The organism is Pseudomonas sp. IT-P294, from assembly GCF_949767865.1.
Classification (GTDB): domain Bacteria; phylum Pseudomonadota; class Gammaproteobacteria; order Pseudomonadales; family Pseudomonadaceae; genus Aquipseudomonas.
On record NZ_CATKQW010000005.1, the window covers coordinates 57672 to 114225 of the forward strand.

The window sequence follows — 56554 nt, forward strand, 5'->3', positions numbered from 1 at the left end:
CAGGTGACTGCCCTGACGCCACATTTCCTTGCCCATCCACTCATTCCAATTGGCTTCATAGCCCCAATGCAGGGCAACGCTTTGATTGGTGGCCAGCAACCGCGCGCCGGCCTGATGCAGGCGCAAGGTGAAATCCTTGTCCTCGCCGGTGCGCAGCTTTTCGTCAAACCCCTGGACCTTGTCGAACCAGGCCCGACGCATCAGCAAGTTGGAGCTGGGCAACCAGTCCACCACGCGAATTGCGTGGTTAGAAGGGCGCAAGGTGCGGCGTTGCCAGGCGGTGGCGTACCAGGGCGCCTGGGCTGGCGTGTGCAGGTCCAGGCCGAACACATCGGCCTGGCCGCTGGCTTCGAGTGCGATCAGACGGATCAGCCAGTCCTCGGGCATTTCGATATCGGCGTCGATGAAGGCCAGCCATTCGCCGGTCGCAATGGCGGTCCCGCGATTACGCAGGGCGCCGATCAGCAACCCCGGCTGCACCAGCACCTGAGCGCCGAACTGGCGGGCAATGTGCGGGCCCTGATCCTGCGAGCCGTTGTCGACCACGATCAGTTCGCACTCGAGACTGGCGGCATGCGCGGCTTTTTGCGCCGACAGCAAGGTCCTCCCAATGTGCCGGGCTTCGTTGTACATCGGAATGACAATACTGATGCGGCTCATGCCTTGGCCTCCGGAAATGGGCGTTCTTCGGCTTTCAATCGCAGCACGCTGGTCAGGGCAAGCATGATCCACACGTACTTTTGGTTGGGGGCGCTGAGGAACATCAAGAACAGCGTCAACGACAGAAAACTCATGGCCAGGTGCGTCATCATGTCCGCCTCTTCGCGGTTGTTTCGCTGCATCCAGAGGCGACGGGCGCGGATCAGGTTGTACAAGCCGAGCGCAAGCATGCCAACGAACAACAGGCCGGCGGGAATCCCCAGTTCACTGAAGATTTCCAGGTAGGTGTTGTGGGCGCGGCGGTACAAGTCGCCGACTTTGCGGTTGGCGGAGAAAGCCTTGGCGTAACCGGTGGTGGCGTAATGCAGCGGGAAGGTCCCGGGCCCGGTGCCGAGCAACGGGTTCTCGCGGATCATCTGGCTGCCGACCACGATGTACGAAGCGCGGCGGCCCAGGGATTCGTCCTGACTCTTGGCCCCGGCGCTCAAGATGCTCAATGACTGAATGCGCGCGACATAACCGGCCGGCATCACGGCAATGGCCAGCGGAATCACCAGCACCACGCCAAGCATGGCGAAGCCCAGATGCCGCGGACGAATACGCGCCAGCTCGGTGCGGTAGTGCCAGGCGCCGATCACCAGGCTGAGAAACAGCACCACCAGGCCCGAACGGGATTCGGTCTTGGTCATGCCGCCCAACAGCAAAATGCAGCAAGCGCCCCAGAACAACCGGTGCAAAAATTTCGGGCTGCGGACCACCAGCAACAGACCCAGTGGGACCGCGAAAGCGATCAGCATGGCAAAGGCGTTCGGGTCTTCGAGCAGGCCGGCGGCCCGGCCCTGGTCCTGATACTTGCTGGAGAACATCGCCAGCATGCAGGTCATCGTGACACTGAGGGTGACGAATTTGGCGAACAGGTCCAGGTTCAATTCGCGGCCGATCAGCAGGGTGATCACAAACAACACCAGGCCCACGCTGAGCTCACGCAAATGCCCCAACGACATGCCCAGGTCATCGGTATTGAGCAGGCTCAGGAAGTACAAGACCATGAACCAGACCAGGTAGCGCCAGAGGTTGCTGCGCAGACGCTCGGACGGAATCTGGTGAATGGCCAGTTGCAGCATCAGGATCACGGCCAGTGACGCACCGAGGAACTTGGTGCCCGACAGCGAACTGTCCTTGAAGAACCCTTCGAACGGCACCAGCGCGGCGATCCCGAGCAAACCCCAGGTGGGTTTGCGGTAAAACAGCGTGACACCTACCAGGCCCAGCACCGCCCCCGGTGCCAGATACGGATAAGGGCTGGCCAACAAAGCGAGGCAGACCAGGCCGAGCAAACTGACGATCGAGAGCGGAAAAATCACGCGCGTGCCTCCCGTGCTGTACGGATATAAAGCTGCGACCAGCGTTCGGCCAAGGCCTTGAGGTCATAGCGATCCAGTTGCGTACGTCTTGCGTTGACAATCAGCGTGCGTGCCAGTGCCGGTTCCGTCAGCAAGGTGCCGACCTGATGGGCGAGGGCGGCGCTGTCGGCAGGTGGCGCCAGCAGGCCGTTGTGGCGATCTTGCAGCACGTCGGGAATCCCGCCGACGGCAAACGCCACCACCGGCACGCCGACCTGCATCGCTTCAAGCAGAATCATTGGCGTGCCTTCGGTGCGCGAGCTGATCACCAGCGCATCGAGTCGCCGCCACCACACCGCCATGTCCGTCTGGTAACCCGGCAGCGTAATGCGGTCCTGCAAACCGGCGGCGTTGATTCGCGCCAGCAGACTGTCCCGTTCCGGGCCGTCGCCGAGCATCACGGCGTCCAGTTGCGGGTATTGCTGACACAGTGGAATCAGCGCATCGAGAAACTGGTCCGGGCCCTTTTCGCTGCTCAGCCGTCCGACGTAACCGGCCAGCGAACGCTGGCGATTTACGCTATGGGCCAGAGGTGCGGTGGGCGCCGGTAAACCATTGGGAATCACTTGCAGTTTTTCGTCGCGGACACTGGCCTCGCGGCACAGCACGGCAATGCTTTCGGCGACGCAGACCACGCGATTCACCGACGCCGTGCGGCACAGTTGCAGGCTCAGCCAGGTGTAGAACTTCTGCTTGCGACTGCGCGGGGTAAAGCCGTGCTGAGTGATGACCAGCGGCAGGCGCAACAAGGTTGCGCCGACCCAGCCAAACAGCAGGCCCTTGAAGTTGTGGGTATTGATCAATGGCCGTTCGGCCCGGCGCTGGCGCAAATGCGCCAGCAACTCCCCAAGCCCCGCGCAACCCTGGCAATCGACCCCAGCCTGGCGAAACCGCGCGATCAGTTCCGGTGGCGCGTCGAGAAACAGCACTTGGTGCTGCCCCGGCGTCGCCAGGCAGTGGTCCAGCAGCATCCGCTCAGCCCCATAGAAGCCGCCGCTGCTGAGCAAATGAATGATCGGCAGGGAAGGGATGAGCGGCGCGTTCAATTGCGCACCCAATGCACGAGGCTAGGCACGGACCAGTTGCCATGTGGATTGACCGGTTCCACGTTCTGATCGTTGATCACCAACAGCACTGGCAAGCCCAGTTCATGGGTGATTTGCGCAGGGTGTTTGAAGCGATGATCGAAGAACTCACGCACGTAGACCAGGGCAATGGCCAGCAGCAGACCGGTAAACAGGCCGAACGGAATGATCAGGAACGGTTTGGGAAACGCCGGGTCAGTCGGTTCATACGGTGGGCTGAGCACCCGTGCGTTGGACAGGTCGTTGTCCAGCGAGCGAGCGGTGCTGCTTTCGGCGAAGCGCTGGGCGTAGGTGGAGAACGCCGCGTGCAGGGCGTCGATCTCGGTGTCCATCTGGCGCAGCTTGCTCTGGGTTTCCTGCAACTGGTGAATGCGGTTCTTGAACTCGGCGATGCGCGCGGTTTTCTGATCGATCACCGAGCTGACAATCGCCAGGTCGTTGGTGCGTTCCTGAATCCGGTTGCTCACCACTTTCAAAAACTGCTGGCGGGTACGGGAAATCTGTTCGCGGGTCAGCAGCATCGGTTCACTGCCGGGCTGGAAGATTGCCAGGTCGTTCATATAGCGGCTGACCTGGGTGGTCAGCGCCTCACCCATCTGTTTGATCTCGCGGTCTTCGAATGCCACGTTGTCCACAGTAGTGGTGAAGGTGTAGGGGAAGGTGTAGTCGTTGAGTTTGGAATTGCTCGCCGCAGCCAGGCTGCTTTTCAGGTAGTCGAGCCAGCGCTGGCTCTGCAACCGGCGGTCCTGGTACAGGTTGAGCGCTTGCTCTTCGGTGTTGATGGCGTTGAGGCGGAAGGTGATTTCTTCCTTCGGATCCGCCGAGCCGACGCCTTCGAGCAATGCCAGCCGAGTGCCTTCCAGGCCATCAAGACGCACCTGATACTGGTGCTTTTTGGTTTCATAGAAGGCTTGCGGCAGGTCGATCGATTGCAGTTCCTGACGGCTGGCCAGGTAGTTTTGCAGCAAGGCGGCGACAAACTGCGTGCCCTGATGCGGATCGCCAAAGCTGTAGATGATCGAGATCACGTTGGAGCCCGGCAGGGTTTCGATCTTGAGCTTGTCGACGGCTTCCTGGGTCAGCGCATCCAGCGTCGTGTCACGCACCGGATCGGTTTCCATGCCCAACGCGGATTTCACCGGATTGATCACGTATTCGCGAATCGGGGTGGTGACGAAGCGCTTGAACGGCTGGCTCACCAGTTTGTTGAGCAGGCTGGGGGCCGGTGTGTACTCGCCCTTGTCGCGCAGCTCGCTGATGGTCTGCCGAATCAACGCGGGCGAGCGCAGGATATTGCTCTCGGTTTCCATGTCCGCCAGCGAAGGCGGAATGAAGGTGGCGTTGTCTTGAGTGAGGGATGTGGTGGCGTCCCCCTGCGAAAGTTTCTTGGACTGCACGATCACCTGGGCGGTGATATCGAAGCTCTGCTTGAGCATCAGCGGCAAGACCAGGGCGATCACTGCAAAGACCAGGAATACTCGCTTCACCAACTGCTTGTTGGCGAAGAAGATCCTGAAGAACTCATGCAGGTAGTTTTCCTTTGGATTCATGTCGGGTCACCTGAGAGTTAGTTGCTGTTACTGCTGCCTTTGTTGTCGACGCGGTAGCCGAAGCTAAAGCCCACGCCCTGGAACAACACCACATCCGCCAATTGCCGCGCGAGGTCACCGGCGCTGGCCAGTTTGGTCTTGGGCACGTACAGCATGTCGTCCGGTTGCAGGTAGGCGATCTGCGACGCATCGCCCGCCAGGGCTTTTTCGACGTCGTAGCGCACGGCCTGCACCTGGTTGCCATTGCGGCGCATGATCATCACCGAATCGAGCCGCGCCTTGGTGTTGCTGCCACGGGCCAGGGTCAGCGCCTCAAGCACCGAGACCGGCCGGCGGATCGGATAGGAACCCGGTTGGCCGACTTCGCCCAGCACATAGATTTCGTTGCCGGCGGTGGACTTGAGCATCACGTCGACGGTCATCCGTCCTGGCAGATTCGCGTAGCGTTGATTGAGGAAGGTTTCCAGTTGATTGACGGTCATGCCTTGCAGCGGCACGGCGCCGATTTCCGGGAAGCTGGCGTAACCGTCGGTGCCCACGGTGATCTCCCGGCTCATGCCGGTAGCGGGGTGGTTGAGGGCGCTTTTGAGGTTGGACTCGTTGCTCAGCGGGCTGATGACCTGCACGGACAGCTGATTGCGATTGGGCTGGAACAGCTGCTTGCGCTGATAGGCGCGCTGGATTTCCTCACGCGCCTGTTCGGAGGTCAGCCCGGCGATTTTCACTGAGGTGTTGGCGCCTGGCAGTTCGATGCTGCCGTCGGGCAGCACCAGTTGATTGCCGTTGAGCTGGCTGGCGGCGGTGAAATTCAGGCCGATCTGGTCACCGGACTGGATGCGGTAGGCATCCGAGCCGCTGGTGCTGATGTGGAAGATCACGTCCAGCACATCCTGGGGCCTCAAGGTCTGTTCGACCTTGGGCATGTCGGTGGCCTGGGCGTTGGCCGGTGAGGCCGTGAGGATATTCACCGGCATGTGCTGGGTTTCGGTAGTGCTGGAGCAACCCGCAAGCGCAAGCGGCAGCAACAGCAGGACAAGCATTTTGGCGTTCATGTCGTCATCCTTTTCTGATTGCTTACAGGTTTTTGTACAGCCACTTGGGCATGTAGTACTTGCGTCGGTTGAACACGCTGCCGACCAGTTTCGCCCCGGCCTGGGTCAAGCGCTGGACGGCCGCCTGAGCCACTTCCCAGCGCGTGTCTTCAGCGCGAACGACCATGATCACGCCGTCCACCTGAGTGCTGATGACCAGGGTGTCGGCGGCGGAATACACCGCGTCGCCGTCGATCACCACAAAGCGGTACTGGCTGCCGAGCTGATCGAGCAGAGGGCCCAGGCGTTCGGCGGTCAGGTGTTCGTTGCCGCGCACATATTTGCCGTTAGGCAGCAGGTGGAACGGCAGGCTGGCGACCTGCAGCACGCAATCTTGCAGCAGTGGCGGACTCTGGGTGTTGAACACCAGGTCGCGGAAACCACGCTCCTTGCTTAACCCAAGCTGCTGCGTGAGGTTGGTTGCCGATTGGCTGGCGTCGATCAACAGCACTTGGCCGCTGCTCATTTGCGCCAGTTGGGTGGCCAGTGCCAGGGCGCTGGTCGTTGTGCCTGCTCCGGGATTGGCGGAGGTCAGGAATAGGATCCGCAGATCTTGATCGAGCACGGTCGAAGTCAGATTGGACTCGCTCGGGTTGGCGATGCTTAGGCTTTTGGCTGATGAACCGTCCATTTAACTCGCTCCGTGGCCGCTAAATACTTTGAAGGGGGTTTTCAACAGGATCTTCAGATCAAGCAAGAGGCTCTGCTCGGCGATATAGCTGAGGTCCAACTCAACGCGCTGGTCGAAGTCGATATTGCTGCGCCCGGAGATCTGCCACAGGCCGGTCATGCCGGGGTAGATGCTCAGGCGTGCAAGGTGATTGTCCTTGTAGCGATAGGCGTTGAACGAGGTTGGCCGAGGGCCCACCAGGCGCATGTCGCCCATGACCACATTGATCAGGTTGGGCAGCTCATCCAGGCTACTGCGCCGCAGGAAGCCGCCGATACCGGTGATGCGCGGGTCCTTGTCGATTTTGAAGTCGATGGCGTCGGCACCGTGTTTGTTCAGGTGACGCAGGGACTCCTTGAGCTCCTCGGCGTTGGCCACCATGGTGCGAAACTTGTACATGCCGAATTTACGGCCGCGGTAACCGGTGCGTTTCTGTACGAACATCACCGGCCCCGGGCTGCTGAACTTGATCGCCAGTGCCAGGCCCAGCAACAAAGGGGAGAGCAGCAGCAGAATCATCAACGCGCCGATGCAGGCGACGACCCGGTTGGTGCGCGACAGCGTCCAGGGCCGACCACCATCGCGACCGGTCATCCAGCCGCGACCCTGCATGTGGATCGCTGTGTCGAGGCGCATTCGGTGCTCGGGGTCCAGGCGCTTGTCTCGGCGCATCTGGTTGATCGGCACACCTTTTTCTAGTCCAGTCATAGAGTCCTCCGCTGAAGATCAGCCGCAAGCGGCGCATGGGCGACAGGCAGTGAGTAGTAATCGCAGAACCAGGCGACGAAGCGCCTGAGTCCTTCATCCAGCTCGATACAAGGCTGAAATCCGGTTGCCTCGGCCAGGTCGCTGGCATCGGCAGAGGTGTTGAGCACATCGCCCGGTTGCAGGGGCAGCAACTCGACGATGGCGCTTTGTCCAAGGTGTTTCTCCAGCAGCGCCAGGTAATGCTTGAGCTCAACCGGGTGTTGGCCGCCGATATTGAAAATCCGCCACGGCGCCATGCTGCTGGCTGGATCCGGTTGTTCACGGTCCCATTGCGCATTGGCCAGCGGTGGGCGATCGATCAGGCGAGCGATGCTTTCGATGATGTCGTCGATGTAGGTGAAGTCGCGCTGATGCTCGCCGTAGTTGAACAACTTCAGTGGCTTGCCTTCGGCAATGGCCCGGGCGAACTGGATGGGCGACATGTCCGGCCGGCCCCAGGGCCCATACACGGTGAAAAAACGCAGGCCTGTGCAAGGAACGCCAAACAGGTGGCTGTAACTGTGGGCCATCAGTTCATTGGCTTTCTTGGTGGCGGCGTACAACGACAACGGGTGGTTGACGCCGTCCTTCACCGAATAAGGGGTGTGCTGGTTGGCGCCGTACACCGAGCTGGAAGAGGCGTAGATCAGGTGCTTGACCGGGTGGTTGCGGCAGCTTTCGAGAATATTGAGGAAACCGTTCAGGTTGCTGTCGAGGTAAGCCCGAGGGTTTTCCAGGGAGTAACGCACCCCGGCCTGGGCCGCGAGGTGAATCACTACTTCGGGTTTTTCACGGACAAACAGGGCTTCGATGGCCGGACCGTCGGCCAGGTCAACCGTTGCGAGCTGGAAATGGCCGGCCTGCTCCCGCACCCAACGCACACGGTCGTGTTTGAGTTGCGGGTCGTAGTAGTCGTTGTAGTTGTCGAGGCCGCACACGTCGTGGCCGTCGCGCATCAGTCGCAATACGCAATGGGCACCAATGAAGCCGGCGGCTCCGGTGACAAGTATCTTCATGGTCGCAGCGCCTCGGGAGCGAGGTGCCGAAGACCAATGTCGCTGTAGTGCAAGCCGGCCGCCGCAACCTGTTCCGGGTTGTACGGGTTGTGATCAGCCTTTATGTTCTCTGCCAGCGTACCGGACAGCCCTGGTTCGCTGATCGTTGGCACGGTTTGTTGCAGTTGCCTGATCGTGTCGGGATCGATATCGACACACAGGACACGGTGCCCGACATCGGTCAGTGCCTCTGCTTTTATCGGGCCAACGTAGCCCGTACCAAATACGCTCACGTCCATATTGGCGTGCCTCGTAAGACGGTGGAAAGATCGGAAATAAGACTGTCAAAAGGGGTATAGCCCAGCATTGGGAAAACGTGTCAGCAAAATGACATGTTGCGCTGCTATAACAGACCCATTTTTGGGGCGTTTTGCCATCAAGTGCTTGCCGCAGCTGGATTTGCCGCGGTTTTGACGGGTTTTTTACATTTACAAGAAAACGATAAACGGTCGTAGGGCATGAAACACGTGGGTTGTAGCCAATAGAGTGTGTCAGATTTGAGTCAACGTTTTTTTGACGCTTTTTAGAAAAGTCCGACATTTCTTGCGCTTTGATGGCCCGGTGCTAGTGTCAAAAAATGGCTGACAATCTATTGGCCAACGACCTGGCGCGAGCACCGGAAAAACTATGATTCGATACTTAAAAGAACTGCTGTTAGTTCTTTATTTGCTCAAGAATTACGACTATTACCTGGAACGCCTTAGTGCAATGGGGGTTGGCTTCGCGGTCGTGCTGTTTGGTGCGATGTTTGTCGTGCTGACAGTGGCGCTGTTCATGACCGCTTACATCCGCCAGACGCTGGTTCGCCACCTGTTTGCCTTGGTGATGTTCGTCTCGGCAGTTTTTTTCGACGTCTATACGCGGGTCACGGCCGATTACCTGACCTACAGCAGTTTCGTGTCGCTGGTGTATTCCGCCGGGTTCATCCAGGACGCGGCGTATCAGTATCGTGACGCACTCATCAGCGGGGTGGTCGGCGGCTTGCTGCTGCTGTTCGGCATCGGGCTCAAGCCGCGTCGGCGGATGCCACTGCCGGGCGCATTGCTGGTTGCAGCGCCGGTGCTTGGGGTGTTGCTGCTCAGTGCGGTGTTATTTGTGCGAGCGGGCGAGGGCGCCCGTGGCCTGCCGATCATGTACACGCCGTTGGCGTATCTGAATCTGTTTACCTATGAAGCCCTGCACAACACCGTTGGCCCGCGTGAGCCGGTGAGCCTGGCGCGCAATGGGCAGGCGGTGGATCACGATATTGTGCTGGTCATCGACGAGAGCATTTCCGGCAACTACCTGGACATCAATGCACCGTTCGGTGTGCACAGCAATCTCAAGGAACCGCGCCCTGGCGTCGAGATCTTCAATTACGGTTATGCCGCCTCCATCGCCAATTGCAGCGCCGACACCAACGTCACATTGCGCTATGGCGGCACCCGCGCCGACTACATGCGCATCAACACCACACAGCCGTCGATCTGGCAGTACGCCAAGAAGGCTGGCCTTCGCACCGTATACATCGACGCCCAGCGCACTGGTGGCAACCTGCAGAACCTGATGAGCGAGACCGAGAAAAAGGACATCGACGAGTTTGTGCAATTCGACCAGACCAGCGTGCGCGATCGCGACATGGCGGCGGCGGCAAAGCTGATCGACTTGCTCAATGACGGCAAACCGGAGCTGGTGGTGATCAACAAGGTCGGCGCGCATTTCCCGGTGCACGATAAATATCCGGACGCGTTCATGGCTTACCGTCCGACGTTGCCGCGAGGGCAGTTTGTCGAGGTTGCGGACACCGGCAAACGCGATGGTTTCAATGGCCAGCCGGATGATTGGATGCTGTATCGCAACGCCTACAAGAACACCGTGCTGTGGAACGTCGGGGAGTTTTTCTCACGGGTGTTCGCCCAGGCGGACATGCGCAATGCGTTGCTGATCTACACCTCCGACCATGGGCAGGACCTGCATGAACGAGGCAATCCCGGATTGAACACGCATTGCGGCGGTGACCCGGTAGAGGAGGAAGGACTGGTGCCGTTGGTGGTGATTCAAGGTGATCAGTTGCGCACCCTCGACTGGCAGAAGTCGCTGGTCGCGAACAAGGATCGCTCCAGTCACTACAACATCTTCCCGACGCTGTTGCAGTTGATGGGGTATGACCTGGCGGGGGTGGAGGCAGTTTATGGCAAACCGTTGAGCGTGCCGACCGCAGACGAGTTCACCTTCAACTATCGGTTCAATGCGCGGCTGGGGGCCAAGCCTGAGTGGAAGCATATTGATCTGAACAGCATTGTGACGCCGTCGCAGGCGCCGACGAGTGTGGCGGCGGGGGAGTGAGGTTCTGATCGACCTCATCGTCTGAGCGCCACGCGCAGGCTCGCGTCGACAAAACCCTGTGGGAACGAGCCTGCTCGCGAAGAACGATAACGCGGTGCCAGTGCTGTCCGCTATCCTAGGCGCACTGACTTCAGCGAGCCTCCCCACATGCTTTCGGTCCAAGGCGTCTTCAAAAGCTACGCCACTGCGCAAGGTCCTTTGCCAGTGCTGCAAGGCATCGACCTCACGCTGAAACCCGGCAGCAGCCTGGCACTGATGGGCGAATCGGGCAGCGGCAAAAGCACGCTGCTGCACTTGATCGCCGGGCTGGACAAGGTCGATCAGGGCAGCATCCGCAGCGGTGAACATCGGTTGGACCAGATGAACGAAGGGCAACTGGCGAACTGGCGGCGAACCGAAATCGGCCTGGTGTTTCAGCAGTTCAACCTGATCGGCAGCCTGCGCGTCGAGGACAACCTGGCGTTTCAGGCGCGTCTGGCAGGACGGCATGATCCGCGCTGGCAGGCTCACCTGGTGCAGCGACTGGGATTGGGCGAGTTGCTGCGGCGCTATCCCGAGCAATTGTCCGGCGGCCAACAACAGCGCGTCGCACTGGGCCGCGCCCTGGCATCACAACCGAAACTGCTGCTGGCCGATGAACCCACCGGCAGTCTCGATGAAGCCACCAGCGATGAAGTCTTGAAGTTGTTGCTGGAACTGCTCGACGACAGCCCGACCACCTTGTTGATGGTCACACACAGCCCCCGCGTGGCTGCACGGCTGGCGGAAAAAGTGGTGTTGCACCATGGCCGTCTGGCTGGCGCGGACGAGCGCTGAGGTGCGCGTTTTTGGTGAGACGCTGCGGGCGCTACTGAGCCATTGGCGACAGCATCCGGTGCAGTTTTTCAGTGTGCTGACCGGGCTCTGGCTCGCCACCAGTCTGCTGACCGGTGTGCAGGCGTTGAACAGCCAGGCGCGGGAAAGTTACGCGCGGGCCAGTCAATTGATCGGTGGCGAGCCGCAAGCCAGCCTCAGTGCGCCGGGCGGCGGGACTTTTCCTCAGGCGCTGTTTGTGGATTTGCGGCGGGCCGGTTGGCCGGTGTCGCCGGTGCTGCAAGGCCGATTGATCCTGAAGGGCCACGAAGATCAGCGATTGCAACTGATGGGCATCGAACCGGTGTCGCTGCCGGCCGGGTCTGCCGTGGCGGGGCGGGCGTTGGCCATTGAGCAGATCGTGGCGTTTTTCAGTCCGCCGGGCAGCACCTGGATTTCCCCGCAAAGCTTGCAGGCGCTGGGCTTGCACGAAGGCGATCAGCCCGTGAGCGTGAGTGGTGCGGCAATGCCGCCGCTTCATGTGCAAACCGACATGGCGCCCGGCGTGCTGTTGGTGGACATCGGCTTCGCCCAGCAGATTCTGGGCCTGCCGGATCAACTCTCACGCCTGCTGTTGCCGAAGGATTTCAACGCGGCATTACCTGATAAATACAAGGGGCTGTTGCAGCTCAAAACCAGCGGTGAAGAAAACAACCTTTCGCGCCTGACCGAGAGCTTTCACCTGAACCTCGATGCCTTGGGGTTTCTGTCCTTCGTGGTCGGCTTGTTCATCGTTCACGCGGCCATCGGTCTGGCGCTGGAGCAACGCCGAGGACTGCTCAGAACGCTGCGCGCCTGTGGTGTCAGCGCACGCCTGTTGATCGCGGGCCTCGCCGTCGAATTAGGTGCGCTGGCGTTGATCGGCGGCCTCGCCGGCGTCGTCAGCGGTTATCTGTTGGCCAGCGTGTTGCTGCCGGACGTCGCCGCCAGCCTGCGCGGTTTGTATGGCGCCGAAGTGGCGGGGCAGTTGAGCCTCAGTCCCTGGTGGTGGTTCAGCGGTGTCGGCCTGAGTGTGCTCGGTGCGTTGCTGGCCGGGGCCAATAGTCTGTTGCGGGCGGCGCGTCTGCCGTTGCTGGCGCTGGCCGATCCGCAAGCCTGGCATCAGGCTCACGCGCGCTGGTTGCGCCGCCAGGGATGGGTCGCATCAATTGCCGCAGTCATCGCACTCAGCGCCTTGATCTGGGGTGACAGTCTGGCCAGCGGATTTGTGCTGATGGCAGCGTTATTGATCGGCGCGGCACTGGCCCTGCCGGTGGTGCTCAATGCCTTTTTAAACCTGGCGTTGAGCCGCAGCCACTCGGTGCTCGGTCAATGGTTCGTCGCCGATTGCCGCCAGCAATTGCCCGCGCTGAGCCTGGCCCTGATGGCGTTGCTGTTGGCGCTGGCGGCAAACATTGGTGCCGGCAGCATGACCGCCGGATTCCGTCAGACCTTCAGCGACTGGCTCGAACAACGGCTGACCGCCGAGCTCTACATCAACCCGCTGAACCCGTCCCAGTCCCGAGAGCTGAACACCTGGCTCAAACAGCAGCCTTCACTGACCGCCGTACTGCCCAACTGGCAGGTGTCGATCCAGTTGCAGGGCTGGCCGGCGGATCTTTTCGGGGTAATCGATCACCCGACCTATCGCCAGCATTGGCCGTTGCTGGAGTCTTTGGACGACAATCCGTGGGATCACTTGGCCAAGGACGATGCGGTGATGCTCAGCGAGCAACTGGCGCGGCGCTTGAAAGTGCATCTGGGCGATCACCTGACCATCCCAACATCGGGCGGGCCGTGGTCGCCACGGATCGTCGGGATCTACGCCGACTACGGCAATCCCAAAGGCCACATCCTGGCGAACGTCGATCACCTGCTGCGCGGCTGGCCGCAACTCACGCCCAATCGTTTCAACTTACGCATCGAACCGGCGTTGATCCCCGGGTTCCTGAAAACGCTGCAGTCACGCTTCGCCCTGGACGACAGTCGCATTGTTGATCAGGCACGGCTCAAGGGTTGGTCCACGCAAGTGTTCGAACGCACCTTCGCCGCCACCGCCGCGCTCAACAGCCTGACCCTGGCGGTTGCCGGCGTGGCGCTGTTCATCAGCCTGCTGACCCAGAGCCAGAGCCGCCTCGGACAACTCGCGCCGTTGTGGGCACTGGGCGTGACCCGGCGGCAATTGATGCTGCTCAACCTCGGGCAAACCTGGCTGCTGGCGGTGCTGACGCTGGTGCTGGCGTTGCCGTTGGGCATCGCGTTGGCGTGGTGCCTGGATGCGGTGATCAACGTGCAGGCGTTTGGCTGGCGACTGCCACTGCGGGTGTTTCCGCTGCAGTTGTTGCAATTGATGGGGCTGGCATTGCTCGCGACGTTGCTGGCGTCGGCGTGGCCGCTGTATTCGCTGTATCGCACGCAACCGGCGGACCTGCTGAGGACCTTTGCGCATGAGGATTAAGGTCGGCTTGTTGTTACTGACATGGTTAGTGGCGTTGTTGAGCGGCTGCGATAACCCGGTGCCCGCCGAGAAAGGTTTTGCCGGCCTCGGTGGCGAGGCTTCGGTATTCACCCCCGTGGTGCCCGGTCGGGTCTTCAGCTTCCCGGCGGATCATGGGCCGCATGACGGCTTTCGCATTGAATGGTGGTACGTCACGGCCAACCTCAAGGATGAGCAGGGCCGCGAGTTCGGCGTGCAATGGACGTTGTTTCGCAGCGCGCTGAAGGCCGTTACGGAGCAGCCAGGGTGGGGCAATCAGACCATTTGGCTGGGGCATGCGGCGGTGACTTCGGCGACGGTCCATCACGCGGCCGAACGTTATGCCCGTGGCGGCGTTGGTCAGGCGGGGGTGAGTGTCGCGCCCTTTAATGCGTGGATCGATGATTGGCAGTTCAGCAGCCAAGGTTCCGATGCCTTGGCGGATCTGCAGCTGAGTGCCCGGGACAAGGATTTCAGCTATCAATTGCGGCTCACATCGACACGTCCGCTGGTGCTTCAAGGGGATAAGGGCTTCAGTCAAAAATCCGAACAAGGACAGGCGTCGTACTACTACAGTCAGCCGTTTTTTCAGGCCAGTGGCGCGTTGGTCATTGACGGCAAGACCTATCAAGTCAGCGGCCCGGCCTGGCTCGACCGCGAGTGGAGCAGCCAGCCGCTGACCGCCAATCAAACCGGTTGGGACTGGTTCTCCCTGCACCTGGACAGCGGCGAACAGGTGATGCTCTACCGCATGCGGCAAAAGGACGGCGCGCCTTACCTGACCGGCACCTGGATCGACGCCCAGGGCCAAACAGAATTGCTGCACGCCGACGACATCATCCTTACCCCGCAAGACACCGCCAACGTTGCCGGACGTTCGATGCCGGTACGCTGGTCGATCAAAATCCCCGGCAAACACCTCGATATCACCATCAATGCCCTCAATCCCAAGGCGTGGATGGATTTGCGCATTCCGTATTGGGAAGGCCCGGTGCAATTCAGCGGTGGCACGGGCTACCTTGAAATGACCGGATATTGAGGCGGAACTCTCGCTCGGGCGACAGCCTCCTACGTTTAGAAACCTGTCCACTGGAGCCCGTCATGAGCGAAGACCTCAAACCACCTGACCTTGATGCCTGGCAGCGCCTGTTCGAAGACAAGGCCTACTGGCAGCAATCCCCCGACGCCCATTACAGCGAATTGCTGCGGGTGGCCGATGACTTGCTGGGGCAGGGCGCCATCGACCTCGGACAGTGGCAGGCCTTGAAGGCCAAGGCCGAACAATCCCACAAAGACTCGCCCGACGTGAATGTCGCCCAAGAGGTTGACGATCCCGACGCCTGAGGAGATCCGCCATGAACCCCACCGAGACAGAACACCCCGACGAACCACGCCCACCGGGCGAAGTCGAACGCGACAACGACGCCCTGCGCCCCACCGACCCGACCCGACGCAGGGACAGCGGCAAAGGCACAGAAAGCGGCGAATCCACCGCGCAAGAAACTGCGAACACGCCCTGATCAGCGTCTATGCTGATTTGCACAGACAGCACTGACCCAAGGGCCAGAGCCGTCTGCTGCCATCCATCACAGGGAATGTATCGCCTATGAAACTCCACGCACTGACCAAAGCCATCACCCTGGCAACCCTGCTGTCCACCGCCAGCCTCAGCGCCATGGCGGCGGAGATCCCGCTATCTGCCGTTGTGGAGGCAGATCAAGTCACCACCAAAGTGGTCTCGGTCGACGCTGCCGCCCACCAAGTCGTCCTGGAAGGACCTGAAGGCAATCAGGTTCATGTGCAACTGACGGACAAGGCAAAAAATCTCGGCAAGCTGAAAGTCGGCGATCAAGTTAACGTCAAAGTCACCCGCTCCATCGCGGCCTCCCTCGACACCGATATCGACAAAGGCCTGCCAGGCACCGTCGAACGCGCCGGCGAAGCCCGCGCCGCCCCAGGCAGCGACAACCCGGGCGGCGAAGCCTACCGTCAGGTACGAGTCCAGCTGAAAATCACCAAAATAGATGTGAAGAAACACAAGGTCACCTTCCAAAACCCCGCCGGCCAGTCCAAAACCGTTGATGTCGTAAGACCCGAAATACAAGAGAAATTGAAAGACCTGAAAGTTGGCCAGAGTGTCATCGTGACCTACACCGACACACTGAAAGTGACCAGCAAACACTGAAGTTGAGTATTAGCTCTAGAGATTGATTGTTCTTGTACAGATTTTTTGTATAAGAACAATCAGTTTTAATGGTCGAACTGGTGGGTTTGGAAAGTTTGTAAATAATATTTGGAACGACATTTAATAAAAGTTGTATCGATAAAATTCATGATTATGTGTGCGGACAACTTCCGTAACTTCTATTAAAATGCTTCCCGTTCGCCCAGTGGCAGGGCTCTTTACCGGTGCATGGATTGCCAAGGCCATTACACTGGGCGAACACCTTCTTGGGGCGCGGTATGTGCCTGTCGTTTGATCTTGTTTTTCTGCACAAAAAAGCCATCAATCAAAAAGCTGACCGGTTAGTCGATAATCGGGGTGGTTATTGTGTTGGGGTGATAATTTGTTTTTTTGTATTTGGGGGGACTGATTCGGGCGCGTGGATGTGTGGTAGGGGAAGGGCTGTCATTTGTGTGAGGCACGTAGCGGTGTTGGCGGTGGTGTATCTGTCCTGAGCTATCCCGTTCGCTCGTTGGTGAAGCACTCGCCGTTTTCTGTTGCGAAAATAAATTCGTCCAATTTTTGGCTATATAATTAGGCTGAGTTGTCATTGTAGTAAGCTTTTATATTTGTCATAAAAATTCTTTTCGCCACGCAGTCAAGTGTGCAATAACTATTGATTTCTATATGTATGTCATTGTAGGTTTCATTGTTATTGACTTCTATATGTATGGGGCCATAAAAGCTAAAATTTGAAATTTTGACATCGCTTATTTCGTTCAATAATATCTCAAATTCATACTCGTTGTGCCCGTTGCGTAGCCATTTTTCTGGACATGTATTTTCTTCTATGGGAGCGTACACCTTAAGTGTTATAGAGTTGTCCTTGAAGATCGCGTAAGAGATGTTAAGACTTTTAGGTGTGTATTTATCCCCGAAAACAGAAATCCATTGACTTTTGTCGGATATTAAAGAAGTCCACATCTTTTATTTACTCATTTAAGACACGCAAAAAAGAAAGAAACAAGGGACGCCCGTTTGCCGGTTTCAGTCTAGCGGATATTCACAAGTCCAAGGTGGTGTGAACAGTTCTGGGTTTATGTTGTTCTGCTGAAGAAAGACATTTATGTCCTCTTCAGACTCCAGTGTTTGACACTTTATGATTGTGGTGTCGCTGCTACCAATACTATCTCTTGTTTCAAGTATGTGCTTGGGAATGGTAAATTCTATTGCGACAAATTTTGAGTTTTTTGAATCTTCCAAAAAATTGTAATAGCGTTCTCCGGGGTATCTATCCACGAATTTCAAGTGGTATACCGCGTATATGGCCACCCACCTGCGCAAGTACTCGTAATTTGCAGGGAGTTCTTGCGCGATTTCCGTATAAGAATTCGCTTTCAGCCCCCACCAAACTTTTCGCGGGATGGTTTTCTTATTGCTCATATTTGTCCATTAAACTGGTCCGGGCGATATTTTCGAGATTTTCATATTCCGTGGGAGTGTAGTTGTAGTGTAAGTGATCAATAGCAGGAAAGTTTGGTAAAAAATATGCAGGTGTTGCTCTATCGTGGTGTCAATTCTTAAGCATATAGGATTCAATTTTCTCAATAAATTCCTCTTTGTTCTTTGTTCTTTGTTTTGAAGTCTCCTAAAAAAACCTCGGATTTTTTTACTGGCAGACCTATTTGGTCATATTTAATTGTTAGAAATTCAATAATAAATTCCCCGTCTGGATCCCCCTCGGGCTCAACCCTGGCGTCAAAGCAATGACCAGTACTTCTTCTAACTCCTCCTAGAAGAACTGAGCTGCTGAACCATTCTGCAGTTTCTTTAGTAAGCTCTACTTCAAATAAATTATTGATTGTAATTGTCCAGCCGCTTGGTACCCGAATTGGCTGTAGTTTATATTTTAATGTGGAATTCATGTTATTTGGTCTTTTCCATGTATTTTTGAACTTGCTTCGGGGCGGCTGGGATTCGAATGCTGGAGCAGCGGACGCAGCTCGAACTTTCGAAAAGCCTTGGAGAGACTTGATCACGCATTGCGAACCGAGGTGCATCAACAAGCTCAGACGTTGCGGTAGATTTGTGGGGATTCCTCTGGACGAGTTTATTTTCTGTAGTGAAAAATAAATCCATCCTTTGGGTATTCTTAGTCTAGCGGGTATTCGCATGTCCAAGGCGGAATGAATAACTCTGGATCAATACTGTTTTGTTGAAGAAATCTATTAATGTCTTCTTCGGTTTTAAGAGTCACACATTTGGATATTGTAATGTCACTATCGTCAATGCTGTCTCTGGTTTCAAGTACGTGCCGTGGAATGCTGAATTCGACGGCGACATAATTGGAGTCTTTTGCGCTTTCTAAGAAATCGTAGAACAATCGAGTTGGGCATCGATTTATAAAGTCGATTTGATACGCCGCATATATGGCAATCCACTTGCGCAATAGATTGTTTGTATCCGGCAATTCCTGTGCAATCTCAAGATAAGATTTGCTTTCAAGACCATGCCAGACTTTCCTTGGTATGATTTTTGGCTTGTTCATTATTGTCCCGCGAAAGGTTAGGCCAATAGATACAAAAAAGAGGGGGGTTTGTTTCTGTTGTGAGAATAAATCCGTACCATTTTATCTACATTTCCTTTTTTTAGTTTTTCTTCGTTTTTTTTTTTTTTTTTTTTGACAAAAAAAGGGGCAGATTTATTTTTTGTTATGGAAATAAGTCCACTCCAGTATCCACTTTTGCACATTTATTCCAAATAATTACAATGGGTATTCACAACGCCAAGGAGGAGTGAAAAGCGCTGGATCTATCCGGTATGTTTCTAAAAGGCTATTGATTTCTTCTTCTGAATTCATTTTTTCATAATTTAATATTTTGATGTCGCGGTCATCTATGCCATCGCTAGTATTGATAGTTTCAACTGGAATAGAGAATATGATCATTGCATACCGGGAGCTTTTTGCGTTGTTTATAAAGTCATAGTAGCGAAAAGGGTCGATCGAGGAAAAATCATATTTATAAATTGCGTATATCGCAGCCCATTTACGTAACAGTGGGTCTTCAGATGCTAATTCTTGTGCAATCGAATCGTAACCCTTGCCGTCAAGGCCATACCAAACACTTCGTGGGATAAGCTTTTGGTTGTTCATTTTTGCCCCTCGAATGAATTCGGCCAGTAAATGCGGATTACTTTGCCGTCTTTAGGATGAAGTTGCAAATGAGGTAGTGCTGCGTGCGGATCTGTAGGGCTATGGTTTGCCATGTAGACTTTTCTGGTTTCAATGTTGGATACTAGGGTGTCATCCCAGTGGTAGTACGACTCTTTCCCTTGCGGAGTGGAAAAATAGTCTTTAGCAGTTACTGAGTTAAATTCTTCGGCATTTCTATAACCCTCTCCGACGTACCTACCTCTGAAGAGCTCTTCAGCCTCGGCTCTATTATTGACAGTAACATCTTTTGCACCTCGATCGAGTTGATCGGAAGCTCTCTTGACGGTCGGGCTAGACCAACTAACCTCGGGCGCTGGTGGCTCCTTAGTATCAACCTTAGCTTTACCTGCAGGATTTACCGTAGGATCTTGGCTGCCCCCGGCGCCAGGACACCCATTCAACCCCAACGGATCCACCCACCCCGTAGGGTTAGGCACGTACTGGTAGTTGTTCAACCCACCCGCAAGCTTGATCGGATCCGGCGTCAAAAACCGCCCGGTCCCCGGATTGTAGTAGCGATGCCGGTTGTAATGTAAGCCCGTCTCCGCGTCGAAGTACTGCCCCTGAAAGCGCAACGGGTTGTCGATTTCAGCCACGTCGAGGGCGGCGAGGTTGCCGTAGGCGCGATACTTGGCCGACCACATGATCTCGCCGCTGTAATCGGTGAGTTCCTGCGGCGTACCAAGGTGGTCGAGTTGGTAGTAAAACGGCGTGGCTTTCAGTGGGCCTTCACCGTCGAGCATCGCCAATGGACGGAAGCTGCCCGGCTCATAGATGTAAGTGCGATAGCGGTTGTCTGCACTTTCGGCGATCAGGCGTTCACCTTGCCACAGGAATTCAGTAGTGCTGCCGTCGACGGTTTTTTCGATGCGGCGGCCGAAGGCGTCGTATTTGTAGGTCGCAACGCTGCCACCCGGCAGGCTGGCGCCGATCAAGCGGTGTTGGCAGTCGTAGCGGTATTCGGTGACGAGTTTCTGCCCGGTGCCGCGACGTTCGCGGGTCAGGTTGCCGTAGGCGTCGTAGTCGTAGTGGCGGTCGCCCTGCATCAGCAGGCGGTTGCCTTTGACGTTGGCCAGGTTCGCGGCGGGTTGATCTCCTTGGCCCAGCAAGTTGCCGGCCGGGTCGTGGGCGAAGCTTTCCGGGGTGCTGCCGCGAACGTTGATCAGACGATCAAGTGGATCGTAGTGGAAGCTGCGGTTGCCTTTGCGGCTGTCATCGATGCCGGCGAGGTTGCCATTGGCGTCGTAGGCGTAACGACGGCGGAATAAGTTGCGATCTTTCTGGCTGACGCTGTGTGCTTGCAGGCGGCCTTGGTCGTCGTATTGGTATTGGCTCAGCAACAGGCCTTGTTGGCGCTGTAGTTCCTGACCGGCGCTGAACTGGTGGGTGGTCAGGCGCGAACCGTTGAGGTCGATGCTGCTTAGTTGACCGCCGCGTTGATGGTGGTAATCGAGTTTGCTGCCGTCCGGCAGGCGGCAGTGTTTGAGTTGACCGACCGTGTCGTATTCGTAGCGCAGAGTGCCCCAGCCTTGGTGTTCGGTGATGAGGCGATCCTGCAAGTCGTATTCGTAGGCGAGCGGCCAGTTGCCGTCATCGACGTTTACGAGGCGGCCAAAGGCGTCGTAGCTGTAGTGAATTTCCTCACCATCGGCCAGGGTTTTCACCAGCAAGCGGCCAGCGGCGTCGCGTTGGTATGCGGTAATCAGTTCGCTGCCGTCATCACCGAATTCGGTTTTCTTCAGCAACTGACCGTTGAGGTCGTATTCATAAGCCGTGCGACGACCGTCGAATCCGGTTTCCTGCTGGATCAGGCCGTTGGCGTAGTAATCAAGGTGATACTGCTCGCCACGTTCGTTTTCGATCTCGGTCAACAACAAGCGTGAATTGTCGTAGCGGTAGCGCAACTGGCTGCCGTCCGGGTTGATCCGTCGGCTGACGAGGTGTAGGCCATCGGCATATTCGTAGCGGGTGATGCGACCCAATTCATCGCGCTCGGCGGTGACTTTGCCGTAGGCGTTGTAGGTGAACGCTCGGGTAGCGCCGCCTGGCAGGGTGACCAGTGCGAGGCGATTGGCGGCGTCCCATTGATAGTGGGTGATCGCGCCGGTTTCTTCCTGGCGGGTGATCTGCCTGCCCAAGGCGTCGTAACGATATTTGCGCTGGCCGCCGTCGGGCAGGCTTTCTTCCAGCAGTTGACCGAGGTTGTTCCAGCCTAATTGATGGCGGCTGCCATCGGGGTGGCGGATTTCCAGCAGACGGCCCTGACGGTCGTAGCTGTAGAGGGTGGCGTTGCCGTCGGGGTCGACCTGTTGAGTGATGTCGCCCTGATTGTTGCGTTGATATTTCCACGTGGCTTTGCCGCGATGAACATCACTGACGAATCCATTGCTGTATTCATAAGTGACAGGTTCATCTTCCGGAGGAATAACGGCCGTCATCAAGCCGTCTTCGTCGTACCGGTATTCGGTCACAGCGCCCAACGGATCTTTTTCCGCGATCAGTTGGCCTTTTTCGTCATAGGCCTTGAGGTGTTCAGCGCCATCGGGGTCGATTTTGCTGACCAACCGCGCCTTATCGTCGTGGGTGTAAACCTCTTCGCTGCCATCGGCGTTGGTAACGGTCACGCTGCCTTTATCGTCCCAGACGTAGTGCGCTTCCATCTGCGAGAAACTCGCCCAGTGATGAACGCAACGCGCCAGTTTGCCTTCGTTCTCCCACTCCCAGAAGAAACTGGCGCCACCCGCCAGTTGCCGTTCAAGAATCACGTGTTGATCGTTGTAGCGATAGCGTTCGGCTTCACCGGCCGCGTTTTTCGCTTCGATCAGGCGATGCTGCTCGTCATAGCTATAGGTAACCAACGTCTGGACGGTGTTCCAGGCGTCTTCCAGATTGTCTGCCGGAAGGAACTGTTGATAGTCGACGGCGACAATGTGCTTGCGGTCATAACGCAGGAGGAGGGCGCGACCGGCACCGTTGTCGAGGCGCTTTATCCGCCCATGGATATCACGAGTGATGTGCAACCGGTTGCCATAGCTATCGCTGATGGCAATCAAGGTTGCGCCTTTGCTGTTGAAGCGGAAGTGGTAGAACGAGGGGCGGTTTCCGGCCTGCGCCAGAACAAGCTCCGACGGATCGTCACCGATGAAAATCGCAGCCCGAGACAGGCTGTTGGTAATAGCGGGGCGTTGTTGGCTCGGCAGCGGGAACGGCGTGGCACGGTTTTCGTGGTCGGTCCAGATGACTTCGTCACCGTTGATTTCGATCCGGTGTGCCAGCGCATGGCTCCAGCCGTAACCCAAACCGCAATCGATCTCCACGGCGCTGGTTCGGTACAGGCGTGTCCACTCAAACGGCAGCAGACCGTCGAGTTGGCCATCGCTCAACGTCAACAACTCTTCGCCAGTGACCATCGAAACGGGACATTTGTCGGTACAGGTTTTCGCGGCAGGCTCGGCGCTCTGGTTGGCAGGCGTCTTTGCTTGTCTGGAAACGTCATCACCGACTTTGCTCTTGCCCAGTTTCGCGTTTTTCTTCCCGTCAAACCGCAACTGCGCCAAACCACTCTTCACCTGAGCCGTCACACCACGCGCCGCAACCGCCGTGTATTTCGTGACGTATTCCATGAAGCCTTTGATGATCTTGAACACCGACTCCACAAAGCCTGTCACTGCCTTGATGATGATTTCGCCGTACTTCTTCAACCGTGCCGCGAGGTAAATGACGCCAGTGCCTTCCGCTGCGATGGTCAGCACGATCGAGATGACGATGTCGATGGCGATTCCGACGACCGCCGCCGTGGTCATTTTTGCGACGTCGCCAGCCATCTTCATCGGCGGCAGGCCCGCCAGCCAGATAACGGCGCTGCGCACCATCAGGAACAGGGCGGCCTCGTCGCTGGCCAGCAACATGGCCTTTTTCATGACGTCGGGCGTTTGTTTGGCGAGATCGATCAGTTTCTGAGTGCCGGCACCAAGGTCTTTCGCAAACTTGCCAGGGTCTTGCAGGATATCCAGCACCAGACTGATGCCGTCCCAGACGCCTTTTATCGCTTCCCAGCCGCCTTCAAGGATGCCGTTGCCGACAGCCATCGCGGTACCGGAAGCCGACACATTTGACCATTGCGGTTTGAAACCGGCCCACTCCTTACGCAGGAAACCTTCCAGGTCGGCGGTGAGACCACCGTAGGAATTGAATAGCGTATCGATCTGCGCCGGTGTCACTTCGTTGTGAACGCGGATCTTGTAGAACTTGCCCGGAACACCACCTGTCCAGGCCGCTTTGCCTTGAGCATCCAGCTTGACCTTGCTGATCGCGCCGCCTTCAACCGCAACGATTTCGACTTCGATATCGCCTAACGGGATGTCGTAAACCGATTCGAATTTGCTCTCGATCAGCAACGGCCCCTTGAGCGGACACTGGGCGACGTTTGAGGTGAAGTCACCGTCAGTCGTGCTCACTGATTTGCTGGTGTTGCCAACCTTAATCACTCGTTCCATGCCAAGCAGGGAGGGCAGGTCGGCGGCGCGGCTGCCTTTATCGGCGACTTTCGCGTACCAGGTTTTGGTTTGTTCCTGATACAGCTTCAAGCTGTCCTTGAACGTACTCAGTTGGTTATCAACGTAGGCAACGCGATCCATCAGCCTTGCTCCAGAATCAGGTGGTTTAACAGTGCTTCATTAAGGTTTTTCGGGGCATCCGGGCGGCGCACGAAACGTGCGATTTTCAGCTTCAGGTTGCTCTCGGGGTAAGCGGCGTAGAGGTCTGGACGTTCAACTTCCAGCCACTGCATCAGGTTGCCGACCAGGGTTGACGGGTTCTTCTTCGCCAAGCCATCAAGCAACTCCTTCGGCACCTCCCACCAAGGCCAATCCTTCGCCTTCGGCACCACTCGCGGCCCAACGTCCAACCGTTTCCCATTAATCAGATACCGATCAAACACCGGCAGCACTTCACCCGCCGCATCACCCAATCCTTCCAGAATCGGATAAATATGCCGCCCATCCCAGAACCGGAAAAACACTTCGGTGCCGTCGGGCATGCGCACTTGGGTCAGGCTGCGAAGGTGTTCGAACACCACATCGGGCGAGCTGGTTGAAACCGCCAGCCAACCCCAGTCCTGCGCATCCGTCTCGGCAATCCATTGCAGAAAACCGGAGTTGGGATTCAACTCGACGAGGTAGGGCATGACCTGTTGCCAGCCCGCGTAGGGGGTGCCCCCCCAGATTGGCGTCGCCTGAGTCGTGGGATCGTTCTGATAAAGCGTCTTGAGCGCTTCGGCATCGCTGGCGGCGCTGACGATCAGGTACAGACGGTCCCCCGAACTCAGGGGGGATTCGGATAGCCATATCTGTGGGGTGATGTTTTCAGATGTCACAACTGTCGTCCTTGATGAGTGAATCTAAAAACTCATGTCAGCTTCAATATTTTCTTCGTAAGTGGAGAGCAACTTCTCAACGCTTTCGTTTCCAGAGTATTTTTCTTTCAGCTGCTTCAGCTTCTGGTCCGTACCCTTGCAGTATTTATTGATATCGCTGATGACTCGATCGAGATTCCCTGGATCGGCAGGATCCGGTTCAGGAATATCGCCGCGTAGAGAGTCACAGTTGTCTCTGCTTTGGATGTAGCTGGAGACGTCTGTCGGTACTGAGCCATCGCTTTCCGCTGCGCAAGAAATCAACGGCAAGGTCAGTGCAGCAAGTAACAAATAAGGCGTTATTTTGTGCATTTTAATGCCCGTCATTTGACCAGTGAGGTTTGTCACTACTTCCCCCAACGAATTTGATTACGCCATAAGAGGCACCGACGGTATGAAGCTCATTGTTCATTCCGGTTTTGGGGGCCGAGCTTATACTGACGGTCGTTCCAGAGGCGTTATTAATCGCTAAGGTCCCGGTCCAACTGATGTTCATGTCAATCGCCAGTTTCTGCGTATGCCTGGAATTGAGCGCCGGGGCGACGTTAAGTCCACTGATTCCGTAGCCATTCACCATGGCCCTGGCACCTTGTACAGAGGCCTGTTGGTCATAAGCGCCGGACGCGGAAACGTGTGCCCATTTGATTTTTATAACGTCACCCGGATAACTGGGAACTTGCTGTGGATCGAAGCCCGTCTTAAAGATTTTCCACGCCCAGTGCATTAAATAAGCTCTTTCCGGGGGACGGTACGTTGCGGAAATATGCACAGTCCCCCCGGCAGCTCTTACTGCATCGAGAAACTTGGTCGCGGATTCCCGAAATGGAGACGCAAGCGTAGTGAGGCTGGCGCTGCCCAGGAACCTCCCCACCCACTGAGCACCGCTTGGCTCGTCCGCTGAAACACTAACAGCTACAGGCGTCTGATCCGCAGTCGGAGTGAGTGTCGCTTGTAGTGTCGCCATAGTAAGGGGCCTCGATGGTGGCTTTTTCGGGTTTGTTGGATGAAACTTTTTGGGTCATTCCTTGACTGTCGGTAACACCCTTAACAGTAAGTCCAGATTCAAGCTTGATTCGGTAAGGAGTATCCGGCTTAGGCTTACCTGTTATTTCGTCGTTCAGGACGAACACTAAGTCGTGGGTGCTTTTTTCAGATTCCTGGATGGGGCTTGCGATATCACAAACCCCCGCCTTGCATTTCTCACACTCTTCACAAAACGGCGCATTACGCTTCAGCGTATTCACCTGAGCCGGCGTCAACACCGCCCCAGCCCTGTCCGCATCCGCCTGCTTCAACACCCCCGGCAACAACGGCGCCGCCCCGGTCCCACTGCCCGGTCCGCCGCCGGAGTTCATGTTGATCACCGGCCCACTCAGGGTCACGCCGCTGGCGTCGATCTTGATGAAGCTGCCGCCGCCCTTGAGGGTCAGTTCGCTGCCGGCTTCGAGCACGACTTTCATGCCGCTGCTCAAGTGAATCTCTTGGCCGGCGTCGATGAACTGCCCGGTGCCGATCTTGATGTGCTGGTTGACCCCCACGGTCAGGTGGTCGTTGGCGCGGGCTTCGACTTTGCGGTCGGCGTAGACGGTGTGGTGTTCTTCGGCCTTGAATTCGCTGTAGCTGTTTTGCTCCACGATGTCGTGGCGTTCGTTGCCGACGCGGATTTTCTGGTCGTGTTCGATGTTTTCGTCCCAGTCGCGCTGGGCGTGGAGGAAGATCTGTTCCTGGCCTTTTTTGTCTTCGATGCGCAGTTCGTTGAAGCCGCCCCCACCCTTGGAGCTGAGGGTTTTGAAGGTGCTGCGGGTCTTGTTCGCCGGCAGTGGGTACGGGACGACGTTTTCCTTGTGGTACAGACAACCGCTGATCAGCGGTTGGTCGGGGTCGCCTTCGAGGAAGGTGACGAGCACTTCCATGCCGATCCGCGGGATGGCGATGCCGCCGTAGTGGGCGCCGGCCCAGGCGGAGGAGACGCGCAGCCAGCAACTGGTCTTGTCGTCGGCCTGGCCTTCGCGGTCCCAGTGGAATTGCACTTTGACGCGGCCGTATGAGTCGCAGTGGATCTCTTCACCTTTGGGGCCGGTGACCACGGCGCTTTGGCTGCCGAGGATGCGCGGTTTCTTTTGCGTCAGGGGCGGGCGGTTCGGCACGTCCCACGGGGTGGCTTGAAAGCGGTTGCGGTAGCCCTGGTGGAAATCGCCCTTGAGGCGGGTGGTGTCGCTGGTAACCGATTCTTCCAGCACTTGCGGCTGTTTGCCTTCGTGCAGGACTTCGGTGAGCAACCACAGGTCGTTCCATTTGGCTTTCGGGTGTTGGGTCAGGGCCAGGAAGTGGCCGCTGACCAGCAACGGCTGATCGCTTTTGCCTTCGGCGAGCTGGAAGTCGCTGCGGTGACGTTCCAGGTTGCGTTTGGCCAGGTGCTTGCCGCGTTCGCGGTCGATGAAGCGACCGGGATAGTCGTAGTCTTCGAGGTCGGGCAGGGCGTCGCCACGGCTTTCGCTCTCCAGCGTCAGGCGCGGTTTCTCGAAGTCGTAGTCGCGGCGGGTGGTGCGGCTGGTGCGGGTTTCCAGGCGCAGGTCGAAGCGCTTGATCACCGGGTCGGTGGCGACCATGCCGGAGTCTTGTTGATAGGCCACGGGCGCGAGTTTCGGGAACACCGTCTGGTCATCGCCGAACACCAGCTTGTGGGCCGTGGTGCTGTGCTGGAAGTGGTAGTGGATACCTTCTTCCTCGCACAGGCGCTGGACAAATTGCAGGTCCGATTCATCGTACTGAACGCAGTAAATGCGCTCGGGATAAATCGCCCCGACTTTGAATTCGTAGGCATTGCTCTGGATGCCGTGCTCTTCGAGGACCATGCCGATGATTTTCGGCACCGTCAGGTTCTGGAAGATGCGTTGGTTGATGCGGTGCGCGAGGTAGGACAGTTGCGGGCGCAGGGTCACCGCGTAGCGGGTCAGGCGTTTGCCGGAATCACCCTGGGCGGCGCGATAGATCTGGCCATGGATGCCGCTGCCATCAGGCGAGAGCTGCAGGAAGGCCGGTTTGTGCAATAGCGTTTCGAGGTCCAGGGACGGCTGTTCACTGACCAGTTCCACCTCAAACACAAAAGGCTGGCTGATGGCTTCCCGACCTTGCAGGGAAAGGACCTGAAAGTCGCTGGAAAGACCTTCAATGGTCAGGGCAAAGTGAGTCTGATTGGCCGGCGCGAACATCCCTTGTTCCTCGTGCAGTGCAGCGGCGTTCGCCAAAAGCCCCAGGAAAAGGGGTCAGCAGACGCAAAATTCTGGAAAGGCGTAAACAACATCGACCAGCAGAGCTGGCCGATGCGTGAAGCGGTCAGCCGCGATTAAGCGACTGGCTGACGCCAGTCATCGGAACCCGAAGTACCGGATACTTCGTGGGTCCAGGTGATTTTGCGGTAGGTGAACTGCACTTCTTCCAGGTGCGTGAAGTGCGAGTTCGACGGATCCTGGCAGTTGTGCATTTTGTTGTTGATGGCGACGATGATCGCGTCTTCCAGTTTGGTGGTGTAGTAGTGCTCTTGGGTACCTTGAGCCGAAGTGCGGTACCACTGGATAACGATCTCGCTCATGCGCTCGCCGGAAGTCAGGGCAGCTTGCAGCAGTGGCGAAGACTTGTCGTAGACTTTGGTGATCACGACTGGCTTGTGTACGCGCTGGCCGGTTGGTTGGCCGGACTGTGGGTCACGCGGGATGATCACGTCGTGGCTGAAAGCCTGAACCATGACCTGGTCTTCGTGACCTTCCTGGTAGGTGTTGCCAACCGAGTCGGCGGTGAAGGCGCCGGCAGTGATCAGACCTTGTTTTTCGCCAGTGACGGACATGTACGCTGGTGTAGCCATGGATGTGCTCCTTGCTGAATAAAGTGAGGGTGCCCGGGAGGCGGTATCGCCCGGTGGGTGGCTGACTGTTATCAAGGTCCGTGCCATAAATTGATAAAGCCATGTAAATCAAGGTCTTGAGCTTGTTTTCAGGTTGTTGAAACGAGGTTGGGCCAGGAACACAAAAGAATGTGCGCAAGAACTTGCGCACCACTGCGCAACTTCTTGCGCACTCGGCTGAAAGGCTTGGCAGGCTGGGTGTTGAGCGCCAAGGTAGGACCGTTCTGAAGGAAGAGTGCGCAAGAACTTGCGCATCAAGGCTTTGCGCTACTACTCGATGACTCTGCACATCCGGTGCAACGAATCAGCTGGCACAGTGGTCCATAAAAACAGCGCCGTCGAGCGTCCGAACAACCCTGAAACGGAGTGAGAACGACATGAAAATCCTGATGGTTTTAACGTCCCACGATCAATTGGGTGACACGGGTAAGAAAACCGGCTTCTGGCTGGAAGAATTCGCCGCACCGTACTTCGCTTTCAAGGATGCCGGCGCGCAGTTGACCCTGGTCTCGCCCAAAGGTGGCCAGCCGCCGCTGGACCCGAAAAGCGACGAGCCGGACGCGCAAACCGCAGCCACCGATCGCTTTCGCAAAGATTCCGCCGCCCAGTCTGCATTGGCGTCTACCGCTCTGCTGAGCAGCGCGCGAGCTGAAGATTACGACGCGGTTTTCTACCCCGGTGGTCATGGCCCGCTGTGGGACCTAGCCAATGACAAGAATTCAATTGCGCTGATCGAGGCGTTTATCAAGGCGGGAAAGCCGGTTGCAGCCGTTTGTCATGCGCCCGGTGTGTTGCGTGACGTCAAAAGCGCCGACGGCCAGCCGCTGGTTAAAGGCAAGCGGGTGACGGGGTTTACCAACTCTGAAGAAGAGGCGGTGCAACTGACCAACGTCGTGCCGTTCTTGGTGGAGGACATGCTCAAGGAGAAAGGCGGCGTGTATTCCAAGGGTGCGGATTGGGCGAGTTACGTGCTCACGGATGGTTTGCTGATCACCGGGCAGAATCCGGCATCGTCCGAGGCGGCCGCAGAGGCCCTGTTGGCGAAGTTGAAATAACATCAAGAGATCGCAGCCTTCCTGAGGCTGCGATCTTTTTTAGGCGACTGAGGTTTACCTCAACGCTGCAAAACACGCTTCAATCGAACGCCGCTGCGTCTCGGCATACAACCCCAATTCATCAATCGTCGGTCGTCCCAAGGCTTGTTCAAACGCCTGGCGGTTCGAATGCACGCCGTAATTTACCTGCGCGGCATCTCCCAGATTGGACTGAAATATCCCCGCCGCACTGACCGGCAGAAAATCTTCATACACCAACGGTTCCACCCGCAAATAGCCGCCGCTGAGCAGATCGTCCAGGGTCAAGGACTTCAGCTCATCCGCCGCCAGGCCTTTTTCCGTGACGAAATAGCGGAAGTACGCCAGTTCCTGTTGGCGCATGCCGTCATAGGTGTCAGGGAATTCGCCGAAATGCTGCGTCATCAACGCGTTGTAACGTGCGGCATTGGCTTCGTTGGGGAAGTCGTTCAACTCATCGCGGGCGGCGTTTAGCAGACGGTCGTACAACGCCCGGCCTTTGGGGGTGAGCGCCGCGCCCCGTTGTTCGATTTCACCAAAACGTGCGCTGTGGCTGCCGCGAGTCTCGGCTTGATCGGTGAAGGCAATTGGTTCGTCCAGTGCCTTGAAGCTGGTCTGGCGCAGCAGAATCGGGCACTGACGGCGGGGCGGGCCTTCGATCACGGCTTTGGGCGTGATGCCATGGGCGGGCATTTGTGCCTGGACGATGTCGATGTCCAGGGTGCGCGGCGTCAGGTGATTGATGTGCGGGCCTTTGAACGCCACCACGTCGGCGATCAGGCGGTGCTGTGCGCTGAGTTTCTGGTACTGCTCGGCGGTGACGGTGGCGCTGTGGTGCCAGCGAAAGGTTTCCAGCGCCTGTTCGACGAAATCCCGGGCCTCTTGTTCGGTAAGGCCGCCTTCGGTTTCAGCGCGCTCGATCAGTGCCAGCGCGGTCGGGGTGAAGATCTGGCGTTTATCCAGTACCGACTGGGCGAAGGCCCGCAGTGCCGGGTCTTCGATCAGTTCCAGGCGCAGCAGCGAGGTGAACACCCGAAACGGGCTGACTTGCAGCGAAGCTTCGTGCACGGCGCGGAATGCGGTGGAATGCACCGGTACGCCGGCCGGGGTCAGGTCGTAGTAACCGACCGGTTGCATGCCCATCACCGCGAACAGGCGGGCGAGGGTGGCCAGTTCGCCAGCGGTGCCGACGCGGATGGCGCCGTGTCGCTCAAGGTCCAATCGCTCGATTTCGCCGGTGCTGTTCAATTGCCGGGCGATCTGCGGGTCGCTGTCCAGCACGTGACGGTTGGTCTGCTCCACCAATTCCATCAGCGCGCCGTACAGCGGCACTTCTTCGCGGTACATGTCGGACATCGCTTTGGAGAAGCGTTGGCGGATCAGGTCAGGGCTGACGAAGTTTGGGTGGCTCATGAAAAAAATTCCTGGCGCGGTGACGTGAAGGATGGGGGAAAAGATCGCAGCCTTCTGCGGCGCCGACAAACGAAGAATCTTACGGACTTCATTCTGCCAAGGACTGCATGCACCTGTCCGGTGTAGCCGCTACCGAGCCTGGTGGTTACAGGTGAGAACGGCTTTCCGAGCGCAGCGATCCGAGGAACTCCCGGTACAGTCGCGCTGCATTGGTCGGCTGTTCGACCATTGGCATATGGCCGCTGTGGTCCCAGATGACCACTCGCAAATCAGCAATGCCTTTACTCCACACGGCCACGCTGCTGACATCGATCAAGCGATCCTTGTGGCCCCATAGCAACAGGGCCGGGCATTTGATGTCGGGCAGTTTGGGCTCCATCGGCGGGCTGGCACGGAAATCGTTGAAGATTTCCTCCAGCTCCTCGCGACTCTGTTCATAGCGCAGCGCAATCGCATCCAGCACCACCCCCGGCACCCACGGCGGCTCGGCCATGGTCATGGCGTAGAAGCGCCGGAATTCCTCCCGCGAATGAATCAAAAACGGGTTGTGTCCCTTGGCCAGGTGTCGCTCCAGGTCGCTGGCTTCGGGGGCGGTCACGCCGGCCGGATCGATCAGCGCGACCGAGGCAATCCGCTCCGGATACGTCGCCGCCAGCCACGCCGCCATGTAGCCGCCCATCGAGTTGCCGATCACATGGACCTTGTCGACCCCGCAGACGTCCAGCAGCTGGATCATTCGTTTGGCCTGCAGGGGGATGTCGTAGCCGCCCCCGGCCTTGAAGCCGGTTTCGCCATGACCGGCGATGTCGGGGATGATCACGCGATAGTTGCCAACAAAATGCCGGGCGAAACGCAGCCAGATGTTCTTGTCGGCGCTGTAGCCATGCAGCATCAGCACGCTGCTGGACGCTTCGTATGGCCCGCCTTGCCACGTCGACACGGTCATTTCGGCGATCGGCACAACGATCTTGTGCAGCCGATACAGCTTGGCCTCCAGGGCCGTGTCCAAGTCATACAGCCAGTAACCGATGGCCGGGTAGCTCAACCAGCTCCAGGCTACGAAAACGGCGATAGCGACAACTAAAACAAGCATCAGGCGTTTTCCTTGGCAGTGATCAGGACAAAATGTGGTCGGCGGGTTTCAGTGCCCGGGTCAACCGGTGATAGCTGAAACTGAACCCCGGAAACATGGCAACGACGTGACCGCTCCTGCTTTGATACCAACTGTGGCAGCCGCCGGACTTCCAGACGGTGCGTTCCATTTCCCGGTGGATCATCTCAGTGTAGGTACGTTCTGCCTCGGGGCGAACTTCGATGCTGCGCAAACCGCGTTCTTTGAGCGTGCGAATGCAGTCGAGGATGTAGTTCATCTGCGATTCGATGATGAACAGCGCCGAGGTGTGGCCGATGCCGGTGTTGGGGCCGGTGACGATAAACAGGTTGGGAAAGTCCGGCAGGCTGGTGCCCAGGTACGCCCGGGGATACTGCGCCCAGACGTCTTTGAGCCGGGTGCCGTTCTTGCCGGTGACCGGGTAGGAAATCACCCCGTCGGTGGCGTCGTACCCGGTGGACCAGACGATCAGGTCCAGATCGATGTGCTGGCCATCCTGGGTGACGATGCCGGTTTCGTCGATGGATGCGATGCCTTGCTCGCGGCTGTGCAACGTCACGTTGCTGCGCCCCAGCGCCGGGTACAGGGTGCTTGAGATAATCACGCGCTTGCAGCCGATGGTGAAGTCCGGGGTCAGTTTTCGACGTAATTCGGGGTCGGGCACCTGGCGCTTGAGGAAGCGCAGGGCGTGTTGCTGGACCATGCGAATCGCCGGTTTTGAGTACTTGAAGGCAATCACCCGGGTTTCGAACTGCCAGTAGAGCATCCAGCGCAGCAGCTTATACGCTGGCTTCAGACCCAGCAGCCAACGCTGGAAGGGGCCGAACGTGCGGTCGGCGCGTGGCAGCACCCAGTGTGGCGTGCGCTGGAACACATGCAGGTGCTCGACGTCTGGAGCAATCGTCGGGATGACCTGGGCGGCACTGGCGCCGCTGCCGACGATGGCGACGCGTTTGTGCCGGTAGTCGAAGGCGTGATCCCAATTGTTCGTGTGAAAAGTCTTGCCTTGAAAGCGTTCCTGGCCTGCGAAACGCGGGATGACCGGTTGGCTCAACGGCCCCGTGGCATTGATCAGGAACTGCGCATAAAAAGTGCCTTTGGTGCCGGTGTGGACGGCCCAGCGCTGATGGTCGGCGTCCCATTCGATGGATTCGACATTGGCTTGCAACTCGACTCTGTCGCGCAGGCCGAAGCGGTCCACCACGTACTCGGTGTAGTGGTGCAGCTCGGCCTGTTCGGCGAACATTTGCGTCCAGCGGTAAGGGGCGAAGGACAGTGAGTAAAGCGGCGAGGGCACGTCGACGGCAGCGCCGGGGTAGGTGTTCTGGCACCAGGTGCCGCCGAAAAAGTCCCGTCGTTCCAGCAGGCGAAAATCGTCGATGCCTGCCTTGAGCAAATTGATCGCCGCGCATTGACCGCCAAAACCGCTGCCGATGATCAACACTTGAAAGGTCTGCATGGGCCTCCTTGGTAAGGGTTGCTGATCGAACCCTCTCTTCATGTATAGCCAAACATTCGCCGCTCGACCTGCACAAACCCGGCTGCCCGCCGGTGATGGCTATTTAACGTTGCCCTGATAGACTCCCAGCACACCTGCTAACCCGGTGCTATCAGGTTCCGCTCAGGCGCAGAGGCCCTTATGGGAAAAACGGGAGGAAAAGGGCTTTCTCTGGCCAGGAGGCTCTACACATCGCGAACCCTGGGCCTGGTGCTTGGGTTGTTGTGCGTGGGCGCGGCGATGTATCCACTCGATCCGGCGCCATGGGTATGGGGGCTGATGGTCTTCAATGGCGTGCTTTGGCCACATGTTGCCTATCAATGGGCGCGTCGGGCGAAGGTTCCCTTTCACGCCGAACATCGCAACATACTGATCGACGCCTGCCTGGGCGGATTCTGGGTCGCGGCGATGCACTTCAATCCGCTGCCGAGTGCGGCGACGCTTTCGATGATGGCCATGAATAATGTGGCCATTGGCGGGTTGCGTTTCCTGCTGGTGGGAACGGTCGCGCAGGTTCTCGGCATTGGTGTCGGCATGCTGGTGTTCACACCGGCCTTCATCGCGCCAACCAGTCCGTTGCAGCTCTATGCCTGTTTGCCGCTGCTGACCCTGTACCCCCTGGCGCTGGGCTGGATCTGTTTTCGGCAGGCCACCACCCTGGGCCGGCACAAACGTGAACTGTTGGCCCTGAGCCGCACCGACAGCCTCACCGGCCTGCTGAACCACGGGGCCTGGAAAGATCAGATGGAAGTTGAATTCCAGCGTTGCCAGCGCCAGCAACAGGGCGGCGCGATTGCGCTGATCGACATCGATCATTTCAAAGCCATCAATGACACTTACGGCCACGTCGCCGGGGACATTGTGTTGCGTCAGCTGAGCAAAATGCTCAAGCAGAATCTGCGGGCAACTGACGTGGCGGGGCGTTATGGCGGTGATGAGTTCTGCGTTTTGTTGCCGGACTTGCCCCTCGACAGCGCCGCGGCCGCCATGGATGCCTTGCGTGATCGCTTCGCCACCTTGGGTTACGAGCAGAACCCGGCGCTCAACGTCAGCCTGAGCATTGGTCTGGCAGCGTTCAGCCCGGCACACACCGACGCCACCCTGTGGCTCAACGACGCCGATCAAGCGCTCTACGAAGCCAAGACCACCGGCCGCAACCGCGTGATCTGCCGCATTGGCGGCCAGCCCCAGCACGAGCTGCTCGACCCGGTCTGAAAGACGCATTTATCCCTCTGTGGGAGTGAGCCTGCTCGCGATGGCGGTAGTTCATGCAATATCAATGCAAGCTGACCCACCGCTATCGCGAGCAGGCTCGCTCCCACAGGGGATTGCGGTGTGTCAGGTCTGTGGATGTCGCATCCGGTCTAGAGCCTTGCGCCGTAGTCAGGTAGGGTGTTTTTGCCCCCCGACACGAAACAAGGACCGATTCATGACGCTCAAGCTCCCTCGCTCACTGCTGGCCACTAGCCTTGGCCTGACCCTCGCCCTCGGTGCTTTGGCCCCTGCGGCTTACGCCGAACCGCACAAACAAGTCTTCGCCGATTCCGAGCAATACAAAGGTGAAGCCCTGAAACTCCTGGAACGCCTGGTGAACATCGACTCCGGTTCCGGCTATGAGCCCGGCCTGACGCAAGTGCGTGACATCGCCATCGATGAGCTGAAAAAGCTCGGTGCCACCATCGAACTCGTGCCGAATACGCCGGACAAGAGCAGCCATGTGATCGCCACGCTCAAAGGCACCGGCAAGGCGAAAATCCTGCTGATGGCGCACATGGACACGGTGTTCAAGGAAGGCTCGGCTGCCGAGCGCCCGTTCCACATCAAGGATGGCCGCGCCTACGGGCCGGGCGTGATGGATGACAAGGGCGGCATCGTCGCCGGGATCTACGCGTTGAAAGTCCTGAAAAATATCGACTTCAAGGACTATGCGCAGATCACGTTCCTGCTCGACGCCAGTGAAGAAACCGGCTCGGACATCGCCACCGACCTGATCAAAAAGACCGCCAAGGCTCACGACGTAACCCTCAACCTCGAACCGGGCCGCCCGGCGGATGGCCTGGTGGTGTGGCGCAAAGGCAGCGCCACCGCCGTGGTCGAAGTCAAAGGCAAAGCCGCTCACGCCGGTGTCGCGCCGGAGCTGGGACGCAACGCGGCGATGGAGGCCGCACACCAGATTCTGCAGCTCGGCAAGCTGGGCGACGAAACGAAGAAAACCACCATCAACTTCACCGTGCTCAAGGCCGGCGACCGAACCAACGTGATTCCAGACCAGGCCACGGCCAAGGCGGATGTGCGGGCGGCGGTGCCGGAAGAGTTTGACCGCATCGAGAAAGACCTGGCGCGGGTGTCCCAGGACAAGTTGATTGCGGATACTCAAGTCACGACCACCCTCCAGCGCGGCCTGCCGCCGATGCCGCAGACGGCGGAATCGGATCGACTGATGGCGATGGCGCAAGGGATTTACGGTGAACTCGGTCGCAAGTTGACCGAAGAAGGCAGCGGCGGGGCGGCGGACGCCAGTCTCTCGGCCGGTGTGGGTACGCCGACGCTGGATGGGTTCGGGATTGTTGGCGGCAATATCCATACGCCCGAGGAGTACGCGGAGGTCGAGAGCGTGGCGCCGCGGATTTATCTGCTGTCGCGGATGATTATGGAGTTGGCCAAAGCTCACTGAATGATCGTTCCCACGTCGAACCGTCTGCGTGGGAATGCCTCAACGGACGCTCCGCGTTCGGCTCCGGAAGGGACGCAGAGCGTCCCGGGCTGCATTCCCACGCAGAGCGTGGGAACGATCGACTTGTGGCGCACAACTTTCCAAGACGTTTCCTACAACGTACCCTGTTGCCGCGTTTCGGTATCGACCCCTATAGTTCGGGCTCGCGGAAAACTCTGCGAACGACCTTGGCCGGTCGACCACACCAAACGCATCAGTGTCATTGTTCAGGCATTTTCATGTCTGGATATCGTGTTATGGCAGCTGTGCGCGGGACACCTTAGGGTGTGCCGGTTGTGGGTGTGCCGGTCGGCCAACCCGCACACAGCTGCCACCTTAATTCGCTTGGCCGCGAACGGTGGTAGCTCAAATATGGAGTTACACCCCATGTTCGACCAAGTCATGCCGCGCTACCTCCCCATCGACACCTACGACGCCGAAAACCCGGTGCTCTTCATCAATACCCACAAAGAACTCAGCGACCTCGCTGCCTGCGCGGCGCATCGCTTTACCGTGGTTCGCGATCTGGCGGACACCTTGTCCACGCTGGGCCTCAAAGGCATTTCCGATTGTGATTTAACGCGTGTGACGAGCGCCGTGCATCTGTTGATGCGCGAGGGCTGTGCGATTCTGGATGTGATTCAGGCGCGGGCGTTGCAGCGGGAGGAGGGGTTCAAGACTGCAGTTTAACGGTGATTGAACTGACGCCATCGCGAGCAGGCTCACTCCCACATTGGATTGCAGGCGTACACAAATCATGTGTCCACCAAAAAATCACTGTGGGAGTGAGCCTGCTCGCGATGGCGTCGGCTCGGTTCACACACTCAAACGTGCTAAACCGTTATTCCTTCACACTCATAAACTCTTCAGCCCAACGAATATATTCCTCCGGCTGCGTATAAGTATGAGTCAGTTCGGTCGCGCTCAAATCCGCCGCCTGGGTAAAGATCTGCCGCTGCTCGCGCAGGCTGTCGTAAGTTGCCTTGATCGCCGCAAAGTACGCGCCGTGACCGTCGATGGTCACCCGCACGCCCAGTTCAGCCAGGCGTTTGTCATCGCGCAGCGCCGGGTTGCCGTAGGTGACCAGCATCAGCGGTACGCTCAGGTGTTCGGCAATCTTTTCGAGGTGTTCGAAGTCGCGCACGCCGACCATGCAAATGCCGTCAGCACCGGCTTTCTGGTACTGCTGGGTGCGGCTGATGACTTCCTGCACCGGCAGTATCCCGGCATTGGTGCGAGCAATGATTGCCATCTCTGTATCGACACGCGCTTCCAGGGCCGCGCGAATCTTGCCGACGCCTTCCGCGACCCCGATCAGGTCGGTGGATTTGCGGCCGAATTGTGCCGGCAGCAGGGTGTCTTCGATGGTCAGCGCAGCGATGCCGGCGCGTTCCAGTTCGACGATGGTGCGCATTACGTTGAGTGCGTTGCCGTAGCCGTGGTCGGCGTCGGCGATCACGGGTAATTGCGCCACACGGCCAATGCGCGTGGCCTGCTCAGCGAATTCGCTGAGGGAAATCAAGGCGAAGTCAGGGGCGCCCAGCACCTGCAATGAAGCAACCGATCCCCCCAGGATGCCCACTTCAAAACCCAGGTCAGCGGCAATACGGGCCGACATCGGGTCGAAGACCGACGCCGTGTGATAGCAAGCGTTGGACGCAAGCAGCTCGCGAAAGCTACGGCGCAAATCTTGATGAGAGAGCCTGGACATATGAGTTCCACCAATACAAAGGAATGGAAAGGCTTGAGCAAAGGTGTCAACGCCGAAGGAACAAAAGGCTATCACGCGGGGGAGGTGAAGATGATGACGAATTTTGCACGGACATAAGTCTGTTAATCAGCCCCCCAACTTGGATGCAAAAAAAGGCTGCAGACCTTTTCAGTCTGCAGCCCCGATGTAGCGTTTAACGAAAGCGATTTCAGCCGTGTGCTGGCACGCTCCAGATTTTCTTGATTTCGTGGATATTGCCTACGTTATAGCGAGGCATGAAACTGGCACACGGGGACAGAGCCGTGGTTTTGACCGGTGTATTGATCACGTTGGTGCCAGCGTGCATCAGAGGGGTTTGGGTCCATTGGGTCATAGGCGTTTTCATACGGTTTTTCCTTTTATATTTATGGGTGCAGGTTTTAACTACCCGCGTTGGAGCAAGGACAGCGTTTCTTCATAGAAAGCTGTTTCGTGCATGGCAATGCCGGGATAGGTCGGCACATAGTTCTCGTCGAAGCTCCAGGCTTCTTCTGTTTTAACGGACCGTTGAGGATGAATAAGCAAACTCAACGATGCGGACATTGTTGTGGGTGGAAGCTGCTTGTGCACTTCGTTCAATGGGCGCATGTGCAGGATTTCTCCAGGCGCCAGTTTAAGTACTCTTTCTTCGCCAAGAAGTGGTCTTTTTCCGGCTCGAATGGGTGCATCGCCAAGGATTTCTCGTGTAACAGTTGTATACCCGTCTCCGCTATAACCCACGGCATAGATTTCAAAGTCGTGGGTGTGGTTCAGGTCATAGATGAATGTTTCACTTTCATCTTTCGAAGAGACCGGAGACCAAAACCCCAAGCGGACAGTAAATAGATCGTTGTAATGCAATACAAATGCATAAGCGTTGTAGAGGCTGTTTCGCGTGCTGAAACCTTCTTGTTGAATAACGGTGTAAAGATGTTCACTCAACAATGTACGGTGAGTCGCCAGTTGGCGCAGGTCTTCCATGATCTTTAGCTTGTCTCGCTCTAGATCGTAATTCGTCATGCGCTCAACAAACGTATTGAGCTTCATGCCGCTTCACTCTGTTGGTCGAGCAAGACGTTCAGGTGGTTGTTTTCGAGGTTTCTCAACAGAGGCACGTAATTCAGTGCGGCCTGCTGGTCCGTTTGTTGAATCACCTGAAAGGCCTTCCAGGCAACAGCGGGGTGGTAGTGATAAATCAATTCTTCGGCCACATGACGCGCCTCTGGATCCTGAACGGTCTCCAGCAACTCAAGGCTCACCAGGTAGCGTGCAGCGCTATCGTCATGGGGGAACCAGGCGATTTTGCTCAGTGAAGCGCGGTCAAACACGCCAATGTCTGCACTTCGGTCTGGCAGGTTGATGCTGCCGATAAAGGCCTTGTGCCCAGTGCCTGTCGGATTGCTGTCGAACAGGACCTTCGTGCCGTCGATGAATAGCGGATTGTCGGCGTCGACGATGATCCATTGCCCCAGCGTCAACTTGTCATCCTGTATTTCATATAGCTGGACCGGGAATGACTGATCGTTGATAGCGAACAAAATACTGTTCCCTGGAACGGTGTAGAGCAGTTGTGAGGCGCCAGCGTTGTCAGGTGCCTTGAGGCCGATGTTGCCATCGCCGTTACAGTGCAGTATCAGTGTTCTGGTGTGAATGTTTGTTGACTTCATGATCTCTGCACTTCTAGAAGTTTCATGAGTAAGTGCAGTATTTTCGCTCAACTGATTGGCGAGTCTTTCGATGTGTCTGGTGATGTCCAGGGTTTCAAGGCTTTTTATAAGATGGCCTGGCGATAGGCCTTTGTCTAAAAGTGTCTCGATCATGAAGTGGCCTGCTTTGCTGGAGTTTAAGATGGAGCGTGTCAGGAAGTAGAGGGTTTCGACATTGGCGGAGCTTGCAACAGTTGCCAATGGTTTTTGATGTCGTGAATGTTGCCGATGTTCAGGCGCGGTGTCGTTCCCCAGCAATTAATCGCACTGTTGTTTTGTGTGGGGGTGCTGATTACATTAGTTGCTGCACGAAATATCGGCGTGTTGTGCCAGTTGTTTATTGGCTGTCGCATGGTTAACTCAGTGGGTGTAGTTGCTGTGTGTTCTAAGTATGGTGATGGCGGTGATTGAAGGCAAATCGTTAGTTGTTAGTTGATGTTGTGAGTTGTTATTGGATGTTTTGGGAGGGCATGACAAGTCACACAGTGCACGTCGACGGTTAATAGGAGTGTCTAGTGATCAGGTAAACGAGTGCCTCTGGGCAACGCCTTAAAACCAAGTTGAATCACGCCGCAACAGACTGCTGCTGTTGCTTGCGCAGCAGCACGGCACGTACCGAGTCGCCAGGTTGTAGTTGCAGGCGTTTGGCTGTGAGGCGGTCAACGATCAGGCTATTGCCCACCCGTCTGGCCTGGGCGGCGGTGATGCGGCAGTTTTCCAGGCGACGATTGTGGATCAGCCACACCGGTGCCTGTTCGTCTGGCGTACCAATGGCCAATAACAGTGGCTGGCTGTCACGTACAGTGCGGATTTTCGCGATAGGGGCCTCGATCACCGGGCCGGCATCAAAGATGTCGATGTAGCCCTGATGGGCAAACCCTTCGGCGCAGAGGATCTTCAGCGCCGGTTCGGTATTGGGGTGCGCCTTGCCGATAACGGCCTGGGCCTGTTCGGTGAGCAGGCAGGTGTAGAGCGGTTGGCGGGGCATCAGTTCGGCGATGAACGATTTGCTGCCCAGCCCCGACAGGTGATCGGCGTGACTGAAATCCATCTTGAAGAAGTGCCGGCCCAGGCTGTCCCAGAACGGGGAACAGCCATGTTCATCAGCGCTGCCACGCAGCTCGGCGATGAGCTTGTCACCGAACAGGTGCGGGAACTCGGCAACGAACAGTAAACGCGCCAGCGACAGCAACCGGCCGTTACTGCCATGGCGTTGATCGTGCCGCAGGAAGAGCGAGCAGATTTCCGATTGGCCGGTCATTTCGTTGTTCAGGAACAGCGTTGGAATCTGCCGCTGGATGCCGAGGTCCGGCGACGAGCTGACTGTCAGCCCGACCCGATAGTTGTACCAGGGCTCACGCAGGCCGACGGCGCCAGCCAAGGCACTGATACCGACCACTTGCTGATCGTCGTCTTCAAGGACGAACAAATAATCGGCATCCGCACGCTCGACCTGTTCGGCGAAGGTGCGCTGCGCCCAGCGGACCCGGTGCGCCAGGCGTTCTTCATTGGCCGGCAGGGTGGTAAAACCGGGGCCGGCCTGTTGCACCAGATCCATCAAGGCGGGCAGGTCGGTGACGCGAACCGGGCGGACGATCATGATGCAGCTCCTTCTTCGCGCCTGCTCGAGCGCTGTCGTTGGGCACGGGGCCGAGTGAGGCTCACAGGGCGATCAGCCGAATCGGGCTGCCCTCGGTCACGTTCAGGGCGGCGCACATCGGCGCGCTCAATTGCACCGGTTGTCCGACCTGGACATCCAGTTCGGCGACGATGGCCCGATAGTCCTTCAGCGAATCGTTGCTCACCAGGTAACTGCCGCGCGCATCAACATGCGAACCGGTTTGCACCGTGCCGGTCTGGCTCTGGGCGATGGAAAGGATGTTCGAGGTGCGCGCATACAAGGTCGGGCCACCGTCGAAAAGGTCGATGTAGCTGTTGGTTTCAAAGCCTTCGCGTTCGAGGATATCGAAGGCTTCCTGGCCATCGGGGTGGATGCGGCCAATGCACGCCTGCGCCGCTTGCGGCAGCATCGGCACGTAGATCGGGTATTGCGGCATCAGCTCGGCGAGAAAGGTCCGGCTCTCCAGACCGCAAAGCCGTTCGGCCTCCACGTAAGGCAGGTCAAAGAAATGCTTGCCCACCGCATCCCAGAACGGCGACTGCCCTTCATCGGTGCTGAAGCCGACGATCTCGGTGATCACCGTGTCGGCAAAGCGCCGCGCATGGGCGGCGATGAACAGCAACCGGGCCCGCGACAGCAACTGCGAAAAGTCTGTTCGCACCAGCGCGGCGTCGATATGAAAGCCGCGCAGCAAGGTGTGGCCGTTGAGGTCGTGACACAACGACAGCGCCGGCACGCCATGCTCGATGTTCAATTCCCGGGACGCGCTGGTGAAATGGCGATTGCGCAGGCTGTAGAACGGCTCGCTGAAACCGGCGGTGGCCAGGATTTCCGAGCAGCCCACCAGCCGTTGGGCCTGCAGATCCTCAAGCACGAAGAAATAGTTCTCCGGGCCATGCGCCGCAACGTCTTTGTCGAATGAGGCGCAGGAATCGAGAATCCTCATGCGCAGGCGTTCGGTGTCGTCCGGCAAGGACGTGACGCCGACCAGGCTGTCGCGCGCCAGTTGCTGCAACTGGGGCAGGTCGGTTAGTTCGACTGGGCGTAAGACCAGCATGGACGCACTCCTGTATCAAAGGGTTCGACGGTTGGCACCGAACCTGACTATCACTGTCAATTTCCACGCGTTAAAGCGGCGGTCGCCTGAATTGTTGTCAGACGCCGCCCTTTTTCTTGTCAGCCGTTGCGCGGATCAGGCAACGCTGTGTTGACGCCGAGCTTGTTCAGGAAAAACAGGTACACCAGACCCAAGGCAATCCAGATCAAACCGAGCTTTTGCGCATCGACGCCCATGTTGTACATGATGGCCGCGACGATGATGAAGCCAACGACCGGGCAGATCAGGTGGCGAATCACCTGACCGGACTTTTGCCGACGCCAGTAATAATTGATGACGGTCAGGTGCAGCAACATGAACCCGCTCAGCGCGCCAAAGTTCACCAGCGAGGTGAGGGTGTCCACGGCGTTGATGAACAGGTAGCAGATCACCAGCGACAGCAGCGCCACCAGATAGATGCTCAAGTAAGGGGTGTTGTGTTCAGGATGGACCCTGGCCAGTATTTTCGGCAGTTTGCCGTCCCGGGCCATACCGAACAGCAGGCGCGAAACCGCCGCTTGCGAAGTGATTGCCACTGCCACACCCCAGGCCAGGGCCGTGGCCACGCCGGTCAGGGTCGCCAGCCAACTGCCGGCAGCCAGTTCGGCGATTTCATAAAACGCGGTGTCCGCCGAGGTGAAGCCCATGCCGGCGGCCAGGTCCGTGGCGATCCAGGTCTGCACGATAAAGATCACACCCATCACGAACAGAGTGATCAATGCAGCCTTGCCGACGCTGCGGCCCGGGTCAGTCTTGATTTCTTCGGCGAGGGTGGAGATCGCATCGAATCCGAGGAACGACAGCACCGCAATCGACACGGCTTGCATCAGCAGGGCGAAGTTGAATGTTTCCGGGTTGTACACCGGCGCCAGGGTCAACTGGCCGTGGCCGCCGCCGTTGTGCAGGGCGTTCCAGGCGTAGAACAGGAATATCCCCAGCACCACGAGTTGCGCGAGCAGAAAGAGGATGTTCAGGCGCGCGGTGAAGGTGATGCCGCGCAGGTTGACGAACGTCGCACTGACCAGAAAGGCCAGGATGAAGCCGACTTTGGGAATGTCCGGGTAGAGATGATTCAGCGCCATGGCCGCGTAAACATAGAGCAGCGGCGGAATCAGCAGGTAATCGAGCAGCATCAGCCAGCCAGCGATAAACCCGACATGCGGGTTGAGGCCGCGTTGCGCGTAGGAATACACCGAGCCGGCAATCGGAAAGGCCCGCGCCATGCTGCCGTAACTCAACGCCGTGAACAGCATCGCCAACATGCCGATGAGGTAGGCCAGCGGCACCATCCCCGGCGCTTCGGCGTTAACGTAGCCATATACGCCAAAGGGCGCGATGGGGATCATGAAGATCATCCCGTACACCACCAGGTCGGTCAGCGTCAGGCTACGTTTCAACTCTTGCTTGTAGCCGAATTCTTCTATTTCCATAAGACCCTTCTCCTTGGGATGGACGCAGCTACACGCTGCGGGTTTGACGCGATTCCTTTACAACAACGGCCGCAGGTAATCGGTCCAGCGATCGATGGCTTCAGGTGTGCGTAGCAGGTCGTTGCGCACCTCGATCAACACCGCCTCCAGTCCTCTTGCGTCGCCGTGGACCGGCACGGTCATGTCGCCCAGTGGGTTGATTTTGTACGGCTCATTACCCGCCACCTTCAAGGGATGTTGGCTCAGTCCGTCAAGCAATCGTTGGGCATAGCCCTTGGCTTCGCCAAACAGCACGCCAGCTTCCAGTGTGCGCGGCTGGCCGTGGTAAACCGGGGTAAAGCTGTGAATACCCACCACCCGAACCGGCCGGCCTTGGGCCAGACGCTGGTCGATCAGCGTTTGCAGCTGGTCATGAAAGGGTTTGAACAGGCATTCGCGGCGATATTTGCGGGTGGCTTCATCGAGATCTTGATTGCCCGGTATGTGATAAATCTCGCTTTTGGCAGGGATGCTGTCCGGGGCACCGAGTGGGCGGTTCAGGTCGATCAGCAGTCGCGAGTAATTGGCGGCCAGCAAAGTGGCGCCCAGCGCTTCGGACAAACGCTCGGCCAGTGCCAGGGCGCCAATGTCCCAAGCGATATGTTCGCTCGCCGCTTCATGACTCAGGCCAAGGTCCGTTAACCCGGCCGGGATGAAACGGCTGGCGTGTTCGCACACCAGCAACAGCGGGTGTTCGGAAGCTTCCCGATGCAGGGTGTAGGCGGGCTCGGTAAAAAGACCGAGTTCAGCGGATTCAGTAGAGGCGCGCATAGTGCTCACAGCATTCGGCGGGCGACAGCTGTTCCGTCAGCGTCAGCTCCTGGGTTTTAAGGGCAAACCAAGTGTCCAGTAAAACGCTCGGCAGGTTTTCGATCAGTGCCTCGCTGTTGCGCAGGCAGTCCAGTGCCTGGGCAAGCGAAGCGGGCAGGGCGACGATGCCGCGAGCGTGGCGTTGTTCTTCGTTCAGGGAATCGGGCACTTCGTCGGTGATCGCGTTCAGGGCCAGGCGCTGCTCGATGCCCAGGCGGCCCGCGATCAGTAGCGCGGCCATCGCCAGGTGCGGCGAAGCCGTGGCGTCCATTGCACGAAATTCAAGGTTGAATTGCGCCGCCAGTGATTTGCCACCGAGGCTGACGGTCGGGCAAATCCGCAGCGCCGCTTCACGGTTCTGCTGGCCGAGGCACGCGTACGACGCGCTCCAGTGATGCGGCTGCAAACGCTGGTAAGACACCGGCGTCGGCGCGGTGAAGGCGCAAAGTGCCGGCAAATAATGCAGGACGCCGGCGGCCCAGTGCTGGCCAAGGGTCGACAGGCCGTTGGTGGTGCCGGCGTCGTACATCAGCGGTTGGCCGTTCAGGTCCAGCAAACTGATATGCAGGTGTACGCCGTTGCACACTGCCTGCTCGGATGTCTTGGGGGCGAAGCTCACGTCCAGGCCCATCTGCCGGGCGATGTCGCGGGTGATTTCACGCACGTTCACCGCGCGGTCGGCGGCGGCCACGCCAAGGGTCGGACGGCAGGTGATTTCGTATTGATGCTTGCCGTATTCAGGCAGGAACATTTCCGGTTCGACACCGCCTGCGCGCAAGGCACTGAGCAGCCAGCCACCGAACTCGGCGCCTTGACGCTGGGCCTCAAGGGAAAATGCCAAGTGTTCAGCCGCGCCAGTGTCCAGGTTGAATTCATGTTCGAACGCAGCGTTGACCTGCACGCCCAGCTCGGCGCGATAACGCTCCACTTCATTGCGCAACACGGTCCGTGGGCAGGCACCCCACGGACGCCCATCGGTTTCGCGAATGTCGCCGTGGATGAAATCCAGCGCCGGGGCCCTGGCATCCGGTCCATTGTTGACCGTCACGCGGCTGCTCAAATCGGGAACAAGCCGCAAATCGCCATAAGCGCCCCACGGGTTGGTGGCGGCAATGATGTCTTGCGGGGTCAGGGCACTGTTGGCCGGCACCCAGCCGCAGCCCGCCACCCGGTAGTGTTCAAGCTCGTCGGTGGGAAACGAGCGACCGCGTGTCACGCCGATCAGGTCGGTGGTGACAATGGTGGTCATGGGCAGCGGCGACAGGCGTTCGCTCATGGTCGCAGCTCCTGCAACCGGCCGAGCACGGTCTGGGTGTCGGTGATCCAGCAGTAACCCTTGATGGCGTTCAGGCAGGCTTGATGACGTTGTGGTGTGTAGGTCGCGCAGGCGTCTTCCACCAGCGTTACCAGGTAGCCACGGTCCGCGGCGTCACGCACGGCCATGTCGACGCATTGGTCGGTGACGATGCCGGCGATGATCAGGTGCCGGGTTTCGAGATTGCGCAGCACGTAGTCGATGTTGGTGGAGTTGAAGACCCCGGAAGAGGTCTTGGGCAGGACGATTTCGTTCTCGGTCGGTGTCAGGTCGTCAATGATGCGCGCTTGCTCACTGCCCTTGGGCAAGTGCATGTCGGAGAGTTTGTGGTCGAGCGAGCGATCGCGGCCATCGGCGGTCAGGCTCTCGATGATCGTGTGCAGCACGTTTTGCCGTGCGCAGCGAAAGGCGCTGAGCAGCCGGCGTTGATTGGGCACCACCTGCATGTGCGTGCGCGTCAGGAAGTATTCGGCGTCCGGCCCGTTGAGGTGCGGGTCGAACTGCGGTTCGAGCCACGCCCGCTGCATGTCCACCAGCAACAGTGCGGTGTGGTCGGCGGTCAACGGCAAGTCCCTGGGTGAATGGTGGGGGAGCGTAAACATCCTTATTTTTCCTCCAGCAAGTGGGTGTCGAATTCGGTGCGCAGCGTGTCGATGCCTTCCAGGCGATCGGCCAGGTCCAGACTGCGCAAGGTCAGGCAGGCGATCAGCGCCTCGACCTGAGCCAGCGCCGGGACGAAGGTGTCAAACGCTGACACCGACTCCACTGGCGCACTGATGATCAGGTCCGCCATCTCGCGCAGGGGTGAAGCATAGATGTCGGTGAACAGCACCACTCGCGCATAGCGATTCTTGGCGGCACTCGCCACCCGCAGCGCTTGTGACTGGTAGCGGCGATAGTCGAATATCAGGACCACGTCCTGGCGCTGCACGTCGAACAGTCGGTCCGGCAATTGCGCGTTGTCTTCCAGGGCGAAACAGCCGGGTCGCAGCAGGCGCAAATGGTTGAGCAGGTATTGGGCGAGGAAACTGCTGAAGCGCCCGCCGAAGCAGTGCACCTGATGGCGGGTGTCGAGCAGCCACTCCAGCAGAATCCGCACATCTTCGGGCTGGGTCAGTGCATGGGTTTCTACCAGCGCCCGATGGCTGTCCGCCAGATACTGGCTCCAGACGTCGCCTTTTTGCAGATGAGAGCGAGGCTGTAACTGCGCGCTGGGAGACCGCAAGCGATGGTCCATGTCGCTGAGCAATGCCTCTTGGAAATCGGCATAACCGCTGAACCCGAGTTTTTTGACCAGGCGCACGATGGTCGGATCGCTGACACCGGCATGTTCGGCCAGGCGCGACATCGGCCCCAGCCCATTGCGCGGGTACTGGTCCAGCAAGGCACGGATGACCTTGCGTTCCGATGGCGTCAGTTCCAGGCCAGGATCGGTGATCAGGTCTCTAAGGGAGGGCATCCGGGCTCCTTGCTGGATGAGGTGTCGGTTTCGTTTCATAAATTGCTAAAACAGTATTTATGTAGCACTCGCTACATGTCTAGTGAATTTTCCCGTGGTTTTTTAACGCCCCGAAATGGGGCGAAAACCGCGTCCGCCGTGGGCTACACGGATGACGACTGGGTGTGTAGTCCATCGCCCATAAAGTTGTCAGAGATTGCCGAATTCCATCTTTTAGATCGGGCGGCGAGTGCGTGGTACCGGATGAAACGAAACGCCCTGGATCGCACGTCTTGCGGCACAATTGAACAAATACCCACGGCGTCGAGCCGTTCTTCGTTACATCGACAGGGTGATTATCCGTGCAGGCGACCCGTTTGACCCTGATGTGCCACGCTCGAACCGTCGCACAAAAATTAGCGATCTTTCCTACGAACGAACCCCTGGAAATGGAGTGGGTATTGGCGAGGGGAACGCGCTGTCGCTCCTTCAAGGGAACGCCGCGATTGCTCTGTGCACCAGAGTTGCGGACGCTGCAGACGGCCGAGCTGTTTGGCGACAACGTTGAAATTGTCCCGGCGCTGAGGGATTGCGACTTCGGACGCTGGAAAGGTGTACGGATCGACGATCTGCAAAAATCCGAACCCGCGGCACTTCAGGCCTGGCTCGATGATCCGGCCTCGGCGCCGCATGGCGGTGAATCGGTGGCGCAACTCGGTGTGCGCGTGGCGCAGTGGCTCAAATCCCTGGAGGCCACACCGGGGCATGTCGTTGCCATCACCCATCCCTTTGTCATTCGCGCTGCATTGACCCATGTGCTGCAGGCGGCGGCCTTCAACCTGATCGACGTTGAACCGTTGTCGACCGTCGAGTTGCGGTTCACCGGCCGCTGGCGGTTACGCTTGCTCGGCACCGATGCAGAAGGAACACTTTGATGAAAAAGCTGCTGGTCATCGGCATCGGCGCCGGCAATCCCGACTACATCACGATGCAGGCCGTGAAGGCGCTGAACCTGGTCGACGTGTTTTTCCTGATGGACAAGGGCCCGGCCAAGGACAAACTGATCGACCTGCGCCGTGAGATCTGCGAGCGCTACATCACTGGTCGCGACTACCGCTTCGTCGAAGCCCACAGCCCGGAGCGCGAGCGTGGGGCGGTGGACTACACGAGCAGCGTGGACGATCTGAACCTTGCCAAGCAAATGACCTTCGAGCGGCTGATCAATGAGCAACTGTCCGACGACCAATGCGCAGGTTTCCTGGTGTGGGGCGATCCGGCGTTGTACGACAGCACGATTCGGATATTGCAGGCGATTCTGGCTTCGGGCCGTTGCGTGTTCGAGTTTGAAGTGATCCCCGGCATCACCAGCGTTCAGGCATTGGCGGCGCAGCATAAAGTGCCGCTCAATCGCATTGGCCAATCGATTGAAATCACCACTGGCCGACGGCTTGCGGCACGGCAGGTGAGCGATGCCGACAGCCTGGTGGTGATGCTCGATGCTCAGGATGCCTACCACCAGGTGGCCGATCAGGAGACCGAGATTTACTGGGGGGCTTACTTGGGGACGCCGGATGAGATCTTGATAAGCGGCAAGCTTAAGGACGTGGCGGATGAGATTGAACGGGTGCGCAAGGCCGCGCGGCTGGCCAATGGCTGGATTATGGATACCTATCTGTTGCGTAAGCCTTGAAGGTCGCGGCGCCTGAGCTGACGCCATCGCGAGCAGGCTCGCTCCCACAGTGGATCTCCAGTGCCACACAATCCCTGTGGGAGCGAGCTTGCTCGCGATGAGACCCTTAAATACACCTCAAATTATTGCCTTGCCCCCCGCCCAAACCGCTCCCGATACACCGACGGCGGCACGCCCACCACCCCGCGAAACGCCACCCGAAAACTCTCCACCGACCGATACCCGCACTGCCCGGCAATCTGATCGGTGTTCTGCCCGGTGCTTTCCAGCAACTCCCGCGCCCGCGCGAGCCGCTCATGCTGCAGCCATGCCTTGGGCGGCATGCCTGTGGCTTCAGTAAACCGGCGCAGAAAGGTGCGTTCACTCATGGCTGCCTCGCTGGCCAGTTCGCGAACTTCCAGCGGTTCATGCAAACGCTCGCGCGCCCATTGCATGACACGTGACAAATCGCTGCGCGGCGTCGGGCTGACCGGTGTGGGAATGAACTGCGCCTGACCGCCGGTACGCTGCGGCGACATCACCAGTCGCCGCGCCACCGAGTTCGCCACCTGCGTGCCGAAATCCCGTGCCACCAAGTGCAGGCACGCATCGATTCCCGCCGCGCTGCCGGCCGAGGTGATCAACTGACCGGAATCGACGTAGAGCACGTCCGGGTCCACCAGTATGTTGGGAAAGCGCTCGGCCAGCTCCGTGGTGTAACGCCAATGCGTGGTGGCGCTGTGGCCGTCGAGCAAACCGGTCGCCGCCAGCACAAACACGCCAGAGCAGATCGACAGCAATCGCGCCCCGTGTGCGTGGGCTTGGCGCAGGGCGGTGAGCAGGTGTTCGGGCACTGGCGCAGTGCGGTCGCGCCAACCGGGAATGATGATTGTGCGGGCGTTTTCGAGCAATTCCATGCCGCCATCGGCCAGCACCTGAATGCCGCCCAGTGCGCGCATCGGGCCCTGATCCACAGCGACGATACGCTGCTCATACCAAGGGAAATCAAACTCCGGCCGCGCCAGGCCAAAGATCTCCACGGCGATGCCGAATTCGAACGTACAGAGGCCGTCATAGGCCAGAATCGCGACCAATCCAGGGGCAGGCTGCATTTGGCGGAAAGTTCCCGGTGAGTGTCTTGTGCGCCACTGTAGCGGCAAGTGTCGGGCGGATAAAGTCCTCTCACACCCACTGAGACTTTGGAGTACAGCCCATGACCAGCCTGGTCCGCGAGATTCCCGCCGCCCCGTCGGCGATTGCCCTGATGCATTTCAGCAACCGCCTGACCTTTGAAACCGATTGTTCCGACGTCTTTGCGAGCCAGCAGGCCGGCGAGGTGGATTTTGTCCTGGTGGACGTGCGCGGACCGCTAGCGTTCGAGCGTGGGCATGTGCCGGGCGCGATCAACATTGCGGGGCGGTTGCTGACCGCCGAGCGCCTGGCGGATTACCCGAAATCCACCTTGTTTGTGGTCTATTGCGCCGGGCCACACTGTAACGGTGTCCACAAGGCCGCAGTGAAACTGGCGGCGTTGGGTTACCCGGTCAAGGAGATGATCGGCGGTGTGACCGGGTGGCTGGATGAAGGGTTGGCGTTGAGCGTTGCGGTGCAACGCCCGGCCACCGAAGCCGTGAAGTGTGAGTGCTGATCAACCGTGACGAGTCGCTGACGAAGCCGCCCACCACCCATCCAGCGTCGCCTGCAACCAATCGAACACGGCTGCATGAGCGGCGCTGTCCCTTGATTCCCGAGGCAACGGCGATTCATCGCCAAAATGCGCATTGAGCGTCGCCACCGACTCGGCATTCCACTCAGGGTGAAACTGCAACCCCACCCGGGTCGGCCCCACACGATACATCTGCTGCGCGCATTGATCGCTGCTGGCCAGCAATTGCGCCTCGGGCGGCAGGTCGATCGCATCTTCGTGCCACTCCAGCACCTTCAGCAACTGGCCATTGATGAACCTCACCGACGTCCAGCCAGTCTCGCTGCGGTCCATGCGCCGCACATTCCCTCCCAGACTCAGTGCCATTAACTGCGCCCCCAGGCAAATCGCAAACACTGCCGCGCCCTGATCCAGACTCGCCATCAGCCACTGGCGCTCGGCCTCCAGCCACGCAGGCCCAGCGTTGGATTCATAAGGCCCGCCCAATACAATCGCTGGCGCCGCACTCGCCGGCGGCAGTTGTCCCAGATCAGCGCGAAAAACCTTGAGCAGGATGTCCCGGGACTTGGCCCAGTCGGCAATGGCACCGGGGCCTTCGGCGGGGTGGTGCTGGATCAGATTCAAGGTGGGCATCAGCGCTCTCTGTCGGTTTTGTGTGTGGCTTTTGTCTGAAACAAGGGTTTGTCCTACAGTCTTTGCACCGCCTTGGCGCAGGCTTCAAGTGACATGAATTCAGGTGCTGTTTTTCTGTAAGTATTTGTCGCTTAAACACAATTTGCTCGCATGAAGCCACTCTAGACTGCCGGCCACTTCGGTTTTCACCGACCGAAAGATGCTAATCGAACGCTGCCAATAAAAGCCTCCGCACACAGGAGTAATAAATGAAGAAGCTAGTGATGTTCGGTGCCCTGGCACTGTCGATGTTGTCCCTGACCGCTGTGGCCGAAGACGCCAAGCCGATCCGCATCGGTATCGAAGCCGGCTACCCGCCATTCTCGATGAAAACCCCTGACGGCAAACTCACCGGTTTCGACGTGGATATCGGTGACGCGCTGTGTGAGCAGATGAAAGTGAAGTGCACCTGGGTCGAGCAAGAATTCGACGGCCTGATCCCGGCACTGAAAGTGAAGAAAATCGACGCGATCCTGTCGTCCATGACCATCACTGACGACCGCAAGAAGAACGTCGATTTCACCATCAAGTACTACCACACCCCGGCGCGCTTCGTGATGAAGGCCGGCACCGACATCAAAGACCCGCTGACCGAGCTCAAAGGCAAGAAAGTCGGCGTGCTGCGTGCCAGTACCCACGACCGTTTCGCCACCGAAGTGCTGGTGCCGGCCGGCATCGAGCTGGTGCGTTATGGCTCGCAGCAGGAAGCCAACCTGGACATGGTCTCTGGCCGCGTTGACGCGCTGCTGGCCGACTCGGTCAACCTGGACGACGGTTTCCTGAAAACCGACGCCGGCAAAGGTTTTGCCTTCGTTGGCCCGACCTACGAAGACGCCAAGTACTTCGGCGGCGGCGCCGGTATTGCGGTGCGCAAAGGCGATAAAGAGCTGGCGGACAAATTCAACACCGCCATCACCGAAATCCGCGCCAACGGCAAGTACAAGCAAGTGCAGGACAAGTACTTCGCGTTTGACGTTTACGGCGAGTAATCACGCCGTTTGAAAAAGTGGCAACCGTTGACGCGGTTGCCATTTTTTTTTCGCTCTCACTATTAAAATGAGATCCCTGTGGGAGTGATCTCAGTGCCCCTTATATTGGAGTTACCCATGCAACGCATCGACCATTCATTGCCCTGGAGCCACCTGGGCACCGAGCGCACCCTCAGCGTGTTTCGTTACGGCGCGGGCGCTCGCAAGGTCTACATCCAGGCCAGCCTGCACGCCGATGAACTGCCGGGCATGCGCACCGCATGGGAGCTGAAAAAGCGCCTGACCGAACTCGAAGCTCAGGGCCAGCTGCAGGGCGTGATCGAACTGGTGCCGGTGGCCAATCCGATTGGCCTCGATCAGCATCTGCAAGGCAGCCACATGGGCCGCTTCGAACTGGGCAGCGGCAAGAACTTCAACCGCTCCTTCGTGGAACTCAGCGGCCCGGTGGCGGCGTTGATCGGCGATCAGTTGGGTCACGATGCGCAAGCCAACATTGCGTTGATTCGCCAAGCCATGGGTCAGGTCCTTGATGGCTTGCCAGCACCGGCCTCGCAACTGGAAGCCATGCACCGTTTGCTGCTGCGTCACGCGTGCGATGCCGACATCACCCTGGATCTGCATTGCGATTTCGATGCGGCGATTCACCTCTATGCCTTGCCGCAACACTGGCCTCAGTGGCAGTCCCTGGCGGCGCGTCTGAAGGCCGGCGTGGCGTTGCTCTGTGAAGATTCCGGCGGCAGTTCATTCGATGAGTCCTGTTCTTCGCCGTGGTTGCGCCTGGCGCGGAGCTTTCCCGAGGCGAACATTCCACCGGCCAACCTGGCGACCACGCTGGAACTGGGCAGTATGGGCGACACCCGGGTCGATCAGGCCCAGGCCAATTGCGAGGCGATTCTCGGCTTCCTCGCCGAGCAGGGTTTCATCCAGGGTACCTGGCCAGCGGCGCCGAGCGAATGCTGTGAGGGCATGCCGTTCGAGGGCACTGAGTACCTGTTCGCGCCGCATCACGGGGTGGTGAGTTTTCTGCGTGATTCGGGTGAATGGGTAGAGCAGGGCGATGCGCTGTTTGAAGTGGTCGATCCGCTGAATGATCGCGTGACCACCGTGCACGCCGGCACCAGCGGCGTGTTGTTCGCCATTGATCGTGGACGGTATACGCAGCCGGGGACGTGGCAGGCGAAAGTGGCGGGGCGGGAGCCGATTCGGGCAGGAAAACTCATCAACGATTGAGGCTAATCCGATCGCTCCCACGATGATACCGATCGTTCCCACGCTCTGCGTGGGAATGCAGCCCGGGACGCTCCGCGTCCCTGAAGCCGAACGCGGAGCGTCCGTTGAGGCATTCCCACGCAGAGCGTGGGAACGATCATCAAACACCTAACATCTTTCACGGTGTTAGGCTCTGCCCCGAATCCTGCGCGCTGTGAAGGAAGGTTTATGTTGAAGATTCTCGCTCTGTTGACGCTGCTGGCATCCGCCACCGTCCAGGCTCAAACCCCGCTGCTCACCGATCTGCCGCTCAAGTACCTGGAGCAGGCTAACCCCGAATCCCGCCACCAGCCCCTGGTGATTTTTCTCCACGGTTACGGCAGTAACGAGCAAGACCTGTTCGGCATCAAGGATGAGTTACCGGCGCAGTACAACTTTCTGTCGATTCAGGCGCCAGTGAGGCTGGATGAGGACAGTTATCAGTGGTTTCGCAAGAAAGGCGAAGGCGCCTACAACGGTGAAACCGATGACTTGAAGAGCAGCGCCAAGGTGCTGCTGGATTTCATCGCCCAGGCGGCGAAGAAATATCAGACCGAACCGGACAAGGTGTTCCTCGTGGGTTTCAGTCAGGGGGCGATCATGTCCTACGAGCTGGCGTTGCGTCACCCCGAGGCCGTGGGCGGGATTGCCGCGCTGAGCGGGCGGATTCTGCCGGTGCTCAAATCCGAGCTCAAACCGGATGAAAAACGCCAGAAGCTGGCGATTTTCATTGGTCATGGCACCGCAGACAAACGCCTGCCCTACAAAGACGGCACCGACGCCGACAGCTTTTTACAGCGCTTGTCACTCAAGCCTGAGTTCCACGGCTACGAAGGTCTCGGCCACAACATCAATGAGGCCGAGCTAGAGGATTTGCGCGCCTGGTTACAGCGCCTCAACCCCTGACCTTACTTGCCGGAGACGATCTGCTTGACCAGCGTTTCGTGGCCGGCATTGTCGCTCAGACGGGAAATCACCTGAACGATTGCCATGCGGGTGTTGGACGCCGCCATCACCGTGGTGTCGAGGGTCTTGCCGCCGCCCTGGGTGGCGGAGCTGTCGATCTGCCGCAGACCCAGCCCGGTGCCTTTCTGGGTCAGGCTTTTTTCGCTGAGTTTGGTGAAGTCCGGCAGCGCATGGGCTTGCTCGGTGGCGAAGTCGGACGCGGCGGAGTCGAGAAACTGACTGTCGTTGTCTTTGACATTGGCGCCGCCAGGGATGGTGTTTTCAGCGGCGATCACCACGGTTTTCGTGGCCTGGTTGGTGTACATGGTGCCGGTGGCCCCAGCGGTCCCGGCGGCTGCGTCGCCAGCGGGCAGCGGGTTGGCGATGAAACCCTTGGGCAGGCTGAACTTGAACTTGCCGCCGAGCATCGAGACCTCTTGGGCAGGCGCTTTGTCGCTGGCGGTGGCCTTGGCGGCATGGGCATTCAACGCCCCAAGGCTGGCGGCCGCCGTCAACAACAGGACAACGGCTTTTTTACTCAACAATGACATTCGAAAACTCCAGGGATGGTCGCGCTTTGCGGGCGATCATCCCATGGAGGCTGTTATCCATTCCACTCCCTGCGATCAGGTGCAGGCTGGACAGGTGGATTACGCCTGATTCTGCGGGAACAGGTTGCGGCGGGTTTCTTCATCGAACTCGGCCTTGAGCACCAGTTTCTCTTTCAGGCCCTGGGCACGTTGGGCCGCCGGACGGGCGCTGATCTCATCGAACAGGCGCTTGATGTTCGGGTACGCCGCCAGGCCGTTTTCGCCAAGGATGTACGGCGCGTAGTTGGCCCAGCCCCACAATGCCATGTCGGCGATGCTGTAGGTGTCGCCGGCCAGGTACTGATGATCGGCCAGGCGTTGGTCGAGCACGCGGTAGTGACGTTCGACTTCCTTGAGGTAGCGGTTTTTCGCGTAAGGCAGATCTTCCGGAGCGTGGTGCAGGAAATGCACGGCTTGACCCGAGAAGGGCGACAGACCGGTCGCGATGAACATTAGCCACGACAGCAGTTCCGCTTGCCCGGCGACGGAGGTTGGCAAGAAGCGCTGATGTTTCTGCGCCAGGTGCAGCAGGATGGCCTGGGAGTCGAAAACGGTGGCATCGCCGTCGACCAGGGCCGGCACCTTGGCGTTCGGATTGATCGCCAGGAAGGCAGGCAGGTGTTGTTCGCCCTTGAACGTGTCAACGCCGATCAACTCGTAAGGCGTTTGCAGTTCTTCGAGCAGCAGGGCAACTTTCATCGGGTTTGGCGAAGGGTGGAAAAAGAATTTCATGGTGCAGGCCTCAGTCAGTGGGTTGTGAACTGAGGCTGATCTTGGGCTAGACCCGTTCGATTGACGTGCAAGGTTTTTGCTTTACTCGTTCGGAATGATCGAACGTGTTGCGCTGACTTTTTCTGTTGATCGCGTCGTGGCGATCACTGCCCCGGCAATGATCAATACCGCCGGAACGATCAGGATCGGTCCGGCCTGGCTGCGGCCTGCGGCGATCAGCAATAACGTCGAGATCAACGGCGCCAGGTAGGACAGCGCGCCCAGCGTCGCCAGGCTGCCGTGTTTGGTGGCGTGGTCCCAGGCAAGAAAGGCCATGCCCACCGGCCCGAGACCAAGCACAACGATCGCTGCCCATTGGTTGAAATCGGGCCTTACCGTGGTTTCGAACGCCAGGTGACAGATCAGGCCGCAGACCGCCGACAAACCGCAAATACCGCCGATGATGCTGCTTGGCACTTCGCTGAAC

53 protein-coding genes and 1 pseudogene (2 of these 54 only partly in view) are annotated in these 56554 nt (G+C 58.4%); 17 read left to right on the plus strand and 37 right to left on the minus strand.

What is annotated here, in order from left to right:
• The 9 genes and pseudogenes from ACM6I0_RS04355 to ACM6I0_RS04395 all read right to left on the minus strand — a co-directional run.
• Positions 1-660, minus strand: partial view of a glycosyltransferase gene (locus ACM6I0_RS04355; RefSeq protein WP_414921556.1) — the 5' portion only. Its footprint begins 309 nt before the window's first position; 660 of the gene's 969 nt are visible here — the first part of the coding sequence; its start codon is at positions 658-660; the stop codon falls past the left edge of the window.
• The gene (locus ACM6I0_RS04360) at positions 657-2024 is read right to left on the minus strand and encodes an O-antigen ligase family protein (RefSeq protein WP_285435369.1); all 1368 of its coding nucleotides are present in this window, start codon (positions 2022-2024) and stop codon (positions 657-659) included. Before ACM6I0_RS04360 ends, ACM6I0_RS04355 begins: the two co-directional genes overlap by 4 nt.
• Complete coding sequence (locus ACM6I0_RS04365) at positions 2021-3109, minus strand: glycosyltransferase family 4 protein (RefSeq protein WP_285435371.1); 1089 nt, start codon at positions 3107-3109, stop codon at positions 2021-2023. The genes ACM6I0_RS04360 and ACM6I0_RS04365 overlap by 4 nt, the downstream gene beginning before the upstream one ends.
• The gene (locus ACM6I0_RS04370) at positions 3106-4698 is read right to left on the minus strand and encodes a GumC family protein (RefSeq protein WP_259154204.1); all 1593 of its coding nucleotides are present in this window, start codon (positions 4696-4698) and stop codon (positions 3106-3108) included. The genes ACM6I0_RS04365 and ACM6I0_RS04370 overlap by 4 nt, the downstream gene beginning before the upstream one ends.
• Before the next feature lie 17 nt (positions 4699-4715).
• On the minus strand, positions 4716-5750 hold the full coding sequence (locus ACM6I0_RS04375) for a polysaccharide biosynthesis/export family protein (protein ID WP_285435374.1): 1035 nt from the start codon (positions 5748-5750) through the stop codon (positions 4716-4718).
• 22 nt (positions 5751-5772) lie between these two features.
• Entirely contained in the window at positions 5773-6420 is a 648-nt protein-coding gene (locus tag ACM6I0_RS04380; RefSeq protein ID WP_090182736.1) for a CpsD/CapB family tyrosine-protein kinase, read from the minus strand.
• Positions 6421-7167 carry a sugar transferase gene (locus tag ACM6I0_RS04385; RefSeq protein ID WP_285435376.1) on the minus strand — a complete coding sequence of 249 codons (747 nt, stop codon included), beginning with the start codon at positions 7165-7167 and terminating at the stop codon, positions 6421-6423. It abuts the gene before it with no gap.
• Positions 7164-8222, minus strand: coding sequence for an NAD-dependent epimerase (locus ACM6I0_RS04390; RefSeq protein WP_414921557.1), 1059 nt, complete (start codon positions 8220-8222; stop codon positions 7164-7166). Before ACM6I0_RS04390 ends, ACM6I0_RS04385 begins: the two co-directional genes overlap by 4 nt.
• A 95-nt stretch (positions 8223-8317) precedes the next feature.
• Positions 8318-8500, minus strand: a pseudogene (locus ACM6I0_RS04395) (UDP-glucose 6-dehydrogenase); the annotation flags it as partial.
• 388 nt (positions 8501-8888) lie between these two features.
• Here ACM6I0_RS04395 and ACM6I0_RS04400 point away from each other — a divergent pair.
• The 7 genes from ACM6I0_RS04400 (at position 8889) to ACM6I0_RS04430 (ending at position 16078) form a co-directional block, all read left to right on the plus strand.
• Positions 8889-10586 carry a sulfatase-like hydrolase/transferase gene (locus ACM6I0_RS04400; RefSeq protein WP_414921558.1) on the plus strand — a complete coding sequence of 566 codons (1698 nt, stop codon included), beginning with the start codon at positions 8889-8891 and terminating at the stop codon, positions 10584-10586.
• Positions 10587-10733: 147 nt separating this feature from the next.
• Positions 10734-11402, plus strand: a complete 669-nt coding sequence (locus ACM6I0_RS04405) for an ABC transporter ATP-binding protein (RefSeq protein ID WP_285435379.1) — start codon at positions 10734-10736, stop codon at positions 11400-11402.
• Position 11403: 1 nt separating this feature from the next.
• On the plus strand, positions 11404-13875 hold the full coding sequence (locus ACM6I0_RS04410) for an ABC transporter permease (protein ID WP_414921615.1): 2472 nt from the start codon (positions 11404-11406) through the stop codon (positions 13873-13875).
• Entirely contained in the window at positions 13865-14932 is a 1068-nt protein-coding gene (locus ACM6I0_RS04415) for a lipocalin-like domain-containing protein (RefSeq protein WP_414921559.1), read from the plus strand. The genes ACM6I0_RS04410 and ACM6I0_RS04415 overlap by 11 nt, the downstream gene beginning before the upstream one ends.
• A gap of 62 nt (positions 14933-14994) precedes the next feature.
• The gene (locus ACM6I0_RS04420; RefSeq protein ID WP_414921560.1) at positions 14995-15237 is read left to right on the plus strand and encodes a hypothetical protein; all 243 of its coding nucleotides are present in this window, start codon (positions 14995-14997) and stop codon (positions 15235-15237) included.
• A gap of 11 nt (positions 15238-15248) precedes the next feature.
• Positions 15249-15413, plus strand: a complete 165-nt coding sequence (locus ACM6I0_RS04425; protein WP_414921561.1) for a hypothetical protein — start codon at positions 15249-15251, stop codon at positions 15411-15413.
• Positions 15414-15499: 86 nt separating this feature from the next.
• A complete protein-coding gene (locus tag ACM6I0_RS04430) occupies positions 15500-16078 on the plus strand; it encodes a hypothetical protein (RefSeq protein ID WP_414921562.1) in 579 nt (192 codons plus the stop codon).
• Between the two features lie 573 nt (positions 16079-16651).
• Here the strand turns inward: ACM6I0_RS04430 and ACM6I0_RS04435 are convergent.
• The 9 genes from ACM6I0_RS04435 to ACM6I0_RS04475 form a co-directional block, all read right to left on the minus strand.
• Complete coding sequence (locus ACM6I0_RS04435; RefSeq protein WP_414921563.1) at positions 16652-17041, minus strand: Imm50 family immunity protein; 390 nt, start codon at positions 17039-17041, stop codon at positions 16652-16654.
• Positions 17042-17661: 620 nt separating this feature from the next.
• Complete coding sequence (locus ACM6I0_RS04440; RefSeq protein WP_414921564.1) at positions 17662-17982, minus strand: hypothetical protein; 321 nt, start codon at positions 17980-17982, stop codon at positions 17662-17664.
• A gap of 839 nt (positions 17983-18821) precedes the next feature.
• Complete coding sequence (locus ACM6I0_RS04445) at positions 18822-19211, minus strand: hypothetical protein (protein WP_285435386.1); 390 nt, start codon at positions 19209-19211, stop codon at positions 18822-18824.
• Positions 19208-23908, minus strand: coding sequence for an RHS repeat-associated core domain-containing protein (locus ACM6I0_RS04450; RefSeq protein WP_414921565.1), 4701 nt, complete (start codon positions 23906-23908; stop codon positions 19208-19210). Before ACM6I0_RS04450 ends, ACM6I0_RS04445 begins: the two co-directional genes overlap by 4 nt.
• Positions 23908-24645 (minus strand): DUF4123 domain-containing protein, encoded by a 738-nt coding sequence (locus tag ACM6I0_RS04455; RefSeq protein WP_414921566.1) that lies wholly within the window; start codon positions 24643-24645, stop codon positions 23908-23910. The genes ACM6I0_RS04450 and ACM6I0_RS04455 overlap by 1 nt, the downstream gene beginning before the upstream one ends.
• Before the next feature lie 24 nt (positions 24646-24669).
• Entirely contained in the window at positions 24670-24996 is a 327-nt protein-coding gene (locus ACM6I0_RS04460; RefSeq protein WP_285435390.1) for a hypothetical protein, read from the minus strand.
• Position 24997: 1 nt separating this feature from the next.
• Positions 24998-25408, minus strand: a complete 411-nt coding sequence (locus ACM6I0_RS04465; RefSeq protein ID WP_285435391.1) for a hypothetical protein — start codon at positions 25406-25408, stop codon at positions 24998-25000.
• Positions 25409-25589: 181 nt separating this feature from the next.
• On the minus strand, positions 25590-27896 hold the full coding sequence (gene tssI, locus ACM6I0_RS04470) for a type VI secretion system tip protein TssI/VgrG (RefSeq protein WP_414921567.1): 2307 nt from the start codon (positions 27894-27896) through the stop codon (positions 25590-25592).
• Positions 27897-28030: 134 nt separating this feature from the next.
• Positions 28031-28546 carry an Hcp family type VI secretion system effector gene (locus tag ACM6I0_RS04475; protein ID WP_123434591.1) on the minus strand — a complete coding sequence of 172 codons (516 nt, stop codon included), beginning with the start codon at positions 28544-28546 and terminating at the stop codon, positions 28031-28033.
• 416 nt (positions 28547-28962) lie between these two features.
• On the opposite strand from ACM6I0_RS04475, the gene ACM6I0_RS04480 reads away from it, so the two are divergent.
• Complete coding sequence (locus ACM6I0_RS04480) at positions 28963-29640, plus strand: type 1 glutamine amidotransferase domain-containing protein (protein WP_285435395.1); 678 nt, start codon at positions 28963-28965, stop codon at positions 29638-29640.
• 54 nt (positions 29641-29694) lie between these two features.
• Here ACM6I0_RS04480 and ACM6I0_RS04485 read toward each other — a convergent pair whose 3' ends face one another.
• From ACM6I0_RS04485 to ACM6I0_RS04495, 3 genes are all read right to left on the minus strand, one after another.
• Positions 29695-31071 carry a VOC family protein gene (locus tag ACM6I0_RS04485; RefSeq protein WP_285435397.1) on the minus strand — a complete coding sequence of 459 codons (1377 nt, stop codon included), beginning with the start codon at positions 31069-31071 and terminating at the stop codon, positions 29695-29697.
• 145 nt (positions 31072-31216) lie between these two features.
• Positions 31217-32164: an alpha/beta fold hydrolase gene (locus ACM6I0_RS04490; RefSeq protein WP_285435398.1), complete on the minus strand. Its 948-nt coding sequence runs from the start codon at positions 32162-32164 to the stop codon at positions 31217-31219.
• Between the two features lie 22 nt (positions 32165-32186).
• Positions 32187-33641 carry a flavin-containing monooxygenase gene (locus ACM6I0_RS04495; RefSeq protein ID WP_414921568.1) on the minus strand — a complete coding sequence of 485 codons (1455 nt, stop codon included), beginning with the start codon at positions 33639-33641 and terminating at the stop codon, positions 32187-32189.
• Between the two features lie 180 nt (positions 33642-33821).
• Here ACM6I0_RS04495 and ACM6I0_RS04500 point away from each other — a divergent pair, with 180 nt between their 5' ends.
• The 3 genes from ACM6I0_RS04500 (at position 33822) to ACM6I0_RS04510 (ending at position 37083) form a co-directional block, all read left to right on the plus strand.
• Positions 33822-34895: a diguanylate cyclase gene (locus tag ACM6I0_RS04500; RefSeq protein ID WP_414921569.1), complete on the plus strand. Its 1074-nt coding sequence runs from the start codon at positions 33822-33824 to the stop codon at positions 34893-34895.
• 214 nt (positions 34896-35109) lie between these two features.
• Complete coding sequence (locus tag ACM6I0_RS04505; protein ID WP_414921570.1) at positions 35110-36354, plus strand: M20/M25/M40 family metallo-hydrolase; 1245 nt, start codon at positions 35110-35112, stop codon at positions 36352-36354.
• A gap of 426 nt (positions 36355-36780) precedes the next feature.
• On the plus strand, positions 36781-37083 hold the full coding sequence (locus tag ACM6I0_RS04510) for a hypothetical protein (protein WP_090182781.1): 303 nt from the start codon (positions 36781-36783) through the stop codon (positions 37081-37083).
• 151 nt (positions 37084-37234) lie between these two features.
• Here the strand turns inward: ACM6I0_RS04510 and ACM6I0_RS04515 are convergent, their stop codons facing one another.
• The 11 genes from ACM6I0_RS04515 to ACM6I0_RS04565 all read right to left on the minus strand — a co-directional run bounded on the left by ACM6I0_RS04515 (position 37235) and on the right by ACM6I0_RS04565 (position 47598).
• Positions 37235-38104 carry an isocitrate lyase/PEP mutase family protein gene (locus ACM6I0_RS04515; protein ID WP_285435406.1) on the minus strand — a complete coding sequence of 290 codons (870 nt, stop codon included), beginning with the start codon at positions 38102-38104 and terminating at the stop codon, positions 37235-37237.
• 208 nt (positions 38105-38312) lie between these two features.
• Positions 38313-38489 carry a hypothetical protein gene (locus ACM6I0_RS04520; RefSeq protein WP_285435407.1) on the minus strand — a complete coding sequence of 59 codons (177 nt, stop codon included), beginning with the start codon at positions 38487-38489 and terminating at the stop codon, positions 38313-38315.
• Between the two features lie 38 nt (positions 38490-38527).
• Positions 38528-39169, minus strand: coding sequence for a transposase (locus ACM6I0_RS04525; RefSeq protein ID WP_414921571.1), 642 nt, complete (start codon positions 39167-39169; stop codon positions 38528-38530).
• A complete protein-coding gene (locus tag ACM6I0_RS04530; protein WP_414921572.1) occupies positions 39166-40086 on the minus strand; it encodes a hypothetical protein in 921 nt (306 codons plus the stop codon). The genes ACM6I0_RS04525 and ACM6I0_RS04530 overlap by 4 nt, the downstream gene beginning before the upstream one ends.
• Before the next feature lie 307 nt (positions 40087-40393).
• Positions 40394-41428 carry an arginine N-succinyltransferase gene (gene astA, locus ACM6I0_RS04535; RefSeq protein ID WP_414921573.1) on the minus strand — a complete coding sequence of 345 codons (1035 nt, stop codon included), beginning with the start codon at positions 41426-41428 and terminating at the stop codon, positions 40394-40396.
• A 61-nt stretch (positions 41429-41489) separates the two neighbouring features.
• Positions 41490-42506, minus strand: coding sequence for an arginine N-succinyltransferase (locus ACM6I0_RS04540; protein WP_414921574.1), 1017 nt, complete (start codon positions 42504-42506; stop codon positions 41490-41492).
• Positions 42507-42625: 119 nt separating this feature from the next.
• On the minus strand, positions 42626-43975 hold the full coding sequence (locus ACM6I0_RS04545; RefSeq protein WP_414921575.1) for an APC family permease: 1350 nt from the start codon (positions 43973-43975) through the stop codon (positions 42626-42628).
• A 57-nt stretch (positions 43976-44032) separates the two neighbouring features.
• Entirely contained in the window at positions 44033-44785 is a 753-nt protein-coding gene (locus ACM6I0_RS04550; protein WP_414921576.1) for an N-formylglutamate amidohydrolase, read from the minus strand.
• On the minus strand, positions 44769-46100 hold the full coding sequence (locus ACM6I0_RS04555; protein ID WP_414921577.1) for a glutamine synthetase: 1332 nt from the start codon (positions 46098-46100) through the stop codon (positions 44769-44771). Before ACM6I0_RS04555 ends, ACM6I0_RS04550 begins: the two co-directional genes overlap by 17 nt.
• Positions 46097-46741 carry an isochorismatase family cysteine hydrolase gene (locus ACM6I0_RS04560; protein WP_414921578.1) on the minus strand — a complete coding sequence of 215 codons (645 nt, stop codon included), beginning with the start codon at positions 46739-46741 and terminating at the stop codon, positions 46097-46099. Before ACM6I0_RS04560 ends, ACM6I0_RS04555 begins: the two co-directional genes overlap by 4 nt.
• 2 nt (positions 46742-46743) lie before the next feature.
• Positions 46744-47598: a MurR/RpiR family transcriptional regulator gene (locus tag ACM6I0_RS04565; protein ID WP_285435419.1), complete on the minus strand. Its 855-nt coding sequence runs from the start codon at positions 47596-47598 to the stop codon at positions 46744-46746.
• 341 nt (positions 47599-47939) lie between these two features.
• On the opposite strand from ACM6I0_RS04565, the gene ACM6I0_RS04570 reads away from it, so the two are divergent.
• The gene (locus ACM6I0_RS04570) at positions 47940-48512 is read left to right on the plus strand and encodes a histidine phosphatase family protein (RefSeq protein WP_414921579.1); all 573 of its coding nucleotides are present in this window, start codon (positions 47940-47942) and stop codon (positions 48510-48512) included.
• On the plus strand, positions 48512-49267 hold the full coding sequence (gene cobF / locus ACM6I0_RS04575) for a precorrin-6A synthase (deacetylating) (RefSeq protein ID WP_414921580.1): 756 nt from the start codon (positions 48512-48514) through the stop codon (positions 49265-49267). Before ACM6I0_RS04570 ends, cobF begins: the two co-directional genes overlap by 1 nt.
• Before the next feature lie 122 nt (positions 49268-49389).
• On the opposite strand, the gene ftrA is transcribed toward cobF, so the two are convergent.
• Complete coding sequence (ftrA, locus tag ACM6I0_RS04580; RefSeq protein ID WP_414921581.1) at positions 49390-50358, minus strand: transcriptional regulator FtrA; 969 nt, start codon at positions 50356-50358, stop codon at positions 49390-49392.
• Between the two features lie 101 nt (positions 50359-50459).
• Between ftrA and ACM6I0_RS04585 the strand changes: the two genes are divergently transcribed.
• On the plus strand, positions 50460-50894 hold the full coding sequence (locus ACM6I0_RS04585) for a rhodanese-like domain-containing protein (RefSeq protein WP_285435423.1): 435 nt from the start codon (positions 50460-50462) through the stop codon (positions 50892-50894).
• Here the strand turns inward: ACM6I0_RS04585 and ACM6I0_RS04590 are convergent, their stop codons facing one another.
• On the minus strand, positions 50895-51545 hold the full coding sequence (locus ACM6I0_RS04590) for a type 1 glutamine amidotransferase (RefSeq protein WP_414921582.1): 651 nt from the start codon (positions 51543-51545) through the stop codon (positions 50895-50897).
• A gap of 248 nt (positions 51546-51793) precedes the next feature.
• On the opposite strand from ACM6I0_RS04590, the gene ACM6I0_RS04595 reads away from it, so the two are divergent.
• From ACM6I0_RS04595 to ACM6I0_RS04605, 3 genes are all read left to right on the plus strand, one after another.
• Positions 51794-52573, plus strand: coding sequence for an ABC transporter substrate-binding protein (locus tag ACM6I0_RS04595; RefSeq protein ID WP_090182812.1), 780 nt, complete (start codon positions 51794-51796; stop codon positions 52571-52573).
• A 117-nt stretch (positions 52574-52690) separates the two neighbouring features.
• Positions 52691-53803, plus strand: coding sequence for a succinylglutamate desuccinylase/aspartoacylase family protein (locus ACM6I0_RS04600; protein ID WP_414921583.1), 1113 nt, complete (start codon positions 52691-52693; stop codon positions 53801-53803).
• 207 nt (positions 53804-54010) lie between these two features.
• The gene (locus ACM6I0_RS04605) at positions 54011-54727 is read left to right on the plus strand and encodes an alpha/beta hydrolase (protein WP_285435426.1); all 717 of its coding nucleotides are present in this window, start codon (positions 54011-54013) and stop codon (positions 54725-54727) included.
• A 2-nt stretch (positions 54728-54729) separates the two neighbouring features.
• Here ACM6I0_RS04605 and ACM6I0_RS04610 read toward each other — a convergent pair whose 3' ends face one another.
• From ACM6I0_RS04610 to ACM6I0_RS04620, 3 genes are all read right to left on the minus strand, one after another.
• Entirely contained in the window at positions 54730-55317 is a 588-nt protein-coding gene (locus tag ACM6I0_RS04610; protein ID WP_414921584.1) for a hypothetical protein, read from the minus strand.
• A gap of 99 nt (positions 55318-55416) precedes the next feature.
• Positions 55417-56088: a glutathione S-transferase family protein gene (locus ACM6I0_RS04615; protein WP_285435428.1), complete on the minus strand. Its 672-nt coding sequence runs from the start codon at positions 56086-56088 to the stop codon at positions 55417-55419.
• An 81-nt stretch (positions 56089-56169) separates the two neighbouring features.
• A protein-coding gene (locus tag ACM6I0_RS04620; protein ID WP_414921585.1) for a DMT family transporter crosses the window boundary here: on the minus strand, positions 56170-56554 show its end. The gene runs 539 nt beyond the window's last position; only the last 385 of its 924 coding nucleotides appear in the window; the start codon falls outside the window, past its right edge; its stop codon occupies positions 56170-56172.

What these genes read in the sequence shown, in the direction of transcription:
- ACM6I0_RS04375 (WP_285435374.1), bottom strand. Translation starts at nt 5,750, where the DNA reads ATGAACGCCAAAATGCTTGTCCTGCTGTTGCTGCCGCTTGCGCTTGCG.
- ACM6I0_RS04520 (WP_285435407.1), bottom strand. Translation starts at nt 38,489, where the DNA reads ATGAAAACGCCTATGACCCAATGGACCCAAACCCCTCTGATGCACGCT.
- ACM6I0_RS04405 (WP_285435379.1), top strand. Translation starts at nt 10,734, where the DNA reads ATGCTTTCGGTCCAAGGCGTCTTCAAAAGCTACGCCACTGCGCAAGGT.
- ACM6I0_RS04435 (WP_414921563.1), bottom strand. Translation starts at nt 17,041, where the DNA reads ATGTGGACTTCTTTAATATCCGACAAAAGTCAATGGATTTCTGTTTTC.
- ACM6I0_RS04540 (WP_414921574.1), bottom strand. Translation starts at nt 42,506, where the DNA reads ATGCTGGTCTTACGCCCAGTCGAACTAACCGACCTGCCCCAGTTGCAG.
- ACM6I0_RS04565 (WP_285435419.1), bottom strand. Translation starts at nt 47,598, where the DNA reads ATGCCCTCCCTTAGAGACCTGATCACCGATCCTGGCCTGGAACTGACG.
- ACM6I0_RS04440 (WP_414921564.1), bottom strand. Translation starts at nt 17,982, where the DNA reads ATGAATTCCACATTAAAATATAAACTACAGCCAATTCGGGTACCAAGC.
- ftrA (WP_414921581.1), bottom strand. Translation starts at nt 50,358, where the DNA reads ATGCAGCCTGCCCCTGGATTGGTCGCGATTCTGGCCTATGACGGCCTC.
- ACM6I0_RS04555 (WP_414921577.1), bottom strand. Translation starts at nt 46,100, where the DNA reads ATGAGCGAACGCCTGTCGCCGCTGCCCATGACCACCATTGTCACCACC.
- ACM6I0_RS04515 (WP_285435406.1), bottom strand. Translation starts at nt 38,104, where the DNA reads ATGTCCAGGCTCTCTCATCAAGATTTGCGCCGTAGCTTTCGCGAGCTG.
- ACM6I0_RS04525 (WP_414921571.1), bottom strand. Translation starts at nt 39,169, where the DNA reads ATGAAGCTCAATACGTTTGTTGAGCGCATGACGAATTACGATCTAGAG.
- ACM6I0_RS04450 (WP_414921565.1), bottom strand. Translation starts at nt 23,908, where the DNA reads ATGGATCGCGTTGCCTACGTTGATAACCAACTGAGTACGTTCAAGGAC.
- ACM6I0_RS04605 (WP_285435426.1), top strand. Translation starts at nt 54,011, where the DNA reads ATGTTGAAGATTCTCGCTCTGTTGACGCTGCTGGCATCCGCCACCGTC.
- ACM6I0_RS04475 (WP_123434591.1), bottom strand. Translation starts at nt 28,546, where the DNA reads ATGGCTACACCAGCGTACATGTCCGTCACTGGCGAAAAACAAGGTCTG.
- ACM6I0_RS04550 (WP_414921576.1), bottom strand. Translation starts at nt 44,785, where the DNA reads ATGCGCGCCTCTACTGAATCCGCTGAACTCGGTCTTTTTACCGAGCCC.
- ACM6I0_RS04380 (WP_090182736.1), bottom strand. Translation starts at nt 6,420, where the DNA reads ATGGACGGTTCATCAGCCAAAAGCCTAAGCATCGCCAACCCGAGCGAG.
- ACM6I0_RS04425 (WP_414921561.1), top strand. Translation starts at nt 15,249, where the DNA reads ATGAACCCCACCGAGACAGAACACCCCGACGAACCACGCCCACCGGGC.
- ACM6I0_RS04465 (WP_285435391.1), bottom strand. Translation starts at nt 25,408, where the DNA reads ATGCACTGGGCGTGGAAAATCTTTAAGACGGGCTTCGATCCACAGCAA.
- ACM6I0_RS04585 (WP_285435423.1), top strand. Translation starts at nt 50,460, where the DNA reads ATGACCAGCCTGGTCCGCGAGATTCCCGCCGCCCCGTCGGCGATTGCC.
- ACM6I0_RS04370 (WP_259154204.1), bottom strand. Translation starts at nt 4,698, where the DNA reads ATGAATCCAAAGGAAAACTACCTGCATGAGTTCTTCAGGATCTTCTTC.
- ACM6I0_RS04430 (WP_414921562.1), top strand. Translation starts at nt 15,500, where the DNA reads ATGAAACTCCACGCACTGACCAAAGCCATCACCCTGGCAACCCTGCTG.
- ACM6I0_RS04415 (WP_414921559.1), top strand. Translation starts at nt 13,865, where the DNA reads ATGAGGATTAAGGTCGGCTTGTTGTTACTGACATGGTTAGTGGCGTTG.
- ACM6I0_RS04390 (WP_414921557.1), bottom strand. Translation starts at nt 8,222, where the DNA reads ATGAAGATACTTGTCACCGGAGCCGCCGGCTTCATTGGTGCCCATTGC.
- ACM6I0_RS04500 (WP_414921569.1), top strand. Translation starts at nt 33,822, where the DNA reads ATGGGAAAAACGGGAGGAAAAGGGCTTTCTCTGGCCAGGAGGCTCTAC.
- ACM6I0_RS04510 (WP_090182781.1), top strand. Translation starts at nt 36,781, where the DNA reads ATGTTCGACCAAGTCATGCCGCGCTACCTCCCCATCGACACCTACGAC.
- ACM6I0_RS04590 (WP_414921582.1), bottom strand. Translation starts at nt 51,545, where the DNA reads ATGCCCACCTTGAATCTGATCCAGCACCACCCCGCCGAAGGCCCCGGT.
- ACM6I0_RS04595 (WP_090182812.1), top strand. Translation starts at nt 51,794, where the DNA reads ATGAAGAAGCTAGTGATGTTCGGTGCCCTGGCACTGTCGATGTTGTCC.
- ACM6I0_RS04505 (WP_414921570.1), top strand. Translation starts at nt 35,110, where the DNA reads ATGACGCTCAAGCTCCCTCGCTCACTGCTGGCCACTAGCCTTGGCCTG.
- ACM6I0_RS04490 (WP_285435398.1), bottom strand. Translation starts at nt 32,164, where the DNA reads ATGCTTGTTTTAGTTGTCGCTATCGCCGTTTTCGTAGCCTGGAGCTGG.
- ACM6I0_RS04480 (WP_285435395.1), top strand. Translation starts at nt 28,963, where the DNA reads ATGAAAATCCTGATGGTTTTAACGTCCCACGATCAATTGGGTGACACG.
- ACM6I0_RS04400 (WP_414921558.1), top strand. Translation starts at nt 8,889, where the DNA reads ATGATTCGATACTTAAAAGAACTGCTGTTAGTTCTTTATTTGCTCAAG.
- cobF (WP_414921580.1), top strand. Translation starts at nt 48,512, where the DNA reads ATGAAAAAGCTGCTGGTCATCGGCATCGGCGCCGGCAATCCCGACTAC.
- ACM6I0_RS04485 (WP_285435397.1), bottom strand. Translation starts at nt 31,071, where the DNA reads ATGAGCCACCCAAACTTCGTCAGCCCTGACCTGATCCGCCAACGCTTC.
- ACM6I0_RS04560 (WP_414921578.1), bottom strand. Translation starts at nt 46,741, where the DNA reads ATGTTTACGCTCCCCCACCATTCACCCAGGGACTTGCCGTTGACCGCC.
- ACM6I0_RS04600 (WP_414921583.1), top strand. Translation starts at nt 52,691, where the DNA reads ATGCAACGCATCGACCATTCATTGCCCTGGAGCCACCTGGGCACCGAG.
- tssI (WP_414921567.1), bottom strand. Translation starts at nt 27,896, where the DNA reads ATGTTCGCGCCGGCCAATCAGACTCACTTTGCCCTGACCATTGAAGGT.
- ACM6I0_RS04615 (WP_285435428.1), bottom strand. Translation starts at nt 56,088, where the DNA reads ATGAAATTCTTTTTCCACCCTTCGCCAAACCCGATGAAAGTTGCCCTG.
- ACM6I0_RS04610 (WP_414921584.1), bottom strand. Translation starts at nt 55,317, where the DNA reads ATGTCATTGTTGAGTAAAAAAGCCGTTGTCCTGTTGTTGACGGCGGCC.
- astA (WP_414921573.1), bottom strand. Translation starts at nt 41,428, where the DNA reads ATGATCGTCCGCCCGGTTCGCGTCACCGACCTGCCCGCCTTGATGGAT.
- ACM6I0_RS04420 (WP_414921560.1), top strand. Translation starts at nt 14,995, where the DNA reads ATGAGCGAAGACCTCAAACCACCTGACCTTGATGCCTGGCAGCGCCTG.
- ACM6I0_RS04460 (WP_285435390.1), bottom strand. Translation starts at nt 24,996, where the DNA reads ATGCACAAAATAACGCCTTATTTGTTACTTGCTGCACTGACCTTGCCG.
- ACM6I0_RS04545 (WP_414921575.1), bottom strand. Translation starts at nt 43,975, where the DNA reads ATGGAAATAGAAGAATTCGGCTACAAGCAAGAGTTGAAACGTAGCCTG.
- ACM6I0_RS04385 (WP_285435376.1), bottom strand. Translation starts at nt 7,167, where the DNA reads ATGACTGGACTAGAAAAAGGTGTGCCGATCAACCAGATGCGCCGAGAC.
- ACM6I0_RS04495 (WP_414921568.1), bottom strand. Translation starts at nt 33,641, where the DNA reads ATGCAGACCTTTCAAGTGTTGATCATCGGCAGCGGTTTTGGCGGTCAA.
- ACM6I0_RS04445 (WP_285435386.1), bottom strand. Translation starts at nt 19,211, where the DNA reads ATGAACAACCAAAAGCTTATCCCACGAAGTGTTTGGTATGGCCTTGAC.